This window comes from Paracoccus laeviglucosivorans, from assembly GCF_900182695.1.
GTDB classification, from domain to species: domain Bacteria; phylum Pseudomonadota; class Alphaproteobacteria; order Rhodobacterales; family Rhodobacteraceae; genus Paracoccus; species Paracoccus laeviglucosivorans.
This window is the reverse complement of sequence record NZ_FXTK01000006.1, coordinates 1-57,671: the sequence shown is the minus strand read 5'-3', so window position 1 is coordinate 57,671 and position 57,671 is coordinate 1. Positions and strand designations below refer to the sequence as shown.

The following is a 57,671-nucleotide window of genomic DNA, read 5'->3' as shown; positions in this document are numbered from 1 at the left end:
TGTCCCGCCCCAGCCTGTCCGTCCCAAGGAAATAGGCGCTGCCGCCCTGGGACGGACAGACCAGATGCCGGTCCCCCGCCACCTGCCCCCACAGCAGGTATTCGTCGCCCCGGCACAGGAAGCGCAGCTTTTCAGGGCGGGTGCGATCCTCGGCATAGACCCGTTGCAGGTTTTCCATGTCCAGCTGCATCGTGCGGGCATAGACATAGGGGCCGATGAAGCGGCCATCGTGGAACAGCCGGACCTGCTGCGGCGGGGCATAGATATTCGCCGTGTCGCGGGTATGCAGGTCATAGGGCGCCAGAAATTCGGCAAATGCCGCCGTCAGATACATCAGCGCCAGAAACACCGCCGACCAGACCGCGACGCGGTGGCGGCGGAATTTCCACCACATGACGCGGATCTGCGATGCATGGGCAAGCTTGCCGCCTTCGTCCTGCGCGTGATCTGCCACGGGATCAAAGGGCGCGTCCGATACACTATGGGGCAAAGGCTCGCCGGGTGGCGGCAGGCGGATCATTTGCGCGCCCTGCCCGACAGCCGGATGCGCGGGTCCAGCGCCGCCAGCGCGATGTCAGAGATCAGCACGCCGATCACCGTCAGAAACGCCAGAAACATCAGAAACGACCCGGCCAGATACATGTCCTGCGATTGCAGCGCCCGGATCAGCAGCGGGCCGGTGGTTTCCAGCGACAGCACGATCGCCGTGATCTCGGCCCCCGACACGATGGCGGGCAGGATCGAGCCTATGTCGGCGATGAAAAAGTTCAGCGACATGCGCAGCGGATATTTCAGCAGCACGCGGCCCGGATGCAGCCCCTTGGCGCGGGCGGTGGTGACGTACTGCTTGTCCAGCTCATCCAGCAGGTTGGCGCGCAGGCGCCGCGCCATGCCCGCCGTGCCTGCCGTGCCGATGATCAGCACGGGTATCCACAGATGCGACAGGATGGAACGCGCTTTGTCCCAGCTAAGCGGCTGGCCCATGAATTCGCGGTCCATCAGATGCCCGATGGACACGCCCCACCAGACATTGGCGAAATACATCAGGATCAACGCCAGCATGAAATTCGGGATCGCCAGCCCCAGCAGGCCAAGAAAGGTCAGCCCGTAATCGCCCCAGCTGTATTGATGTGTGGCCGAATAGATGCCGATGGGAAATGCGATGACCCATGTGACAATGATCGTCACCATGGACACCAACACCGTCAGCCACATGCGACTGCCCACGACCTCGGACACCGGCATCCGGTATTCGAAGGAATAGCCGAAATCGCCGCGCAGCATCCCGCCGACCCAGTGCAGGTAACGGATCGGCACGGGCTGGTCGAAACCGTAGCGCGTCTTCAGATCCTCGATTTCCTGCAGGTCCGCCGTCTCGCCCATGGCGCGCAGTTCCTGCACATAGCTTTCGAAATAGTCGCCGGGCGGCAATTCGATGATTGTGAACACCAGCATCGAAATCAGGACCAGCGTCGGCACCATCACCGCCACGCGCCACGCAAGGTAACGGATCATGCCTTGCCCTCCAGCCAGAAGGTGTCGGGCATATAGACCCCCAGATAGGCAGTGGGATCAAAGCCATAAAGCGCGTCATCGGGCATGTTGCGCAGATTGTCACGGCGCACCACGGGTTGCAGCACCTGATTGACCGTGCCGATGGTAAAGACCTGCTGACCCCACAGCGTCAGGATGCGGTCCCAGACCTCGGCCCGTTGATAGGTGGCGGGGGCGGCCTGCCATTCGCGATACAGCGCCAGCAATTCCTGCGCGGCAGGCAGGTCCGGCGCCTGACCCGCCGTCCCGCCCGAGACGTAATGCGCGCCCCAAAGAGGCCATTGCACCTGATCGTCCGTGACCGGGGCAAAGCCGTTCGGTGGCATATCGGCATTGGGGATGCCGCAATCCAGCCCCTCCCACGCGGCCATGACAACCTGACCTGCCATGACCCGGCTGCGGAACAGGTCGCGCTGGCTGACGCGGGGGATCAACTGAATGCCGATGTCGCGGAAATGCCCGTCGATCAGTTGCAGGATGTCGGTCTGAAGCGTGCTCTCGCCTGTCGTATCCACGATGATCTGCATCTGCCGACCGTCGGGCATTTGCCGCAATCCCCGGCCGTTTCGGACAAATCCCGCCTGATCCAGCAGCGCATTGGCGCGGTCGGGATCGTATTCGGCCCACATCCGCGCCAGTTCTGGACGATAAAGCGGGCAGTCGGGAAGGACGGTATTCGCCCCCTCGGACGCCAGCCCGAAGAACACGACCATGTTGATTTCGTGTCGGTCCACGCCCAGCGACAGCGCGCGGCGGAAACGCACGTCCTGCACCGCCGCGCGCCAGCCCGCATCGGCGCAGTTCATGTTCGGGACCAGCACCATGCGCGAGCCTTGGCTGCGTTTCCACAAGTCCAGCTTGATCGGAAAGCGTTTCTCGGCCTGTTTCAGATAGGTGTAATCGGCGAAATCCAGACCGACCATCTGCAGATCCGCCTCTCCGGCCCCGGCCTTGGCGGGGATCAGATCGGCCGATGTCACGTTCAGCTCCAGCCGGTCGATATAGGGAAGCTGCTGGCCCTTGTGGTCGATGCGGTGGAAATAGGGGTTGCGGGTAAAGATGAACTGCTCGGCCGGGGGCGCGGTACGGGGCACCCACGCCTCAAGCGTAGGCAGGTCGGGGTTTTCGGGCCGGTTCTGGCGCGACATCTTCTGCATCAAGGCCACCCAGTCATCGACGCGCTGCTGGGCAACGTGGCGGGCAATGTCCTCGGGCTTGGCGTAATCGGGATGAAACTGTCGCAGATAGGCATGGGGCAGCACCAGACGCGGCGGCACGGGCGCGGCCAGCCGCCCCAGAAAGGCCGGGTTCGGCACGTCCCAGCTGTAACGCACGGTCAGATCGTCCAGCACCTGAAATCGCGGGGGTTCGCCATCCACCCGCATATCCGCAGGCGGACCGCCGCGCGACATTTCCGGGTTCAGCGCAATGTCTTCCCACGCAAAGCGGAAATCCTCGGCGGTCAGGGGGCTGCCGTCCGACCAGCGATGCCCGCGCCGCAGCCGGAATGTGAAGATGCGTTCATTCGCGACGTGATAGCGCTCCAGAATATCGGGCTGCAGGATCAGGTCGCGGTCATAGCCGACCAGCCGGGCATAGCTGATGACGGGGACATAGCGGACATCCCGCGCCCCTCCGACCAGAATGCGCAGCCGCCCGCCATATTGCCCTGCAGCCTGCCCCGGTCCGGTCAGATGCACGACGCGCGGAATAAGCGGCAGGCGATGCCCGACCGGCGGCTGGTCCGGCAGAGCGGGGCCGCCGTGAAACGCAGGCTCGGCCCCCGCGGCCACAGGAATGGCGGATGCCAGCAGCGCCAGCGTCTGTCGGCGGGTCAGGCGCGTCATGCCCGCACCTGTGCGGCATCCGCGCCGGGTCGGGCCAGCACCTGATGACCCGCGCCAAGGTCCAGCGCGGCAAGCTGCGGCCCCACGAAGACCGGCGCCCATTCCTGCGTCGCGGCCAGCGTCGCGAAATCCAGCGGGCGGTCCAGATCGGGATAGGGCACGGCGGCCAGCAGCGCGCGGGTATAGGGGTGGACAGGATCGCGCATGATGACCTCGCGCGGGCCGATTTCGACGATGCGGCCCCCCTGCATCACGGCGACCTGATCGGCCATGTAATTCACCACCGCCAGATTGTGCGAGATGAACAGATAGGTCAGGCCCAGATCGCGCTGCAAATCCTTGAGCAGGTTCAGAACCTGCGCCTGCACCGACACGTCAAGCGCCGAGGTCGCCTCGTCGCAGACGATCAGTTCGGGGCCAAGCGCAAGGGCGCGGGCGATGCCGATGCGCTGGCGCTGCCCGCCGCTGAAACTGTGCGGATAGCGGGCAAGGTCACGGTCGGGCAGGCCCACCGCCCGCATCAGGTCGCGGGCGCGGGCGCGGCGGCTGGTGCGGTCGCCGATGCCATGCACCTCCAGCGGCTCGGTCAGGATGCTGCCCACGGTCATATGCGGCGAAAGGGACGACACGGGATCCTGAAACACCATCTGCACCCGGCGGCGCAGCGCCATCAGCGCAGGCCCCTGCGCCGCCAGCATGTCCTGCCCGTCCAGCGTGACCCGACCCGCGTCAGGCGTGATCGCCCGCACGATCATCTTGCCCACCGTCGTCTTGCCCGAGCCGCTTTCGCCGACCAGCCCCAGCGTCTGGCCGCGCGCGATGGTAAAGCCCACGTCATCGACCACGCGCACCGCCTGCGGACGCCGCAGGCCGCCACCGCGCGGGGCAAAGGATTTGACCAGCCCGCTGACCTGCAATACCGGCCCTTGGCAAGGCTGCACGGCCCGCCCCAGACTTGCCACATCGACCCGCGCCGGGACCAAAGGGCGCAGGCGTTCGCCGGGGGGCATGTCGAAATGCGGCACTGCATCCATCAGCGCCCGCAGATAGGGATGGCGCGGCTGGCGAAAAATCGGCTGGGTCGGGCCGGCCTCGACCACCTCGCCGCGATACATCACCACCACCTCGTCCGAGAGGTTCGCGACCACGCCCAGATCATGGGTGATCAGCAGCATCGCCATGCCGCGGCGTTCCTGCAACTTGCGCAGCAGCTTCAGCAATTGCCCCTGAATGGTCACGTCCAGCGCGGTCGTTGGCTCATCCGCGATCAGCAGCGCCGGATCGCAGATCAGCGCCATGGCCACCATGGCGCGCTGGCGCATCCCCCCCGACAGTTCGAACGGATACATCTGCATGACGCGGGCCGGGTCGCGGAACCCGACATCGGCCAGCATCGCCTCGACCCGCTCGGCGCGTTCGCGGGGCGAAAGGACGGAATGGATGCGCAGCGCCTCGTCTATCTGGTTGCCGATGGTGTGCACGGGCGAGAGCGAACTCATCGGTTCCTGAAAGATCATGCCGATGCGGTTGCCGCGAATGGCGCGGATCTGCCGCCCGTCCTGCGGCAGGCGCGTCAGATCGACGGGCAAGCTGTGGTCGCGGGCCGGGTCGTCGAACATGATGTTGCCCGACACTTGGGCATATTTCGGCTGCAGCCCCATAATGCAGCGCCCGATGACCGACTTGCCCGATCCCGATTGCCCAACCAGCGTCGTGACGCGGCCCGGCAGGATACGCAGGGATGCGTCGCGCACCGCCTGAATACGGCCACCGTAAAGCGGAAAGACCACATTCAGGTTTTCGATTCGCAGCAGATCGCGGAAATCGCTCATGCGTGGCCCGGCTGTCATTTCGACAGGTGCGATGCTAGTCAAGGCGCGGCAGGCTGTCCATGCCACGCGGAGGAACCGATGCAACCAAAGGACAAGGCATGGTTCGACGCCCGGCTGCGTCAGCTTCAGGCGATGATCGACGCGGGCGATTTCGCAGGCGCGGGCGCGCTGGCCGATGCCCTGACGACCGAGCAGACCGACGCCATGGGCCCGCCGACGCTGGCAGGCGTGCCGCGCCGCCTGCACGCCGCGCGGCTGCGGCTTGCGCGGGCGCAGGGCGACCAGATCGCCAAGCTGGGCTGGCAGGCGATGCAGGGACCGGGGCTGGACGGGTTGCTGCCCCTTGCCACGCTGACGGCGAAGGAACGGCAGCAGGCGGCGGCGATGGCCGGGACGCCCGTGCCGCGCATCCTGCACCAGATATGGATCGGGGATTTGCCACCCCCGCCCTCGGTCGCGGCGTGGCGGGCTTGGTGCATTCTGAACGGCCGCGAATACCAGCTTTGGGACGAAGCCGCGCTGGACCGGATCGGGGCGACGACGCACCCCGTCTATCGCCAGATGCTGGCACAGGGCGATTATCCCGGCGCGGTCGATGTCGCGCGCTATCTGGTGCTTGAGGCCGCGGGCGGCCTCTATCTGGACGCCGATTTCCACCCCGCCCGCGACGATGCCGATTTCGACGACTACATCGCCCCCTTCGGCCTTGCCGCGCTGGCCGAGGATACGCCGCGCATCACCGGGCGCGGCGCGCTGCTGTTGACCAATGCGCTTATTTCCACCCCTGCGGGCCATCCGGCCCTGAGCGCGCTGATCCGTGCCTTGCCCCAGGCGGTGGCCGCCCTGCCCCGTGCGCCCGCATGGTGGGTGACGGGGCCGCTGATCTTCACGCTGTTCGCGCGGCTTTGTCCGCTGGGACTGGCCGCGCATGACATCGTGGCCGGTCGCCTGCCACGCGGCGCAGACGGGGCCGAGCTGCAACGCTTCAGGCGCGGGCCGGGTCTGCTGATCGACTGGAAAAGCTGGTAAGTTCGGGCAGGAAGCTGTCGGGCGTCACCCACGCGCAATGCGCGGTCATGCCCATCAGGCGGTCCAGAAAATCCCAGACTTCGGGCGTGTGATCCATGTGATGGGTCAGGATACCCACGGGCCGGTCCACCTGCACCCGAAGCGCCAGTTTTTGCCATAGCAGCGCCGGATGGCGCAGCCCGCGCCTGGCCCGCCAGTCGATCGGGTCGATATCGGCGTTCAAGACCGGCATCCCCCGCGCCGAGATCTTGCCGTAGGCCGACAGCGCCCGGATGCCGATGCCGGGCAGACCCGCCGTCACCTCGGGCGACACGCGGTTCCAAGGCGGGACCAGCAGGTCCAGCGCCCGCGCGCCGAATGTCTGGCGCAGCACCGCACGGCCCTGCGCCAGTTCCTCCAGCACGACTGGCGCGGGACGATGCGGTCCAAGCTCTTGCTTTTTCTGGTGCGGACCGGCGTGGTTCTGATGCGACCAGCCATGCAGCGCGACGCGGCCCTGCGGCGGCAGAATGTCGGCCAACACCGGGTCCAGCCGCGCCGGGATCACCGCCAGCAGCGGCGGCACCCCGTGCCGTGCGCATAGCGCCAGCAGCCTGTCCAGCACGGGACCGGGGCGCGTGGCATCATCGTCGCGCAGCCAGAACCGCAGATCGCGCCCTTCGGCAGCCCGCAGCGCACGTTCAAAGACCTGGATCATCGCACGCCCCGCAGCAACCCATCCAGACGTGCGGCAGCGGCGGCAAGGTCGCGTTCGCCCTGCACAAAGCGCCGCGCCGCACCCGCCAGCCGGTCGCGCATGTCGGCATCCGTCAGCATCCGCGTGATCGCCTGGGCATAGGCGTCCACGTCACGTTCAGGCGTCAGCAGGCCCGTGATGCCGTCCTGCACCACCTCGGGGACGCCTGCCGTCGCCTCGCTGATGACGGGCAGACCCGCCGCCTGCGCCTCAAGCGCGGCAAGGCCATAGGCTTCGGCATGGCCGGGCCACAGATAGGCCCAGCCGCTGCGATAAAGCGCGGCCAGTTCCGGCTGCGCAAGCTGACCCAGAAACCGCACATTGCCCATATCCGCAAACAGCGCCTGCACCTGATCCCGCGCCGGACCGTCCCCCGCGATGGACAGCCGCCAATTGCCCGACACCCGCCGCAACGCCGCGGCAAGGGCAGCGTAGCTGGAAAGCTTGTCGCCGGGTCGCATCATCGCGGCAGTGACGAAGTGCCCCGGCTCGGGCATGGCCTTTGCCCCAAACGGCGCTGTGTCGATAAAGGGCGGCAGCCGCATGGCGCAAACGCCCAGCGCCTGCAGCCCCAGCGCATCGCGCCCCGTCATCGAGATGTTCAGCGCCGCCTGACGCACACCCGCCGCCACCAGTTCCTGCGTCCGCGCCCAGTCGCCCTGATTGCGGCGTTGGGACCAGGATGCCTCGATCGTGACATAGGGCAGGTCATAATCGCGGCACAGCACCGGCCCCAGCAGATCGGGGGATTTGTAATAGGGGTGATAACAAAGGAACAGATCGGGTGCGTCCCATGTGGCGACGATCCGCGCCCATTCCTCATCGGCCAAGGCCATGGCCTGATCCAGCCCCACGGGTTCGCGCAGAAAGACCCGCATCTGCGACACCAGCGACACCCGATGCCCGGCCAGCCGCAGCGCCTGCATCAGCAGGCGCGCCATCGCCCGGTCGCCTGACGGAACCGGATGATCGGGCGATTTCAGCGGTGCGTAAAAGGCGATGTGCATGGGATCCCTGACCAAATCGCATCATTGGCGCGGCGATCACAGCTTGTAAACCGCAGCGCGACACCCACTTGCAATCGACTGGTGCAAGGTTCAACGATCCCCGTCACCGGCCAGCATATCTGCCGCATGTCCGTCAGGAATTTCCATGGAACAAAGCCTTACCCGCTTCATCTGGACGCATACCCGGCGTGAACAAAGCTGGGTCGTCGCGGTCGTGCTGGTTTCACTGATCCCCTATTATCTGGCCTTTGACCTGCCCAAGCAGATCGTGAACGGCCCGATTCAGGGTCAGGGCTTCGAAGCGGACGGCGCGACCGAGCTGTTCCTGCACATCTCGCCCAGCCTGCCCTGGATCGGAGAGGTGACGCTGTTCCCCGGCATCCCGTTGCAGCGCATGGACATGCTCATGGCGCTGAGCATGACCTTTCTGGCGCTGGTCATCGTCAACGGCTTGTTCAAGTTCTACATCAACACCTACAAGGGCCGCATGGGCGAACGGCTGCTGCGCCGCATCCGCTATCAGCTGATCGACCGCATCCTGCGCTTTCCGCCCCAGCAGTTCCGACGCATCAAGCCCGCCGAAGCCGCCAGCATGATCAAGGACGAGGTAGAGCCGCTGGGCGGCTTTACCGGCGACGCCTTTGTCCAGCCGGTGATGCTGACAGGTCAGGCGCTGATGGCGATGATATTCATCTGCGTTCAGAACCTGTGGCTGGGCGCGATCGCGGGGGGCATCGCGGGCATTCAGGTCGCGATCATCCCGCGAATGCGCCGCCGCCTGATCGAACTGGGACGTCAGCGCCAGTTGACCGCCCGTCAGCTTTCGGGCCGCATCGGCGAGCTGATGGAGGGCATCTCCACCATCCACGCGATGGACACCACCAATTACGAACGCGCCGACATGAGCGCGCGACTGGGGCGTATCTTCAAGATCCGTTACGACCTGTATCAATGGAAGTTCATGGTGAAATTCCTGAACAACTTCCTTGCCCAGATCACGCCCTTCATCTTTTACGCCTTCGGCGGCTACCTGACGATCAAGGGCGAACTGGACGTGGGCCAGCTGGTCGCCGTCATCAACGCCTATAAGGATCTGCCCGGCCCGCTGAAGGAACTGATCGACTGGGATCAAGCCCGTCAGGACGTGCAGGTGAAATATGAACAGGTCGCCGAACAATTCCGCGCGCCCCTGCTGATCGACGAAAAGCTGCATGATGTCAGCCTTGAGACCGGGGCACTTGGCAAACCGCTGACCGCTTCGGGCATTCTGGTGCAGGACGAAGGCGGCGAAAAGCTGCTGGACCGCGTGTCAATCTCGATCGAGCCGGGCGAGACGGTGGCATTGATCGACGACAGCGGCAGCGGTGCGGAAACCTTGGCCGCCGTCTTCGGTCGCGCGGTCTGGCCCACCAGCGGCCGCCTGACCGTGGGCGGAGAGGCGGTGACGGACCTGCCCGAACACCTGCTGGGCCGCCGCATCACCTATGTCTCGTCCGAGGATTATTTCTTTCACGGTTCGCTGGGCGAAAACCTGCTTTATGGCCTGCGCCACGCCCCCTATGCCCTGCCCGAGCATGAGGATGCCCGCGCTGCCAAGCACGCCCGCTGGGAAGCGATGGAGGCGCGCGCGTCGGGGAATGCCGATTTTCCGCTGATGGCGGATTGGCTGGATCACGGATTGCTGCCCCCCGGCATCGACGGCGAACGCGATCTGGACCACGCCGTGACCGAGGCGCTGCGGGCGTCCGGGCTGGAAAGCGACGTGATGAACATGGGCCTGCGCGCCCGCCTGCCCGGCGACGACCATGCCGAACTGAAGGCCGCCATCGTCGAAATCCGCCACCGTCTGCGCCGCGACCGCGACAGCGGCAAGGTCAAGCTGGCGATCGAGCCTTTCGATCTGGACCGCTACAACCCGCAGGCCACCGTGGGGGAAAACCTGCTGTTTGGCGAACTGGCCTCGCCTCAGGCAGCGCTGGACATCCTGCGCAACACCTATGCCATCACGATCATGCGGCGGCTGGGCGTTTCGACGCGGCTGTTCGATCTGGGCCACGAATTGGCCTCGACCGTGCTGGAACTGCTTGGTGGCCCGGATGCCGAGGAAGAGGCACCCGATGACAGCATCTTTGGCCGCCTGCCCTTCCTGTCACCGCAGGACATTCCCGAACTGCGTCAGCTTGTCGGGCGCAACGCCATGGGCGGATATGCCACCGCCGTGCCCGAGGATCGGGTCCAGCTTCTGCGGCTGAGCATGTCTTACTCGGAAGCGCAGATGCGGATGGGGCTGATGACTTCGGACCTGACCGAACGCATCGTGAAAGCGCGGATCGAACTGGCCGAGGCGATGCCCATCGAATTGCAGGCGTTGTTCACACCTTACGACCCCGACGGCTACAACGACGCCGCGCGGGTGATCGACAACATTCTGTTCGGGCGTATCGGACGCTCCAACCCCGAAATGCAGCGCCGCATTCAGAAAACGCTGACCGGCTATCTGTCCGAAACCGGCATCAGCGGCGACATCCTGCGCCTTGGCCTGGCCGAGGACATTGGTCTGGGCGGACGCCGCTTGAACCAATCGCAGCGCCAACGGCTGAGCTTGGCGCGCGGCCTGATCCGGCAGTCGCAATATTATGTGCTGAACCGCGCGTTGTCGGCAGTTGACGCAAGGCTGCATGAGACTATCGTCAATGCGACATTGCAGACCCTGCACCGCCATGACGAAAAACCCGCTGTCATCTGGGTGTTGTCCAACCCCCGTATGGCCGGGCACTTCGAACGGGTCGTCGTCTTCGATCGCGGCAGCGTCGAATTCGACGGCAGCTACTCCGCCCTTCAGGCGGCGCAGAAGTCGAACTGCTCGCTGGTGTTCACATGAGGCCCGACATGGCGTTGAACGAAGAAGTCAATGTGCTGAGGCAGGTGCCGCTTTTTTCCTGTCTTGAGCCGCTGCGGCTTAAGAAGCTGGCCTTTGCCTCGCAGCGTATGCATTACGACCCGACCGAGGTGCTGTTTCAGCAGGGCGACGATGCCGACAAGGCCTATATCCTGATTTCAGGCCGGGCCGAGATTCTGGCTGACGGCGCAAGCGGCGACATCCGCATTGCCGAACTGCCCCCCGGCAGCATCGTCGGAGAGGTCGCGCTGCTATGCGGTGGCCTGCGCACCGCCACCGTCCGCGCACTGGAGCCGCTGGACGTGCTGGCGATCGAGCCGCAGGATTTCCTTGCCGTGCTGTCCGAAGATCGCGGCGCATGTGTGCGCATGATGCGCGTGCTGGCCCAACGGCTTGCGGTCACCACCTCGGACCTGATTGCCGCGCGCGCCGAACTTGCGCAATCGCAGGACGGCAGCGCTACATGATCCACCCCCCGGCCCCGAGACGCCCTTGACGCTGGCCCCCACCACGGGACGCCGACAGATGCATCGCCATGTGCTGCTGGCCCGCCAGCTTTCCGGCGTGGTGATCCTGTGTTTCGTCGTGATGCACCTGACGAACCACGCGCTGCTGATCAGCTCGATCGACCTTGCGGACAATGCGCGGGCTTGGCTGGCAAAGCCGTGGCGCAGCCTGCCGGGCACGGTGTTGCTTTACGGCGCTGCGCTGGTCCATGCCCTGCTGGCGTTATGGACGCTTTACAGCCGCCGCACGCTGCAAATGCCGCTGATCGAAATGGTCCTGCTGATCATGGGGCTGCTGATCCCCTATCTGCTGATTGAACACGCCGTGGCAATGCGGCTGCAACTGCCCATGCGCGGGATCGAGCCAAGCTATCTGCAAGTCCTGACACTGCAATGGTTCGACAACCCCGTGCTGGCGATCCAGCAATCGGTGGCGCTGATCATCGTCTGGGTGCATGGCTGCCTTGGTCTGGGTCGCGCGCTGTCGGCAAATCCGCGCTTTCGCCAGATCCGCACGGTGCTGATCGCCGCCGCCGTTCTGCTGCCCGTCCTTGCGCTGATCGGCTATGGCGTTGCCGGCACCGAGACCGTCGAACGTATCCGGCAGGCCGACATGTCGCCCCATCCCCCGATGCGTCCCATGCCGGAAAGCTACGGCGGGGGCAACATGATCGCCATGGTCGCGACCGCGATGCGCAGTGGCTGGGTCATGCTGATCGCGGTGGTGCTGATCCTGCGCCAGATACGCGCCTTGCTGGCCCGTGCGGGATCGGTCGAAATCTCGTATCTCGGGGGCGCGCTGGTCCGTGTCGCGCCCGGCACCTCGGTTCTTGAGGCAAGCCGGATCAACGGCATCGCGCATTATTCGGTCTGCGGCGGCAATGGCCGCTGTTCGACCTGCCGCGTGCGCATCATGGCCAGCGACATGCCCCTGCCCGATGCGGACGCGGCCGAGCGGGCAACGCTGTCGCGCATCAATGCCGGTCCCGATGTGCGGCTGGCCTGCCAGTTGCGCCCGACTGCCGCGCTGACCGTTGCCCGCCTGATCGAGCCGCCGCAGACCCATCTGACCACCGCCCCCGAAATGCCCCCCGAGGAACGCGAGATCGCGGTGATGTTCTGCGACCTGCGCAACTTCACCTCGCTTTCCGAACGCCAGCTGCCCTATGACGTAGTGTTCCTGCTGAACCGGTATTTCGAGCTGGTGGGCAATGCCGTCTCTGCCTCGGGTGGCAAGGTGGACAAGTTCATCGGCGACGGCGTGATGGCGGTCTTCGGGCTCGAGGGCGATCTGCCCCATGCCTGCCGCGCCGCCCTGCGCGCCGCAGCCCTGATCCGACAGGAAATCGCGGTGATGAACCGTGAACTGCACCGCGACATCGCGCTGACAATCGATGTTGGCATCGGCATCCATGCCGGGCCCGCGATCATCGGCCAGATGGGCTTTTCCGGGAATATGAGCCAGACCGCCATCGGCGATACCGTCAACGTCGCCAGTCGGCTTGAAGGGGTCTCCAAGGATCTGCGCGCGCCCATCGTCATCTCGGACGAGGTTATGGCCGCGCAGGACCGCGACCGCGCAGGACTGGAAAGCCAGCGCGTGCCGATCCGGGGGCGGGAATTCGGGCTGGTCGTCTGGCCACTGCGCGATGCCGACAGCGTGCGGTTTCTGTAACCTCCTGCGGCTGGTCAGGAATTGCGGCCCATGTTAGGCGGAATGGCAAAAGCGAAAGGTCACGGGATGCTGGAAGAATTGCTGCGCAAGATCGGAGACCGCACCGCCCGCGTCGGCGTCGTGGGTCTGGGCTATGTCGGCATTCCGCTGGCCATGCGCATCAGTGAAATGGGCCTGCCGGTGCTTGGCTTCGACATCCTGCCCGAACGCATCCGCCAACTGACCGCAGGCGAAAGCCCCATCCGCCACATCGCACCCAAGGCGATCGCCGCCATGAACGCACGCGGCTTTCAGGCGACCGGCGATTACAGCCGTGCCGCCGAATGCGATGCGCTGCTGATCTGCGTGCCGACGCCTTTGGACAAGCACCGCGAACCCGACCTGCGCTTTGTCACCGCGACGATGGAGTCGCTTGCGCCGCATCTGCGGGCCGGGCAGTTGCTGTCCTTGGAAAGCACGACATGGCCCGGCACCACCGCCGAGGTGCTGGCACCCTATTTCACCGCCGCCGGTCTGACGCCGGGCGTGGACGCCTTTCTGGTCTATTCCCCGGAACGCGAAGACCCCGGCAACCCCGATTTCGACACCAGCCGCATTCCCAAGGTGGTGGGCGGCGACGATCCGGCATCGCAGGCGGCGGGCGTGGCGCTGTATTCCGCCTTTATAGACACGGTTGTTCCCGTCAGTTCATCGCGCGCCGCCGAGATGGTGAAGCTGTTGGAAAACATCTACCGCGCCGTGAATATCGGGTTGGTGAATGAACTGAAGATCGTCGCCCAACGCATGGGGCTGGACATCTTCGAGGTGATCGGCGCCGCCGCAACAAAGCCCTTTGGTTTCAAGGCATTCTATCCCGGCCCCGGCATCGGCGGCCATTGCATCCCGGTCGATCCCTTCTACCTGACATGGAAGGCCCGCGAATACGGCATTCACACCCGCTTCATCGAACTGGCCGGAGAGGTGAACGCCTCGATGCCCGATTACGTCGTGGGCAAGGCGCTGCAGGCCCTGAACGCACGCGGCAAGGTCATGTCCGGCGCGCGCCTGCTTTGTCTTGGCATCGCCTATAAACCGGATGTGGACGATGTGCGCGAAAGCCCCTCGGTGCTGGTGATGGAGCGGCTGCGGGATTGGGGCGCGGTTCTGGATTATTCCGACAGCCACGTCCCGGTTTTCCCGGTCATGCGCGAACACAGCTTTGATCTGGCATCAGTGGCGCTGACCGCCGAGGTCGTGGCGGGTTACGACGCCGTCCTGATCCTGACCGATCACAGCGATGTGGATTACGCGATGCTGCGCGAGCACGCGGCGCTGATCATCGACGCGCGGGGGCGTTACAGCAGCAATCCTGCGGGGAATATCGTGCCGGCATGAGGGGGTGGAAGGGGGAAAATGAGCCCATTGCAGACGGTCGTGAGCTTCGCATAGCCTTATGGGATCCAGACACCTAACAGAGTTTCCGATGATGCAGGCGGTCCCTCAGCCCAGAATTAAGTTATCGAAGCTACGCGACATCGGTTGGGCGCTCTGGGATCCTATCGGACTGCTGGACCCAGAAAACTGCTCGAGCAGATGGGACGACGAAGCGAACCTGCCATTCGCAGACGAATACGACAGCTATTTGCTAGAGGCGGCTTCAGAGCTGCGCAGGGGAATACCCCGCGGCGAGGTCGTCGGGTTTCTAGTCGAGATCGAAACCCAGCACATGGGGTTAGGCGAAAACACAAGCGCCCGATCAAGGGCGGAAGCGGTTGTTGAGGCGATCCTCGCCGACCAGACTATCTGGACATGGCCCGATGCTCAGGGACGATTCGACCAGGCCGTTTGACCGCTTCGTCCGGCATCACACCCACACCACCGCCCCTGCAAAAAAGGCCCGCATCACTGCGGGCCTTTTCGCAATCACTCGGGCAAAATCCGTACCGCGCCCTTATCCGCCGACGACGCAAAGGCGGCGTAGGCCTTTAGCGCGGTGGTCACATTGCGCTTGCGCGGCTCGGCGGGTTTCCAGCCCAGCTTGTCCTGCTCGGCGCGGCGGACCTCCAGCTCGGCGTCGGGGACGGCAAGGTTGATGGTGCGGTTCGGGATGTCGATCTCGATGATGTCGCCATTCTTGACCAGACCGATCAGCCCGCCCTGCGCCGCCTCGGGCGAGGCGTGGCCGATGGACAGCCCCGACGTGCCGCCCGAGAAACGCCCGTCCGTGATCAGCGCGCAAGCCGCGCCCAGACCCTTGGATTTCAGATAGCTGGTCGGATACAGCATTTCCTGCATCCCCGGCCCGCCTTTTGGCCCTTCATAGCGGATGACGACCACGTCGCCCGCCTTGACCTTGCCGCCCAGAATGCCGCTGACCGCCGCATCCTGACTTTCATAGACCACGGCGGGGCCTGTGAATTTCAGGATGGATTCGTCCACGCCCGCCGTCTTCACGATGCAGCCGTCCACAGCGATATTGCCGCTAAGCACCGCCAGACCGCCATCGGCGGTAAAGGGCGAGTTGACCGAGCGGATGACGCCTGCCTGCCGGTCCAGATCCAGCGTGTCCCAGCGCGCATCCTGCGAAAACGCCACCTGCGTCGGGATGCCGCCCGGTGCCGCGCGAAAGAAGTTGTGCACGGTTTCGCTGTCGGTGCGGGAAATGTCCCAGCGGTCGATCGCATCGCCCAGCGTCGGCGCATGGACGGTGGGCGTGTCGCGGTGGATCAGCCCGCCGCGTTCCAACTGGCCCAGGATCGCCATGATGCCGCCGGCGCGGTGAACGTCCTCCATATGCACGTCCTGCTTGGCAGGTGCGACTTTGGACAGGCAGGGCACGCCCCGCGACAGCCGGTCGATGTCGGACAGGTCGAAGTCGATCCCGCCCTCATAGGCGGCCGCAAGGATGTGCAGCACGGTGTTGGTGGACCCGCCCATGGCGATGTCCAGCGACATGGCGTTTTCGAACGCCTTCTTGTTCGCCACATTGCGCGGCAGCACGGATGCGTCGTTCTGTTCGTAATAGCGGCGTGTGATGTCTACGATCAGGTGCCCCGCCTCGATGAACAGGCGCTTGCGGTCGGCATGGGTCGCCAGGGTCGAGCCGTTGCCCGGCAGCGACAGGCCCAGCGCCTCGGTCAGGCAGTTCATCGAATTGGCGGTGAACATGCCCGAACACGATCCGCAGGTCGGGCAGGCCGAACGCTCGATCACGTTCACGTCCTCATCCGAAACGCTGTCATCGGCGGCGGCGACCATGGCATCGACCAGATCCAGCGCGTGCTTCTTGCCGTGCATGACGACCTTGCCCGCCTCCATCGGCCCGCCCGACACGAAGACGGCGGGGATGTTCAGGCGCATCGCGGCATTCAGCATACCGGGCGTGATCTTGTCGCAGTTCGAGATGCAGACCATGGCATCGGCGCAATGCGCGTTGACCATGTATTCCACGCTGTCGGCGATAATTTCGCGCGAGGGCAGCGAATACAGCATCCCGTCATGGCCCATCGCGATGCCGTCATCGACCGCAATGGTGTTGAATTCCTTGGCGACGCCGCCCGCGGCCTCGATCTCGCGCGCGACAAGCTGGCCCAGATCCTTAAGGTGGACGTGGCCGGGCACGAATTGCGTGAACGAGTTGACGACTGCGATGATGGGCTTGCCGAAATCGCCGTCCTTCATGCCGGTGGCACGCCAAAGGCCGCGGGCCCCTGCCATGTTGCGGCCATGCGTGGTCGTGCGAGAGCGATAGGCTGGCATTTCTGTTATTCCCGTCTGGAGCTGACCCGCACCGGGCCCTTCGGATTTGACAGGACTATACCCATGGACGCCGTGATTCCAGTGCCAGCAGGGTCAGTCTTTCTGACCCAGCCTGCGCAGCAATGCCATCGCGGCCTGAGGATTGCGTTCCTTGGCCCCGCTGATGACATATAGAAACACGTCGCGCGGCGTTGTCTTGGCTGCCTTGCCCGCATAATCCAATCCGTCCGGGCTGTCGCCCGCGGCCCAGGATCGCGCCCGTGCGGCCCATTGGTCCAGCGCCTTGTCGTCATACCCTTCGGGATGATCGGCCTTGGTTCCCATGATCCGGGCATAGACGAAATCCGTGGTCAGGTCCGCGATCTGCGGAAATTCCCCATCGGCCGAGATGATGATCGCCACACCATGTTCGCGGCACAGATCGACGAACTCCAGCACGCGGAAACTGTCATGGCGCACCTCGACCGCGTGACGCAGGCGTTGACCATGCGCCTCGGGGGGAAGCAGCTTCAGAAAGCCTGCGAAATCCTCGGGATCGAATTTCTTGGTCGCCATGAACTGCCAGTTGATCGGCCCCAGCTTGTCGTCCAGCAACGCCACGCCGCTGTCGAAAAAGCGGCTGACGCTTTCGCCCGCATCGGCCAGCACCTTGCGGTTCGTCGCAAAGCGCGGAGCTTTCAGCGAAAAGACGAAGTCCTCGGGCGTCTCATCATGCCACTTGCGAAAGCTGTCGGGCTTTTGCGATCCGTAATAGGTGCCGTTGACCTCGATGCTGGTCAGGTGGCGGCTGGCATGTCCCAGTTCGCGTTTTTGCGCCAGACCGTCGGGATAAAAGCTGCCGCGCCACGGCTCATAGGTCCAGCCGCCCACGCCCACGCGAATTATGCCATCAGCCATCACGCCCCCCTTTGTCGGTCACGGCCTCAGCCTAACATGGCGATACGGCCATGGGCGGGAATTTTCCAATTGCCGTCAAGTCACGGCAAATCCTCTTGAATTTGTCAGGAAACTGGGCGGTAGTCTTGGCATTTGCGGCTTTTTTATTTCATGCGAGGCGAGAATGGCGATTACCGGAACCGATAACGCAGACAGTCTGCCCGGCACCGATCTGTCCGAGGTCATCAACGGTCTGGGCGGCAATGACACGATCATCGGCTATGGCGGGAATGACACGCTGAACGGCGGGTCTGGCGATGATATTTTCCGCATCGGCGGCACCAATCCCGGCACGGACTATTTCAACGGCGGCGATGGCGCCGACCGCATCCAGCTAAGTTCGGATCTGGTCGTGTCGCAACTGCTGCTGAACAGCACCTATCTGACCAGCACCGAGATGCTGGATTTTTCCTATTACGACATTTCGGGGACGGGTGGGAACGACGTCTTCGACATTTCGGGCATCACGCTGACCAACAGCTATGGCATGATCTATATGCTTGATGGCGCGGATCGCTTTACCGGCTATATCGGCAATGATCTGGTCGATGGCGGTGCAGGCAATGACACGTTGATCGGCGGTGCCGGGAACGACACGCTGGTCGGCGGCAACGGCAATGACAACCTGATGGGCGGCACGGGCGACGATGTGTTCCGCATCGGAGGCAGTGATTTCGGCTTTGACATCTATAACGGCGGCGACGGCGCGGACCGTATCCTGCTGACCTCGGATGTGACCGTCTCGCGGTTGACGCTGATGGCGGGGAATGTGCTTTCGACCGAATTGCTGGACTTTTCGTATTACGACATCGAAGGGACGGGCGGCGACGACATCTTCAACATCTCGGGCATCGCCAGCACGAACAGCTACGGCACCATCTACATGTATGATGGCAACGATGCCTTTACCGGATATGCGGGTAGCGATTACGTCGATGGCGGTTCCGGCAACGACACGCTGAACGGCGCGGCGGGCGATGACACGCTGACCGGCGGCACCGGGAATGACAATCTGATCGGCGGTACGGGCAACGATACCTTCCGCATCGGCGGCAGCGATTTCGGGCTGGATATCTATAACGGCGGCGCGGGTGCCGACCGTATCCTGCTGACCTCGGACGTGACCGTTTCGCGGCTGCAGCTGACCAGCGGCAACGTGATCGGAACCGAGACGCTGGACTTTTCCTATTACGACATCGAGGGGACCGGCGGGAACGACATCTTCAACATCTCGGGCATCACCAACACCAACAGCTATGGCCGCATCTATATGTATGACGGCAATGACGGCTTTACCGGCTATGCTGGCAACGATTACGTCGATGGCGGTGCGGGCAATGACACGCTGAACGGCGGTGCGGGCAATGACGAACTGATCGGCGGCACGGGTGATGACAGCCTGTTTGGCGGGACGGGTAACGACACCTTCCTGATCGGCGGCAATAATTTCGGCAACGACATCTACAACGGTGGGCTTGGCGCGGACACGATCCGCCTGACTTCGGACATCGCGGTGTCGCGCTTTACGCTGACGGCCGCAAACGTCATCGGGACCGAGATACTGGACATGTCCTATTACGACATTTCGGGGACCGGCGGGAACGACATCTTCAACATCAGCGCCATCCGTCAGGTCAGCAGCTACAGCCGCATCGACCTGCTTGACGGCAACGACATCTTCACCGGCCATATCGGCAATGATTACGTCGATGGCGGCGCGGGCAACGATACGCTGATCGGCGGGGCGGGCAACGACACCCTGCTGGGTGGCACGGGCCGCGATATGGTCAGCTATGCCGCAGCGGCCGGCGGCGTGACGGTGAACCTTGCCCTGACCGAGGCGCAGACGCTGGGCGGCGGACAGGGCACGGATCGGCTGGAATCGATCGAATCCGTCATCGGTTCGAACTTTGCCGATCGCATCACTGGCAATGCCGCCGCCAATAACCTGATCGGCGGCGCGGGCAATGACGTGCTGGCGGGCGGCATGGGCAATGACACGCTGAACGGCGGCACGGGCATCGACACGGCCAGCTATGCCGGGTCTGCGGGCAGCGTCACCGTAAACCTGACGCTGACCGGACCGCAGACCACCGGCGGCGGTCAGGGCGTCGATACGCTGATCCAGATCGAGAACCTGATCGGCTCGAAACTGGCGGACCGTCTGACGGGCAATGCGGGCGCCAACAATATCGACGGCGGCTTCGGCCATGACGTGTTGAACGGTGGCGCGGGCAATGACACGCTGCTGGGCGGTCTGGGCAATGACACCGTCATCGGCGGCGCGGGCAATGACGTGATCTGGGGACATGCGGGCAATGATGTGCTGACCGGCGGTCTTGGCGTCGACCAGTTCCACTTCCTTGCTGCGAACAATGCCGACCGCATCACCGATTGGCAGAACGGCATCGACCGCATCGTGATCCATGGCGGCGCGGCCTATGACGAGTTCCGCGACCTGAACATCTCTACCGTGAATGGCAATGCCGTGATCAGCTTCGGCGGCACGTCGATCACGCTGGTCGGCGCGTCTGCCGGGATGGTGGATGCGTCCGACTTTACCTTTGTCTAAGCAGCCAAGCTTGCCGCCCGGCCATGGTCGGGCGGCATTGCGCATCGGCTGCATCGGGACGAAGGACGCCGCGCATATCGGCGACGCCCGACGCCCCGACCCCGTTCTGCGGACCGCGTTGTCCGGGACAGGATTTGCCAGCATGACCTGCCCGGCCCACGTCGTCAGAAGGAAAGACGGACGCCGGATCACACATCAACGGAAACGCCTGAACTGCGACCTAAGGGAAATGTTCCCGCGCGCCATCCCATCTCTGGCGATGGTCGGATGCCGGGCTGCATCGCGCCCGCCCAGCCCTGCTATATACGATCAACCCGCCTCTTGTTCTGGCGGGGTCCGTGAAAGCTGGGCCGCGTGCAAAGCCTGATCAAGCTCGCGGGCCAGTTGCATAAGGCGCGGAGAGATAGGCTCGATCCGCGTTTGTTCGCGCAGTTCGGCCATCAGTCTTGCGGTTTCGGGATTGGTCCCCGCGCTGTCGTTCATCGTCATCGCGAGGCACCCCCTCTCTCATGCGAAATATAAATATATTAATCCATGTTTAGGCATACTGCCCGCCGCTGCACCAGTATAATTCCGCTTTACTGCATCATTTTACCGTTGAGTTGTCGGCAACGCTGCAACGCGTTCGGTCATTCAGCAGGCGCGCGGCCCTGCCCTGCGGTATTGTCCGGTGCGGTTGCGCTGGTAGGATCTTCTTGCCGCTCCTCGGCGTGCCAGAACTGGCGCAATGCAAAGACGCCAATGACAATCACCGCCAGGACGATCACGATGCGGATCGCGGCACGCCCCGCTTGTGGCGGAGCGGGCTTGCGGGCATGAGGGTCAGGGTCGTTCACGGGCAGGCTCCTTTGATCAATTCAGGGGCCAACCCGTGACAACAGGTCATGTTCCAGCCGTCGCGTTAATAGCAATTGCCACTGGTGCACGAGAGACCGCCCGCAACCGCACCGATCAATGCGCCGGTCGTCTTAGATCCGCCCAATGCGTCGGCTGTGACAGCACCCAGACCAGCGCCGCCGACCGTGCGGACCGCTGCACTGTTCGTCGGGTTGTTATAGCCGCCGCATCCCGCGACCAGCAGCGTCAGTGCCAGGAATGCAGAACCTGTCTTGATCATCTCGATATGCCTCTGTTTTCGTTCTTCTTCGAGGCAGCTTATCCGGCACCGCCCCGTGCGGCCATGCGTTCGGGGTGGCCTGTCACCTGCTTGTGACTGCCTTGCGCGGGATCGCGCCCGCGCTTTGCATCGAGCCTATATGTCTTATTGATCTGCCAGCCATCATGGTGGGTGCGATTACCTGCATGGATTTGGCGCAAATGTTCCAGTCGCAACTGATGCTTATGCCAATGGCGCGGCCCTGCCCGACATTCAGGCATGGCACCGGACTTAATATGGCCGACCATCCCTGTGGCGAAACAGCCCATCGGCATTGGCGCTGATCATGTCGACATCGGAACAGCAGATCAGGTCGTCGGGATGACGCGACCCGATTTCCAGATACACCGCCATCTGATCCGACCGATTCGCCATGTGATGCCCGTCAGCGATTCCTTTGGGAAAGGCCGCGCAGTCGCCCGCGCGCAGCACAGTCTCGCGGTCATTTTCGATCAATGTCAGCTCGCCCGAGACGACAAAAACGAATTCATCTTCGTGAGAATGCCAATGTCGCTGGCTTGACCAATTGCCGGGCGGCAGGCGCGTCAGATTGACGCCGAAATCGGCCAATCCGGCTGCATCGCCCAGACGCTGCCGCAACCTTTCCGAAGAAATGGCATCGAATTCCGGTGGATAACCCGTCCCTTTTAATGTGGGAACCTGTTCAAGATCGATCTTGGGCATGGCCCGCCTTTCGCAACTGGTCTGCCGCATTTTAGCGCAGATGCAGTCAGGCGCGAAACCCGGCCGTTAGCGCAAGCAGGTGCGGCGCGATCCGGGCATCGAACAAATAGTTAACGCTCGCCTTTTGGTTGATTTGTCATTACTGTGCAATCTTAGGTTGTAAGTATGACTGCGACCGACCCCGCGCCTGGGCCTTGGCGCGTAAAGCCTTTTTGCCGGAACGGAGCTTACATGCCGACCCACAACAACGACGTCCTGCGCGCCACCGAAGCCAGACAGACCATCCATGCTGGCGGCGGAGACGACGAATTCTATTGGAACCCTGCCATCGGCTCGGTGACCTTCCATGGTGGCGACACGAACGAACGCTATGATGCCAACCCCTATATGGACCGCACCGGCGGCGACCGGCTGTTCATCGAAAGCAAGATCGGCGTCAACCTGCGTTTCGACACGACCGAGGACGGCATTGCTCGGCAGGGCGCGAATGTCCTGAAATTCACCGGAGTCGAACGCCTGCACCTCGGCTCGGGCGACGATACGATCAATGGCGCGCGCGCCCATCTGGCCCCCGCCCATGACGGCACCCCGACCCATGGACTGACCGTCTATGCAGGTGACGGAAATGACGTCATCATCGGCACGGCCTTTGACGATTTCATCGACGGCGGCTCGGGCAATGACACGATCCGCGCGGGTGACGGGCACGACTTCATCCAGTCCAGCACCGGCGACGATCTGATCTATGGCGGCGACGGCAGCGACAATATCCGCTGGGGTCAGGGCAATTTCGACGAAGTCGTTGGCAATGACACGATCTATGGCGGCGCGGGTCAGGACCTGATGAACGTCTGGATCAAGGGCGGCTATGAAAATTCGCCCGGCGTCGCGGTCAAGATCAACTGGGTTGCCGAGGGCGGGTCTTTCGCCGGAACTTCGCAGACCGATTTCGGCGGGGCGCGTTCCACGCTGCAATATTACGGCATGGAACAGCTTTGGACCCATGAAGGCCGCGATACGATTGATGGCTCTGGCGCCGTCATCGGACGCGGTGGCGCAGGCTTTCAGGCCAATGCGCGGTGGGGCGATGACGTTGTGCTTGGCTCGCGCGGGAACGACACGCTGGAAGGCGGCGAAGGGCGCGACACGATCAACGGCGGTCGCGGCGATGACCTGATTTCGGCCAATGGCGATTTCTTCAACATGCGCGCACCGGGCGACGGCGACCGCGACACGCTGATCTTCCGCGCGGGCGATGGCCATGACACGGTTCTGGGCTTTGATACCCGCATCGACGTTCTGGACCTTGGCGGACGGCATTACACCGCGACCGAGAACGCGCACGGCACGCTGCTGACCATTGGCAGCGACACGATTCTGCTCAGCAATGTCTTCGATCTCATCTAGAACGGTAGAAGGTTAAAGTTTTTGCAATTTTGACGGCGGGCGATGGTTTACAGCCCGCCGAAACCTGCGCCTATTGGTCCCATAATTGCGGGATGGGGAGCAGGCGCGATGACCGGATTGCCGAAGTTATGGACCGACGCGGCGCAGCGCATGGCCGCGTCGGTTCCCGTGATCGTGGCCACCCCGCAGGGGACGCCACGCGGAACGGTCCTGCTGGTTCATGGCCGCAACGGCGCCCCCGCCCAACCCCAGATCGCCGAGATTGCGCTTGCCTATCTGGCGCGCGGCTGGCGGGTGGCTGCGCCAGAACTGCCCCATTCCGCTGCCCTGCCCGATTCCGGCCCGCCGGACCAGCTGACATTTACCGGCCATGTCCGTGCCGCGACGGGCGTATGGGATTGGGTGGCGCAGCAATGGCCCGACACGCCACGCGCGCTTGCGGGCCACAGCCTTGGGGGCTTTGCCGTGGCGCATCTGGCCGCGGCCTCGGACGATACGCATCACGTGCTTGCCATGTCGCCGCCCATGTCGGGTCAGGTGCTGAAACGCGCCCGCGAAGCGATGGGCCCAGCCGCCATCGACGAGGTGCGCCGTGAATCCCCCGCATATTTCGCGGAAATGCAGACGGCGGATGCCGAACCCGCGCTGAACCTCATCGCCGCGCCGCTGGCCGTGGTCACCGGCAGCGAAGACGGGCTGATCCCGCTGAAAGATGCCCGCGCCTATTTCATGGCCGCGCAGAACGGCCGCTTTTTCGGCGCCTTGCCCGGAGAGCATCACTGCCCCGCTGGCGCGCCCTGCGCCGGGATGCTGAATGCGGCCCTGACGGCGTTGGGGGCTTAGCATGTTCGGCCCGGATCCCGTATGGATCGAATACCAGCGGCTGGCCTCGGCCCGCGCCATGCGCAATGCCTGTTCGGCCACGCATCTGACGCGGCATCGGCAGGGTTTTGGATGGACGGTCGTGCCCGCTCCCGGCTCGATCCTCGCCTCTCCGCGCATCGCCAGTTGGAACCCCGAGCCGGATTATTTCCATCACTGGATCCGCGATTCCGCCATCGTGCTGCGTGCGCTGCCGCTGGCGATCAAGGCCGACCCATCGGCGCAGGGGTTCTGGCAGCAGTTCTTTGCGGATTTCGTGGCGTTTTCGCTGCACATCTCGGACCCGGAACGCGCGGGACCGTCGGTCAACCCGCTTCACGGCACGACGCAGCCCGATCACGCGAAATTCCTGCGCCCAGATGCGGAACTGGCAGCACTGGGCGGCGATGCATGGCTTGAGGAGCCGCGCTTTGCCGCCGACGGCGCGCCCGATCTGGAACGGTGGAGCAGACCGCAGGATGACGGCCCGGCCCTGCGTGCATCGGCCGTAATGGCCGTGCTTCGCAAATTGCCCGAACTGGACAGCCCGCAGGCGCAGACGTTGATTGCCCGCGATCTGGCGCATACGGCGCGCGTCGTCGGTCGCCCCTCGATCGGCCCGTGGGAGGAGGTGCCGCTGCGCCGCACGACCTTTACGCTGCTGGTGCAATGGGACGCGCTGGACCGCGCGGGCAATCCTGCCGCCGAACGCGCAGCCGCGCTGATGCAGCAGGCCGAGGATGAAACCACAGGCGGCTGGCGCGAAAGCGTCGAAGCGCCCGATGGGCGGCTGGACGCCGCGACATGCCTGGCGATCCTGCACGCCAATCGCAGCAGCGGCCCCTTTGCCCTGACCGCGCCGCGCAATCTGGCGACAGTCGCAGCACTTGAGGCGCGGTTTGCCGCGCTTTACCCGATCAACCGCGAAAGGCCGGTCCCTGCTGTGGGCCGCTGGGCCGAGGATGAATATTTCGGCGGCAATCCGTGGTTTCCGACCACGCTGGGCTTCGCCGAACTGCATTACCGCATCGCAGCCCAGACCGGCGACCGCGTGGCCTTTGAACGGGCCGAGGCGGGGTTGCGGCTGATCCAGTCCGTGTCCCCGCCCCCCGGCCCCCTGCCCGAACAGTTTGATCGCAGCACGGGCGCGCCGACCTCATGCCTTGATCTTACATGGTCGGCAGCGGCCTTTCTTGAGGCGGTCGCCGCCCGCGACCACGCGCTTCAGGCAATGGCGGGTGGCAGGTAAGGCGCGCTGAAATCCAGCGCCTGCAAACCGCGCTGCACCTCGGGGCGCGCTGACACCAGCCGCCAAAGCAAGCCCGAACGGTGGTTTTCCAGCCCGATGACGATGGGTGCCTGATCTATGGCAAGGCGGCTTTCCGCCACCCAGTCCTGCGCCGGGCAAAAGGCATCGACAAAGCCCGCCTCGCCCCAGATCCTGTCGCCCAGATCGTCGTGCAGGTGGCGCAGCACGGGCATCGCTTCGGACGGGACAAAGGCGAATGAGCCCAGCGCGGCAGTGGGTGTGATCGTGCCCGTGTCATCGGTCGGCGAATGCGCGACATAGCCCGATGGATCGTCACTGGCGGTCAGCCCCCAGCAATCTTCGCCATATCCCTTCCAGCCCTGTGGATTGCGCAGGCAATGCAGGCGGTTGACCAGCGCATGTGCGCGGACATGCCTGCCATAATCGGCATAGGCATCACGCAGCCCGCGCGGGTCAATGCCAAGGAACGGGTATTGCGACATGAAAAGCGGCCCGCCCCAATCCGGTCCCAAAGGCAGCACGGTTTCTCCATAGCTGCGCCCGTTCAGAAAGGTCGGGGTTTGCACCCAGCTGTCATGATAGCTGTCAGCCGGGATCGGATGGGTCCGCGATCCTGCGGCAAGGACGAATACGGGAAACGCCTCATTCCAGCCGCGGATCGGCAGGGCGTTCGCAGCCCAAGGACGGTCGGGATGGCGATGCCACATGACCGCGCCGTCTTCGCGCCGATGCGCGGCCCAATTCACAGCGTCGAAAATCGCCTGAATACGGTCCGTTAGCCAATCTTCCTTGAAGTAACTTGAAGCGCCTAGCAGGCCCAGCATCAGAAACGCCGTCTCGACCAAATCGCCGCCGTCATCGCCCGCCATAAAGGGCAGGACGCGCCCGGTCGTGCCGTTCAGGAAATGCGGGAAAACCCCGTCGAAGCGATCGGCGCTTTCCAGAAAGCCCACGATGCGTTCGACGCGATCAAGGATTTCGTGCCTGGGTCGCCAGCCGCGTTCCGCCGCGACGATCTGCGCCAGCAGCCCAAAGCCCGTGCCGCCCGTGCAGACGGTTTCGTTGATGTCATAGCCGAACGATCCGCCGCTGCGTTCACGGGCCATGCCGCTGACCGGGTGGCTCCAATCCAGAAAATACAGCGCCGTCGCCTGTGCCACGCGGTCGCACAGCGCGGCATCGTCAAGACCTTTCAGGACAGCCATGTCAGCTCCGTCATCTGGGTGTCGCGGCTGTTCGGGCCGATATGCAGGCGGATCAGGCCGGGATCGCGGACCCACTCGGCAGCCTCGATCGAGGGGGCAAGCGGATAGCGGAACTGGTCTGCGGTGATCTGGAACGCCACATCGCGGCTTTCGCCTGCGGCAAGATCGACCTGTGCAAAGTCGATCAGCTTGCGGCCGGGCCGGGTGACGCGGGCCACCGGGTCGCTGGCGTAAAGCTGCACCGTTTCGGTCGCGGGATGGGGGCCGGGGTTCGTCAGCGTCACGCGCAGCTCGATCACCTCATCCGCCTGAGCGGCGGTCTGCGACAGGCAGGGCGCGCCATAGCTTACCCCGCCAAAGCCCAGCCCGAAGCCAAAGGGGAACTGCGGCGCGTCATCGGGCATGTCCAGCCAGCCGGTCAGGAACTTCGCGAAGCGACCGGGATGCGGGCGCCCCGTCGGCTCGCACGCATAGCTTAACGGCACCTCGCCCGGATGGGCGGGCAGCGACATGGCCAACCGCCCGCTGGGCTGGGCCGCGCCAAAGATCAGATCGGCCACGCCTTCGGGACCGGCCACGCCGCCATGCCACGCATAAAGCAGCGCATTGGCCTGAGCGGGCACCTGACCTAGGGCGATGGGGCGACCGGCAAAGACGACGACCAGCATCGGCTTGCCGGTTTCCGCCAGCGCGGCGATCAGGCGGCGCTGCGGCGCGGGCAGGTCGGGCGACAGGCGCGAGGAGGATTCGCCCGCATGTTCCTTGGCCTCGCCCACCGCGACGATCACCACATCGGCGGCATGGGCTGCGGCGACGGCTTCGGCCAGCAGCTCTGCCTCGGGGCGGGGGTCGCGGGTGACGGTCACGCCATGGACATTCAGGCGGGTTTCCAGCCATGGTTCGTCAACGATGTTGGCGCCCCAGACCACTTGCGGTTCAACCCCGGTCAGCGCGGCAATGGCGCGGTCCAGCGGCACGACATCCTCGGCCCGGCCCGACACGGCCCATGTCCCCAGCATATTCGCGCGATCCGCCGCAAAGGGACCGATCAGCGCAAGTTTGGTATCGCGGGCCAAGGGCAGTAGCCCATCATTTTGCAGCAGCACCGCTGAGGCGGCGGCGGCCTTGCGCGCCAGCTTTCGGCCAGCGGCGCGGTCGGGCGCGCTGCCTGCCATGCCCCGGAACGGATCGTCCAGAAGGCCCAGACGGGCCTTGAAGGTCAGGACGCGACGGCACGAGGTTCGGATCAGTTCGACGATCTCGCCTGCGGAAAGCGTCAGCCCCGCATCCGGCGCATCCAGCCCGTCGCGGCCAAGGGCGGGCAGTTCGCGCAGATAATCCTCGCCCACCATGTCCATATCGACGCCTGCGTGCAAAGCGCGGGCCACGATCATCGCAGGCGCACCAAGGCCGTGCGCGATCAGTTCCTTGACGCCGGTGTAATCCGACACGACCAGCCCATCGAAACCCTGCCCGCCCCGCAGCCAGCCCTGGATCAGCGGGCCGTTCGCGTGCATGGGCAGCTTGTTGACCGCGTTGAACGACACCATGACGCTGGCCGCTCCCGCTTGCAGACCTGCGGCAAAGGGCGGCAGATAACTTTCCAGCAAATCCTCGGGTGCCAGCGTCACGTTGTCATAGTCGCGCCCGCTTTGCGGCGCGCCGTAAGCCACGAAATGCTTCAGGCAGGCCGCGACATGGCCGGATGCGCCAAGTACGCTGCCCTGAAAGCCCCGCGTCGCCGCAGCGGCAATGCGCGAGGCCAGCAACGGGTCTTCGCCCGGACCTTCGGCAACACGGCCCCAGCGGGCATCGCGGTTGACGTCGATCATGGGGGCATAGACCTGATGCAACCCTTCGGAGGCTGCCTCGGCCCCGGCAAAGGCGGCGGTGTCATGGATCAGATCCATGTCCCAGCTGCAGGCCAAAGCGATGTTCAGCGGAAAGACGGTGCGGTGGCCGTGGATCACGTCCTCGGCAAAGAACAGCGGGATGCCAAGGCGTGAACCGGCCAGTGCGCGTTCCTGCATGGCGCGCGCCGTCGCCAACGACTTTGTGCCAAAGATCGCGCCGACCTGCCCCGCATCCAGCCGCTGCGACAACGAGGTGGGTTGCTGCGCGCCCGTCACCAGCCCTTCGCCCGCAGGCAACAGGTTCAGCTGACCGATCATTTCGTCCAGTGTCATCGCCGCCATCAGGCGTTCGACGGCATCGTGCATCTCCATGCGCCTTCCCCTTGCGTCTTACTCTGCCGCGTGACGGGCAATAAGCTCCGTAGGGACCGGGCGCAGCCGTCCGACACCGTCGCGGATGTCCAGCATGGCCGAATAGAAGGGCGCTCCATCGGGATGATAGGGCGCCGTTTCGCCATGCAGCACCGCCAGCACCGCAGTCCGGGGCAAGCAGTCGCACAGCGTCAGATGGAAGTCCACGATGGCATCGACATCCAGCGCTGCCGTCGCTTCGTCCAGCAGCAGAACGTCGGGCTTGGCCAGCAGGATCCGCGCAAGGACCAACCGCTGTTTCTGTCCGCCCGACAGCACGTTGCGCCAGTTCTTGCCCTGATACAGCTCATCCTCAAGGCAATGGACGAAGCTTCCCAGACCCACCCGCGACAAAGCGGCGGCGGCGGCGATGTCGCTGTGCTGTTCGGGATGGTCGGGATAGGTCACCAGCGCCTTGAGCGTCAGGCGATCGGGCACGTCGGGTTCCTGCCCGGCAAAGAACAGCTTGGCCCCGTCGCGCATGACGACCTGCCCCGCGCCATAGGGCCAAAGCCCCGCCACAGCCTTGAGAAGGCTGCTTTTGCCACACCCGTTCTGCCCGTTCAGATAGACCCGGTTGCCGGGTTGCAGTTGCAGGTTCGGAACCGTCAGGAAAGCCGGGGTGTCATGGCCACGATGGTGCAGGCGCAGATTTTCCAGCGCCAGCAGCGGTCCCTTGTCCCGGCGCAGGCGTTCAAACTTGCTGACGCCCGTTTCGGCGTAAAAGCCTTGGCGTTCGCGGACCCGCTCGATCGCGGCGGCAAGTTCGGTCAGGCGCGCGGCATTGGCCTTGAGCGCGGCAATTTCGGGCATGACGTTGATGAACCACGACACGTCGCCGATCAGTTCCGCCGTCAGTTCGCTGCTGGCGACAAAATTCCGAAAGCTGAGGTTGCCCGCCATATAGGACGGCAGACCCGGCAGATAGGCCAGCAGGCGCGACGACAGGAAGCTGTAGACGGTGGTGAACAGCATGACGCCCGCGCCCAACCAGTTCTGTTTGCCCCATGTGCGGTCCAGATCGGCGTAAAGCTGGCTGTTGATGCGGCTTTGCGCGCGTTCGCCCCGCGCCGAGGCCATCTGGCTGACGCGGTTCAACATGCTGCCCCATTCGCCGCGCCATGCACCGTCATGGCGCTGGCGGCGAATGGTCAGCCGCTCGATGATGCGTCCCAGCCGCCATGCGACATAGGTGATCGTGGGCACATAGATCAGGATCAGCAAAAGGCTCAGCAGGGCCGAGCCGTATTGCCCCGGCACAAGGTTCAGGCTGACGCCGACCGAAGTTTCCAGCGTCGTGCCGACCTGCGCGGCCCAGCGGTCCAGAAACGGCACGGGCTGGCTGCGCTGCAACAGGGCCGAAAACACGAAATAGGTCGAGGCGACGGCCCCCCACATCCCCATCGAAAGCCCGATGACACCGCCGTAAAGGTTTGCCGAACACACGTCGATGCGCTGATCGATGGCATCGGGCATCCGCGATCCGTCCCCAGCAGCCGAGCGGTCGCTCATCAGGTCCAGCGCGATGCGTTCATCGGCCAGGATCGCGTCGTTGAATTTGCCCGCAAGCCAGCCGCGCGCACGCCGGTGCAGGGTCGAGGAGACGTAATGGCGCAGCGCCACCCCGGTCGAACGCCCCACGAAGATCGCCAGATAGGCGCCTGCAGCCAGCAGCACGACATGAACGGGATCAATCCCATCCTCGGAATGGTGGAAATTCGCCAGCGAGGCCACGAAATCCGCGCTCGCCAATGCCACCCACACGCTTGCCTTGCTGAGAAGCGTCGTCATCGCAAGAATGACGACGGTCAGCAGCCATGCCTCCCGCCAGCGTTCTGATGACCAGTACGCGAACAGAAGACCCCAGAACCCACTCAGACGTTTCAACTGCACTGTCCCTTTAGTGCAGAAACACGGCCACGCATTCCCACAAACAACGACAAGTCGCCTGCGGGCCGAGTTTCGGCACATTGTTCGAATTTCAGTCCACGCTGCGCGAAAATGTGCGCATTGCGAGCTGTCTGTAGGGAAAGCATATCAAGTTTTATTCTAGGCGGTAAACCGCCGATCTCCCTTGCGGGGCTGTATTAATCGCTAGGTGTGATGGAACCAGATCGCATCGGGCTGCGATTTCGTTGGGAATCGTGCTGACTGATGCGCAGCGGGGCAGAATTCTCGTGCAGGTTGCGGCTGGCCTGCATCGGACATGCGCCGCGCCTAAGTGTCCGGTTCGTGGGAAAAATAAACAGACCAGCCACAGGCATCGCTGCCGCTTCCAAGGTTCGGATTGGCGCGATCTCTTTCGCAGTCGAACCGGGTTCGGTTGCCTGACACGCAGCCGGGTTTTCGGTTTATGCGCGGGAAAACTGTTGCCATGTTGCCCCGGTCACGCGCATCAATCCGCCGCTGGGGCTTTTGTGATTAGGACAAAGGTTGACAGCCCGTCCGATCAGTTGCCGGCCATGCGAGCATCGCCATCGCATGGCCGGTCCGCCTGCGCACGAATCAAAGATCCTGCGGCGCCTTTGCAATCTCATCCTGAGGGGTGCGTTCGGGGGCATAGGCGGCCCAAAGCGCATTTGCCAGCACACCCAGCGTTCCGGCAATGCTATAGGTCGCAAACGCGACCAACCACCCTGCCCCTAAAAGCAGAACGGTCAGCGCGCATATGGCGCCTGTCAGCATCCCCAAGATCAAAAAACGCATCGGTCCGATCCGAATGGCGGCTAAAGTTGATCAACCATGACGAATTTCAACCTTAGAGCAAGTCGTTCGCTGCGTGAGAAGAAATTTTGCATCAGCGCTATTGAAATGGTGACGATGCACGCCGGACACAATAGCTGCAGGGTAATTGACCTATGGTCATGTGGCGCGATTTGTCCAATTGCGCCTGACGCGCAACCATCCGTCAACAATTTGCACGAAAGTGTAGAAACGCGGTTGCCACCGCAGGGCTTTCCAGCACAATCAGGAATAGAAACTGGCAGGTTAATCAATTCCCCGCATGGAGTTCCCTGGAACTCAAGGAAACATGCGGGCCGGTTCGACGTCGGGACGTTTTTGAGGATTTGTGATGAAAGCCGACCGTGTTCGCCAGGCAAGCCCGCCCCACACCGCAAAGCGTTTTGGCTGGCGTCGGGGGCTTCGTGCTGCAGCGACCGTAATGCTTCTCTCGTCGCTTGCGGGATGCGTCTTCGATGCACAGGAACTGGTCCTGACCAAGCAGCAGGTCGAAGAACGCACGGAATATACCAGCGTCCCCACCGCGCAGGCCTGGGTCAACGCACCAAACATGCGCAGCGTGCTGGAACGCAACCTGCGCATCGGGCTGGAACAGCGCATCAGCCTGGCCAACGACACCCCTGTTCCGGGCGACAACGTGATGATGCTGCGCACACGCAATGGCGTGTCGGGCTTTGGTCGCCTGCGGTTCGAAAGCCTGATCGCGAATTTCGGTGGCCTGCCGCAGCCTTTCACCGGCCTTTCCTCGGGCAGTCTTGTGCAGGGTGATGATGGGGTCGGCCCCTATCTATGGGCGTCGCAGGACGTGGGTGACGTGACCTGTATTCTGGGGATGCGCCGGGTCAATTCCGGGATGCGCCAGTTGCCCGGCAATGGCGGCATCATGGACATCATCGTGCGCAACTGCGTGCTTGGATCGCAGCAAGACGCGCTGGCGCCGCTATTGGCCGACAGCATCGGCGTCGCGCCCATTGCCCGCGATCCGCAGGGCAACAGCCGTATGCTTTCCCCGCTGGCCGCACCGTCGGGCAGCGTCATCGCCATTCCTTCGGGTGGTTCGCAATAATGGGCAAGAAGCTTCCCCGCCTGTTTCTGTTGGCATTGTGGGCGCTGACCCTGCTTCCGGTCTTCGTGCTCAGCGCGATCCCGGTATCGGATGCCGCGCAGGCGATGCTTGGCATGTTCGCCGTGGCGCTTGTGGTGATCCTCAAGCCGTTCACCTCCAGCATCGTGCCGCGCATGGCACTGATCGGCATCGCCAGCATCGTGGTGCTGCGCTATTGGTTCTGGCGCGTCACCGCCACCCTGCCCGAGCCGGGGCTGGATGCCTCGTTCATCTGCGCCATCATCCTGCTGGTCGTCGAAACCTACTCGATCCTTGTGTTCTTCCTTGGCGGTTTCATCACCGCCGACCCGCTGGACCGCGGCCTGCCGCCCAAGGTCGATCTGGAACACATGCCGCGCGTGGACATTCTGGTCCCGTCCTATAACGAACCCGTCGAGATGCTGAGCATCACGCTTTCGGCCGCAAAGAACATGATCTATCCGGCATCGAAACGCCGGGTCGTGCTGTGCGACGATGGCGGCACCGACCAGCGCTGCAATTCCGCCGACCCCGAACTGGCCGCGCGCGCCCGCGCCCGCCGCGCCGAATTGCAGGCGCTTTGCAACGATCTGGGCATCATCTATTCGACCCGAGCCAAGAACGAACACGCCAAAGCCGGGAACATGAGCGCGGCCCTAGCCCGTCTGGACGGCGATCTGGTCGTGGTGTTCGATGCCGACCACGTGCCGTCGCGCGATTTTCTGGCCCGCACGGTCGGCTATTTCGCGCAAGACCCCAAGCTGTTTCTGGTCCAGACCCCGCACCATTTCATCAACCCCGATCCGATCCAGCGGAACCTTGGGCTGAAATCCCCGCCTGAAAACGAGATGTTCTATGGCATGATCCACCGAGGGCTGGATCGCTGGGGCGGCGCGTTCTTTTGCGGCTCGGCCGCCGTGATCCGCCGCAAGGCGCTGGACAGCGTGGGCGGCTTTGCGGGCGAAACGATCACCGAAGATGCCGAAACCGCGCTGGAAATCCATTCGCAGGGCTGGCGCAGCCTGTATCTGGACCGCGCCATGATCGCGGGGCTGCAGCCCGAAACCTTTGTGTCCTTCATCCAGCAGCGTGGCCGCTGGGCGTCGGGCATGGTGCAGATGCTGGTCCTGAAGAACCCGCTGTTCCGGCGCGGGCTGAAGCCCTTGCAGCGGCTTTGCTACATCAACTCGATGTCGTTCTGGTTCTTTCCGCTGATCCGTTTGGCCTATATGCTGGCACCGCTGACCTATCTGTTCTTTGGCGTCGAAATCGTGGTGACGACCTTCCAGGAAGCGATGGCCTACGTCCTGAGCTATATGGCCGTGGTGCTGCTGGTGCAGAACGCCATTTTCTCGCGTTACCGATGGCCGCTGATATCCGAGGTTTATGAGATCGCGCAGGCCCCCTATCTGGCGACCTCGATCATCCGCACCATCCTGAAGCCGCGCGGGGCCAAGTTCAACGTGACGGCCAAGGACGAAACGCTGGCCGAGGACTACATCTCGCCGATCTATGGGCCGCTGGCGGGGTTGTTTGGCCTGACACTGGCCGGGGTGATCGCGCTGATCGTGCGCTGGATCGCATTTCCGGGCGACCGCAGCGTTCTGTCGGTCGTAGGCGTCTGGGCGGTCATCAACCTGCTGATGGTGTCGCTTGCGCTGCGATCGGTGTCCGAAAAGCAGCAGCGTCGCGCTGCTCCGCGCGTGATGCTGAACCTGCCCGCCACGGCGACATGGCAGGGGTCGGGCCAATATCCGGTCAAGGCGACGGTGATGGACGTCTCGACCAGCGGCGCGCAACTGCGGCTGGATCAGGCCCCGCGTGGCATCGGTGCGGTGATGATCCGACAGGGCGACGAAATCGCGTTCCGCCCCAGCTTTGCCAACGCACCGCATCTGGAACAGGACGTGCGCGCCGTGGTGCTTTCCATGTCGAACACCGGGAAAGAGGGCACGACGCTTGGCCTGCGACTGGTGGGCGATCAGTCGATTGCCGCACGCGAAGCCGTGGCCCAGATGATCTTTGGCGACAGCGAGGTATGGCAGGCCCAGCGTGACGCGACCCGTCATGGCAAGGGGCTGATCGCGGGGCTGCTTTATATCATCGGGTTGATGTTGACCTCGATCCCCAAGACGATTGCCGATTTCATGCGCGAACCTGCCCGCCGCCGCCGTGTGGCGATGACCTCGAACAAGTCGCAGCGCCCCGCGCACCTGATGGCCTTCGGCGCCGATTTCGACGAGGTGGAGCATCGCAACCAGTCGATGCCCGCCCCGATCGAGGACTTTATCGAGATCGAGGCGCATCGATGAACAAGACCACGCGCCTGACCCTTCTGGGCCTGCCATTCCTGCTGCTGTCGGGCACAGCAATGGCGCAGGACATCGTTCTGCCGCCAGCCGCCGCACCCGAAGCGCAACCTGCCCCCGAAGCGCCGCCCGTGGGGCAGTCCATTGACGCGGCCCCCGCGCCGCGCGACGGAATGCCCGAAGCGCCTGCCCCGGAAATCCGGCAAAGCCTGCTGAAACTGCGCCCGCTGACCACCCTGCCCGAAGAAGTGCGGATGGGCCCGTCGCTGCCGCAGCCTGGCATCCTGCGCCTGACCGGCGAGGTTGCGCGCACCGATCTGGGGCTGGACCTGCCGCCCGATCAGGCGCTACCGGAATCGCTGCAACTGTCGCTGCGTTCGGCCATCAACGTGCTGCCCGACACGGCGGTCATGCAAATCACCGTCAACGACGCCGCGCCCGTGGATATGCCGTTGAACAGCTTCAACGGCTTCAAGACGGTGAACGTGCCCACCGAGGGGCTGATTGCCGGCCAGAACCGCATCGCGATTTCGCTGCGCCAGCCGCACCGGATCTATTGCGGACCGGATGCCAGCTTCGGCGTCTGGACCGAACTTGACCTGACGCGCAGTGGCGCACAAATCGACCAGTCCAACTTGCCGCCGACAGCGCAGGGCTTTGCGCTGGCACTGTCCCAGCAGGTCGGCAGCGGCCTGCCCGTCACGGTTCTGTCGGGGGACGACACTGATCCGGCCATTCTGCGCCAGATGACCGACGCGCTTGGCACGGCGATGCAGGGCCGCGGCTGGATCGACATGCGCAGCCCATATGACATCGCGGCACGTCAGGGGCCATCGGTGGCACTGCTGCCCTCGGACCGCGATCAGATCAGCTACCGACTGGACGGGCGCGGCACGCCGACGATGGTCGTGGAATATCAGGGCGACGCGCTGCCCGATTTCAGCCTGGCCATGCAGGAGCTTACATTTCCGGCGCAGGCGCAGGCCCAGATGCTGCAACCGGGCGTGGCACAGACGCTGGCGCAGCTGGGTCAGTCCGATATTGTCGGCAACACGCATTATTTCCGCAAGGACGTGGAATTCCGCCTGCCCGACGACTGGCTGCTGCTGGCCAATCAGAAAGCTCGGCTGAACCTGCAATACGGCTATGCCGAGAACCTGCCGCAAGGCTCGATCCTGCTGGTCAAGATCAACGACGAAACGGTGCGCCTGCTGCCTTTGGACCGCGAAGGCGGCAAGCTGCTGGACCCGCTGGCGGTGGGCTTCGGCGCAAGGCTTTTGCATTCCGGCGTCAACACGCTGAGCTTTGAGATGATGGTGCCCGGCAATCCGCCGGATGTGGCCTGCCCGCCGCGCCAGACCGACATGCTGGTCGTGACCAAGGAAAGCAGCCTGCTGGTGCCGCATTCCCCGGCCATGCAGCTTGGCGGCTTCTCCTCGGCGCTGTCGGGGCTGTCTGCGGCCGGGATCAAAGCCGATCCTGCCGCCGCCGAACGCAGCCGGATGGAGATGGCGGCGATCCAGTTGGCCGCTGGTCTGCGCCCCTCGCCCGAGCCGGACGCAGCGGTGTCGCTGACACTGATGGATTTCAGCACATTGCCGACCTCGCTTGCCGATGTGTCGCTGCGCGAGCTGCAAGAGGCGCTGTTTCCGACGGTCGCGATGCCCGCAGCTTCCGCGCAGGCCGCCCCGCCGCCCGCTGCGCCGCAAGCCCCCAGCTTCAGGCTAAGCGAAACCGCCGAAACCCCGGCCCCCACCGCTGAGGTTGCTGCCCCCGCACGGTCATGGTCGCCGCTGGCATGGCTTCACCGTCAACGGGAACGACTGGAAAAGGCCGCCTTCCTGAGTTCGGGCGAAGGTCTGTCGCAATGGCTGGACGGGCGCAGGGGCGATGCGCTGCTGATCACGCTGGATCGCAGCCAGCCCGAAGCGCTTGGCCTGATCCTTGGCCCCGACGCCCAGACCCGTGGCATCAGTCGCGCGCTGGATGAACTGCGCAGCAACCGTCTGGGTCAGGGCGCGGTCGCGCTGCTGTCGAATGACGGAAGCTGGGAAATCTGGTCTCCGGTCGAAACGCCGCGCTTGCAGGAACGGGTGACGGTGATGAATCTGTTCCCGATTCTAGGGAACCTTGCGTCGTGGTCGCCATTCCTTTTTGCGACCATGCTGCTGGTGCTGGGCCTGATTTCGGTCGTGCCCGCACTTGCGATCGTCATCATTTTCCGCAAGTCGAGGTTGCGCTGATGAACCGCCGCACGCTTCTTTCCGGTCTGGCCGCCGCGTCCTTTCTGGGGATGCGCGGCAACCCTGCCCGCGCGGACATGCCGGGCGGTTTCGTGCCCGCCGGTCACCCGCTGCATCAGTCGTGGCAGGCGTGGAAGACACTGTGCCTGACCGATGACGGGCGCATCGTCGATGGTTTCCAGAACTCGGCCAGCCATTCCGAGGGTCAGGGCTACGGACTGGCGCTGGCCGCGATCTTTGATGACCGCACCGCCTTCGATACCATCATGGATTGGAGCGACCGCAACCTTGCCATCCGCGACGATGCGCTGATGGCGTGGCGCTGGCGTCCCGATACGGTGCCGCAGGTGCAGGACCGCAACAACGCCTCGGACGGGGATCTGTTCTATGCCTGGGCGCTGGTCATGGCTGGTGCGCGGCAGGCACGTCCCGAACTTATCCAGCGCGCGGCGCGGATCGCCAATGACATCGTGCGGCTGTGCTCGGCCCCCCACCCCGATGGCAGCGGGCGTCTGCTGATGCTGCCCGCCGCGATGGGTTTCCGAACCGCCGAACAGGTCGTCGTGAACCCGTCCTATTACATGCCGCGCGCGATGCGCGAATTGGCGCAGGCGACCGATCTGCCCCAGCTTTCGCAGATGGCGGATGACGGCGTGGCGCTGATCGACGATCTGGCGCATAGCGGGCTGGTTCCCGACTGGATCGCGCTGACGGCGCAGGGCAAGGCGGCGCCGCCTGCCAACTTCTCGCAGAACTCGGGGTATGAGGCCATTCGCGTCCCGCTGTTTGCGCTGTGGTCGGGCCAACCCGGATCGCCGGCAGTCCAGAATTTCGCGCAGGCCGCCGCCAGCGGCGCGCCCGGCGATGCCAGCCCCGTGGTGTTCGACCTGACGACCCGCGCCGTGGTCGAGGCAAGCAGCCATGCCGGTTACGGCGCGGTCGCAGCGCTAAGCAGTTGCGCATCCTCATCCGCTTTCGGGTCGGCGATGCGTCCCTTTACCACGGATCAGCCCTATTACCCCGCGACGCTGCATCTGATGGCGCTCGTGGCCCAAGCGACCCAGTTCCCGAAATGCGTGCCGATATGATCAGACCTGCCTTGATTGCCGCCCTGTTGCTGTCCGCCACGCCGGTTCTGGCGCAGACCGCGCCGCCCTCGGACGAATTGCTGGCGCTGAACATGTATGTCCAGCAAGGCGACCAGACCGCAGCCGATGCCGAATTGCGGCGTCTGCGGCTGAAATACCCGCAATGGAGCCCGCCGAGCGATCTCAGCCGCTTGTCCGGTTCCAGCGTGCCGCAGGCAGAAATCGACCAGTTCTATCGTCAGGTCGCGGCGGGCCAGCTGGATCAGGCGCGCCAGACCTTGGCGCAGGCGCGGCGCAACTATCCCGAATGGACACCCTCGCCCGACATGACCGCACAGCTTGAAACGGCGGATGGTCAGCGTGCGCTGGACACTGCCCTGCAGGGTGATGATGTCGAGGCGGCGCGGTCTGTCGCTGCACGCACGCCGGGGCTTTTGCGCTGCGACCGGATCAACAACGCATGGCGCATCGCCGACGGCCAGAAAGCCGCAGGCGCCAAGGCCGAGGCGATGGCGACCTATCGCGCGATCCTGTCGGCCTGCACCAATCCCGCCGATCTGGTTTCGACCATCGAAAAGGCCGACGCCGCCGCAAGCGAGGCAGAGCTGCGTGCCATGGTCGCGCAGGTCAGCGCCCGCCTGCCGTCCGAAACGGGGCGCTTTGACACCGTGCTGCAACGTCTGCTGGCAGGTCGCGGCGTCGTCACCGCAGCGCCTGCGGCGACCACGAACCAGCGCAGCGCCACGCCCGCCGCACAAGCTGCCCCTCAGCCCGCGCAGACGCCGCGCGCAGCGGCCACGCCGCGCCGCACCGAACGCGCGGCAACCCAAAGCGCCACGCCAAGGGCACCGCGCGGCGAAAGCCCGGCGCAATGCGCGGCCCGCACCGCAAATGCTCGGGCCGCGGGCACGGTTCTGGAGCGGGCATGGTGCGTCTATAACCTTGATCGCACGATGGACGCGATGGCCGATTTCCGCGCCGCTTTGGGTGGGCGGCTGAACGCGCAGCAACGCCGCGATGCGCAATACGGTCTGGCGCTGTCCTATCTGAAGATGGGTATGTCCGAACCCGCCGCCCAGATCGCCGCCACGACCGATTTCGACCATCGCCAGCGCGTCGATATCGAACGCCAGATTCTGGATCAGCGTGGCGTGCAGGCTTACAAGCAGCGCCGCTATCGCGATGCGATCCGCTATTTCGACGCAATCGAACAGGTCACCGGCTCGATCCGGCGCGATCTGGCGATTTTGCGGGCCTATGCCTATCTGAACGCCGGACAGCGCCCCAAGGCTTTGTCCGAATTCCGCCGTCTGAACAATGAATTGTCCACCTCGGAAACCCGCAAGGGCATTCAGGCGGCATCCGACTGACCACCCGCAAAGGTGGATTTGTTAGCTATTTCGTGGTCGGTTTCCCCGAGGAATTTCACCGGGGTCCGAACTGCGGGTCTGTGACGACCGGCATCCCGGACATCCCGATTACGGAGACAGCCCTTGAACAGGCGCCCCAAAAACCTGTCGCTCAGCGCCCAGTTCGCATTGATTATGCTGTGCTTTGTGCTGGTCGTGGCCTGCGTCAGCTCGGTCGGCTATCTGGGGTCACGCGCCCTGTCCGAGGCGCAGAACAAGGTCCGCGACCTGACCAGCGACCTGACGGCGATTGAGGCGGTCGAACGCTCGATGCTGGCGCGCGAGATTGCGCTGACCGAAACGCTGATCAAGGGCACGCCCGAAAGCCGCAAGGCGTTCGATGCAGCTAATAGTGAAACCATCGCCGCGACCGAGACGCTGCTGCGGCTGCCGATCCCGGACCAACAGGCACTGTCCGATGCGGTGGCCATTCAGGTCGCGGGCACGCAATGGCTGAACCTCAAGGCGCTGCCGCTGCTGACGCGGTTCGAGAATATGGATGTTCCGGCGGACCGCACGCAGGTTCTGGCCGAATATCTGGCCTCGAACCACGCAGACACCGCCGAGCTGATACCGACCGCCACATTCGACCGGCTGTCGGGTCTGGTGATGCAACTGCTGACCGATGCGCGGGCCGAACGCGACCGGGCCATCGACTGGATGCGGAATGCGACCGCCATGGCGGCGGCGCTTGTGGCGCTGACCGCGCTGGCTGCGTTCGCGACGCTGCATTACCGTTTCAGCCGCCCCATCCGGCGCTTTGCGATGACCATGAGCAGGCTTGCCGACAATGACCGCACCGTGCAGATCCCCTTTCAGGATCGCGGCGACGAGATTGGCGCCATGAGCCGTTCGCTGCTGATTTTCCGCAACCTTGCCGTCGCGCAGGTCGAAGATCTTGAGGTCAAGCACGCGCTGACCAAGCTTTCGGAAAGCGTGCAGGCGCAAAAGACGCTGCACGACTTTGCGCAGGTCGCCATCACCTCGCTGGCCAATGAGCTGGGCGCGCAGGTCGCGGTGTTCTTTTCCTATGACGAAACGCGCAGGAACCTGACGCTGTTTGCCGCGCATGGTTATCGCGGCAATGCCGATATGCCTGTCAGCTATGCCTTGGGCGAAGGGATCATCGGGCAGGTCGCGGCGGATCGGCGGACGCAGATCATCTCTCCGGTGCCCAAGGGGTTCGTCAAAATCCACTCTGCGACCGGAGAGGCCGATCCCACGCTGATCCTGCTGATGCCCGTTTTGCTGCGTGACCGCCTGATCGGGGTGATGGAGTTTGCGCTGCTTGAGCCCTTCGACTCGGTCCGGGGGCGGATCGTGGCCGAGGCGATCGACGTGGTGGGCCTGCCGCTGGTGAACCTGCAAAGGGCGCTGGAGACCAAGGAACTGCTTCAGCAAAGCATTCGCCAGACCGAGGAATTGCAGGCCGCCGAGGCCGAGATGCTGGCCCAGCAGGAAGAATTGCAGGCCACGAATGCCGAACTGGCCTTTCGCACGACCGAGCTTGAACAGACGCAGGAAGAAGCCTTCCAGCGCGCCGAGGAGCTGGAGCGGACAAGCCAATACAAGTCCCGCTTTCTTGCCAACATGTCGCATGAATTGCGCACGCCACTGAACAGTATGCTGATTCTGGCGCAGGATCTGGCCTCGAACAGCGACGGCAATCTGGACGCGGACCAGATCGAGGCGGCGCAGGTCATCCATGCCAGCGGTGTCAGCCTGCTGCGGCTGATCAATGAAATCCTCGACCTGTCCAAGATCGAGGCGGGCAAGATCGAAGTGACCAGCGAAGCCACGTCCTCGCGCATGTTGGTGCAGACGCTGGAACACGCCTTCCGCCCCATCGCCGACAAGAAAGGCGTGGCATTCGGCATCACCTGCACCGACGATCTGCCCGCAACGATCCAGACCGATCCCGGCCGGCTTGAGCAGATTGCGAACAATCTGATCGGCAATGCGCTGAAATTCACGCATGATGGGTCGGTCCGGGTGACGCTGGCTCCGGCCGAAGAAGGGCGGATGCTGTCATTCGTCGTGTGCGATACCGGGATCGGCATTGCGCAGGAAAAGCTTGAGGCGATCTTTCTGCCGTTCGAACAGGTCGATGCCAGCACGCAGCGCCAATATGGCGGCACGGGGCTGGGGCTGGCCATATCGCGCCAGCTTGCCACGCTTTTGGGCGGCAGGCTGGAGGTGGAAAGCGTCGTCGGCCAAGGCTCGGTCTTTCGGCTGTTCGTGCCGCTTGTCGCCGCGGACATCGCCGTGCCTGCCGAGGCCGCACCAAAGCCCGAAGCGCCCGCGCCGCGCCCAACCCCTGCCCCGGCCCGTGGCTCGGTGCTGGTCGTCGAAGATGACGGCGGCACGCAAAAGGCGGTCTCGCAGCTTTTGACGCGGGCCGGGATCGACGTCACCGCGTCCTTCAGCGCCGAAGACGCGCTGGAACGGATCAAGACGCGCGATTTCGACTGCATCATCATGGATCTGGGTCTGCCCGGCCTGTCCGGCTTTGAACTGCTGGACAGGCTAAGCAGTCTGGGCAAGGCGCAATCCGTCGTCGTCTATTCCGCCCGCGACATGCAACCCGACGAATTGCTGCGCCTGCGCGGCTATACCGACAGCATCGTGCTGAAGGGCGAACATTCCGACAAACGCCTGCTGGACGAGGTGCGGGCATTTCTGAACGCCGCGCCAGCCGCCACACCCACCAAGCCCGTGGCCGCTGCGGATGATGGCCAGCCCGTCGATTGCAAGCTGCTGCTGGTCGATGACGACATGCGCAACATCTATGCGCTGGCCAAGGTTCTGCGCGCACGCGGCTGCAATGTCGTGCTGGCCCAGGACGGGCTAAAGGCGCTGGCCGAACTGGACGCCCATCCCGATACACAGATCGTCCTGATGGACATGATGATGCCCAACATGGACGGGTATGAGGCGATGGGCGAAATCCGCAAACGCGGCGGGCATTGGGGCGATCTGCCCATCATCGCCCTGACCGCCAAGGCCATGAAGGAAGACCGCGAACGCTGCATACAGGCGGGGGCGTCGGATTACATGACCAAGCCCATCGACCTGCCTTTGCTGTTCACCAAGATCCGCGAGCAGCTTTGCCATGCTCAATGAGGTGCAGGACTTCGCCGCATTGCTTTACGACCGCTTTGGTCACGATTTCCGTGACTATCGGCCTGCAACGCTGGCGAACCGGCTGCAAAACCTGTGCGCAAGGCTGCGCCTGTCTGGGATCCCGGCGCTGCACGACTGGCTGATCCGGCATCCCGACCGGATTGCGCTTGTGGTCGATCACATCTGCATCCCGGTGACCGAGCTTTTCCGCGAGCCCGATACCCTTGTCCAGGTGCGCGAACACGTCTTTCCCATGCTGCGCAGCTTTCCGCAGGTCACGGTCTGGCATGCCGGATGCGCCGGCGGGCATGAAGCGTTCTCAATGGCGATCCTGCTGCACGAGGCGGGGATCCTGCCCCGCACCCGCATCTTTGCCAGCGACATTTCATCGGGCATTCTGGAAAAGGCTGCGACCGGCCGGGTCGAACCGCAACAGATCGATGGCGCAAATGCGCGCTATGTCAGCAGCGGCGGCAGCGCGCGGCTTGCGGATTATTTCAGACCCTTGGACGGGGGGATGAAACTGGACGACGATCTGCTGAACAAAATCACCTTCGTCCAGCACAACCTTGCGACCGATGCGGTGTTCTGCGAGGCCAACCTGATCTTTTGCTGCAACGTGCTGATCTATTTCGAACGGCAATTGCAAGCGCGCGCGCTGGAACTGTTTTCGGATTCGCTGGTCAGGGGCGGTTTTCTTTGCCTTGGGCAGCGCGAAACGCCGATCGGGGCGCAAAAGAAATTCGCCAGACTACCCGGCACGGGTTGGATTTACCGCCCCCTGTCCCAACCCCATCCCCAAATCTCTCGCAGCCAAAGTGCCAGCACCGCCAATTTGTTAAATGATGGAAAGTTAAAATGACCGAGCAGTATCCTGGTCAGGTCGAAGAAATCTCTCGGCCCAAAATCCTGATCGTGGACGATATTTCGGCCAATCTGACGGCGATGCGCGTGCTGTTGCGCCATGTGGATGCGGAAATCATCACCGCCCAATCAGGAAATGACGCGCTGTCGCTGGCATTGGACCACCAATTCGCGCTGGCGCTGCTGGATGTGCAGATGCCCGAAATGGACGGGTTCGAGGTGGCTTCGTTTCTGCGCGACAATCCCTTTTCGGCGGAAACGCCCATCGTGTTCATGACCGCATCGAACCTTGATGAACTTAGCCAGCTCAAGGGATATGGCGCGGGTGCCATCGACTATATCGGCAAGCCGATCAACGAACAGATCCTGCTGTCCAAGGTGCAAATCCTGCTGAACCTGTATCGCAGCAAGCAGCAGCTTGTCCAAGCGCTGGAGCAGGTCCACCGCCAAAAGCAGATCCTGCGCGCGACCTTTGACGCCGTAGGCGATGGCATCATCGCCACGGACAATACGGGACGGGTGTCCTGGATGAACCCCGCCGCCGAACGCATGACGGGCTGGACCGCGACCGATCAGCCCCTGCTGGCCGACGCGCTGCCCCTGGAAACCAGCGAGGGAGAGCCGCTGGCCGACATCCTGTCCGCCGATGCCGCCGCCATGCCGCAGGGCACGCATCTGATGATGCGCAATCGCGCGGGCAAGTCGCTGGCGATCACCAAATCCGTCTCGGTCGTGCGTGATCAGGAAAACCAGCCCATCGGCGGCGTGATCGTGTTTCAGGACGCCTCGCAGGCCTATGCGCGGCAGCTTGCGCTGATGGGTCAGGTCGAAACCGATCCGCTGACCGGGCTTTTGAACAGGGAAGGCTTCAACAAACGGCTGCGGGCGATGATGGCGACGCCGCTGCATCCCAAACGCGATGTCGCGCTGTTGTTCGGCGATCTGGACAAGTTCAAACCGGTCAATGACACCTTCGGTCATGCCGCGGGCGATGTGGTGCTTAAGGCCATCGCCGCACGCATGACCCGCTGCATCCGCGAAGGCGACGTGGCGGCCCGTTGGGCGGGCGACGAATTTGCGGTGGTGATGGCTTGCGATGACCGCAAAGAGGCGGAACAAATGGCCGAGCGGTTGGCAGAAGCCATTCGACAACCCATTGATATTGGTAAAGGAGGCGATGGCGTAAATGTCGGTATCAGCATCGGCATTTCGCTGGCCAGCACCGCCGACTGGGATCATCAGGAACTGCTCGAACAGGCGGATCGGCTGCTTTACGACAAGAAAGCCCAGCGTCGTCGAAAAAGTCAGGAACCGACATTCAAGTTTTCATGATAAGGCACGCAAGTGCCGACGCATAAGATGAGGAGGGAGCGCAAATCTTGCTAGACTCAGAGACAGAGCGCTTTTTTTGCGATCTTGCCATTCCGGGCATTCGGGGATGGCAGGATACGCCGTTGGGCGCAGCCTCTGCCTGGTCCGAGACGTTGTCGCTTGCCGTACGCCAGATGGTCGAAGCCCCCATTCCCGTCTGCATCGCCATAGGTCCGCAACAAAGGCTGATTTACAATCCGGGCTTTGCCGCTTTGATCGGTGCGCTGCATCCCCGGCAATTCGGTGAAGGTCTTGACCGGCTGAATGCGCTGCTGACCGAGCGTCTGTTTCAGGCGACGCGCTTTCCCCTGCCCGACGAAAGCGAGGCGGCTGTGTTTTTCGTCTGGGATCAAGATGGTGAAACGCCCGCAACCCCACCGCCGGGTTCCGATAGCGCCATTTTGCCCGATGCGCTGCGCGTGGCCGCGCAGGACAACCGGCTTTGCGTCCATTACCAGCCGCAGGTCCGGTTGACGGATGGCGCGGTCGTCGGGCTGGAAGCATTGGCACGCTGGCGCCATCCGACGCTGGGTAATGTTGCACCCGACATCTTTATTCCACTGGCGGAACGCACGGCGCAGATCGGGCGCCTTGGCGTCTGGATTCTGGGGCGCAGTCTGCTGGATTTCGCAAGTCTGGGCCTGCCCGAGCCTATGCGGCTGGCAGTCAACGTCTCGCCCTTGCAATTGCGCGATCCCGGCTTTGCCGATCAGGTCGCCCGCTGTCTGGACGATGCCGGTCAAATCCCGAAACGCCTTGAACTTGAGATCACCGAGACGACACAGCTGGGCGATGATCCCCAGGTCGCCCATGCGCTGAAAGCCTTGGAAAAGCTGGGCGTGGGGTTGGCGCTGGACGATTTCGGCACGGGCTACAGCAATTTCGCAGCGCTGACCAAGTTCCGCTTCTCGTGCCTGAAGCTGGACCGCACATTGGTCACCGGGCTTGACGACGAACGCAACCAGATGCTGATCCGGTCGATGGTGGGCATGGCGCAGAACCTTGAAATGGACCTGCTGGCCGAAGGGATCGAAACCGAGGCACAGGCGAATATCCTGCGCGATCTGGGTTGCGAGCTGGCGCAGGGCTATCTTTTCTCTCCGCCCCTGCCCTTTGGCGAAATCAGGGATTGGCTGGACGCGCGCTAGGGGCAGGAAGGGCTTGCATCCATGCGCGTTGATGCGCATGTTTCGCGCAACCTTGACGTGCATCGGTGATATTTCATGGCGACGATCAATCTGCGCGCAGGCCAAGGCATCATCCGGGATATGACGCTGCTTGACTGGTCGGTCTATATCGGGCTTGCCAATGTCAGCCGGGGCGCAAGTCAGTTGCGGCTGTCCGATGGGACCAGCGATTACGCTTTGTTCACCGGCACCAATCTTGCCTATGGCGGCGCAGGTCCGGGCGGTTTGAAATCGGGCACCATCACCGCGCTGCGGCTGGTGGCCGATGGCAAGGTGGTGCTGGACGCAACGGGCCTTGTCGCCAGCGCCGCAGCATTGGCCGGTGCGTATCAGGCGTCGAACGATGCGCGCTTTTCACAGCTTCTGCTGGCCGGAAATGACGTAATCCAAGGCGCGGATCTGGCCGAAACGCTGGCCGGTTACGACGGTGCAGACACCATCCAGGGCATGGGCGGAAACGACAAGATCTTCGGTGGGTTGGGCAATGACCGGCTGTTCGGCGGGCTTGGTGCCGATACCCTGCTGGGCGAGGCCGGGAATGATTTCTTGTCCGGCGGCGATGGCAATGACGTGCTTTATGGCGATCTGGGCGCAGATACGCTGCAAGGCGATGCGGGCAATGATGCGCTTTATGGCGGTGACGGTGACGACCTGATTTCGGGCGGGTTGGGCAACGACACTGCATATGCAGGCAATGGCAACGATACCGCATCCGGCGGCGCGGGGAACGACACGCTTTATGGTGAGGGTGGGAACGACCGCCTGTCAGGTGATGACGGTCAGGACCGGATTTTTGGCGGCACCGGGAACGACACCCTTTTCGGCGGCAACGGCCATGACACGCTTTATGGCGAAGTCGGGAATGACTGGCTGGTCGGCGGTGCGGGTAATGACTGGCTGGGCGGAGGGCCGGGCAATGACACCTTGCAGGGCGATGCAGGCAACGACACGCTTTTCGGCGAATTGGGTGCCGATCTGCTGATTGGCGGGCTGGGCAACGACCAGCTTTACGGCGGCGCGGGCAATGACAGGCTGAACGGCGGGGCTGGTGCCGACCGCCTTTACGGCGGTGCGGGCGCGGATGTCTTTGTCTTTGCCAATGCCGCTGATTCAACCCCGAATATCCGCGACTATATCGACGATTTCACCCCGGCGCAGTTGGACAGGATTGATCTGTCTGCCATCGACGCGAATAGCGGCCTAAGCGGCAAGCAGGATTTCAGCTATATCGGCAATCAGGCGTTCAGCGGTGCGGCGGGCGAATTGCGCTGGATGCGAACCTCCGATGCCACATATGTGCAGGCCGATCTGAACGGTGACAAGATCGCAGATTTCGCGGTCGAGATCGGGAAATCCATTGATCTGAGCATATCTGACTTCCTGCTTTAACACCTGCGGCCATGCTTGGAACATTGCACGGTCCCGAAGGTTGGCTTTCTGCAATCGCAGGAGGAACCATGCGTGGACCCGACCAGCTCGGTCCCTATCCCGAACGGGGCAAGGATTGCGAGCGCGCGCTGGAGGATGGCGTGCTTGAAATCGTCGAACAGGCCGCATCCGCCGGATGGATGCGCGAAGAAATATGGGCTGCCCTGTCGGCGCTGATACATGACATCCGCCACGACGACCGATGACGCCGTGGCTGCGCAAAGGAAAAAATCGGCAACTTAACCTTTTTCAATGATAAGGGCATGACCGGAACCCCTGCCCGACCCCGCGCATTCGACCTTAGATAGATTTGCCGGGGGGCCTTAAGCCGATGTCTGACAATATTCTGGACCATATCCCCGCCCTGCGCGCATATTCCCGCGCCCTGTGCCGTCACAGGATTTCCGATGCCGAAGATCTGGTTCAGGAAACGCTGATGCTGGGGATCGAGCGTGTGCATCAATATCGTCCCGGCACGAACAAGCGCGCATGGCTTTTCACCATCATGCGCAACCGTTTTTTCACGAATTGCCACAAGGCGGGGCGTGAACGCACGGGTGACATGGATTGCGTGTCCGCGCAGCGCATCGCCCAGCCCGAACAGGAATGGCATCTGCAGATAATCGAATTGCGCCATGCGTTGCAGCAATTGCCGACGCATTACCGCGAAGCCATCGTGCTGATCGGCGTCCTTGGCGAAAGCTATGACGATGCGGCGCGGATCATGGATTGCGACATCGGCACGGTGAAAAGCCGCGTCAGTCGGGCACGATCGAAACTTCAGGAGGTGCTGAATCCGGCAGGCGATCTGTTCCACGTCTCGGGGCAGATATCACCCGAAGCGATGCGGACCGCCGCATAAGGAATGCGAACGCCGACCCGGAAACCCGGATCGGCGCCTGCCTGATCGGGGGATCAGACGTTGTTGTCTTCGATGCGGTTGCCTTCGTGGTCCAGACGCTCGATCTCGACGGCCTGCTTGCGCACGGTGTCCTTTATCGTTTCGACATGCTCACGCTCGCCCTTGCGCAGGACGATTTCTTCGGCGACATGGGCGCGCTTCGAGACGACAGCCTCTTCGCGGGTTTCGACCATTTCGATGGTCGAGTCGTTCCAGTCCCAATCCACATCCGACAGGACTTCCGGCTGATCCATGACCTTGCGGATCACTTCGGCATGTTCCTGACGCAGCGTAACCTGGGTTTCGACCGGACGCTCGATCACGTAACGGCGGATGCGGGTCTTGCCAGCTTCGACGCGGCGCTTGCCGACTTCCAGCTGTTCTTCGGCCAGACGCAGGACTTCGTCCTTGATGTCGCCCAATGCGCGATGCTCGGCGATCAGGCCGGCACCACGGGCTTCCAGATCGACCGACGTGAACTGGCCAAGGATTTCCTCGGCACGGGCAGCCTCGTCGTCGTTTTCGACGCGGACGGTCAGGATCGCACCACCGCTGGACAGGGCCTTGTCGAAAACGGCGCCTTCATACAGCTGGACTTCGCGACCGAACAGGGTGCGCCAGAAGGTCGGGCCGAATTCGGCGCGGCCAACCAGTTCCACGACCGCATCGCGGTCAAGGGTGTTCACTTCCGGGTCGGGGAACCCGGCGTCTTCAAGGGCTTTCTCTGCACGGCGGCTTTCAGCAGCGGTGTCGAAAAGCACCACCATTTCATCTTTTCTGATCATGTCTTGCTCCACTAGATAAAAAGCCCCGGAGGGCGCCCTCACTTAAAAGGCGGACCTTGGCCCGCCAGACACGACCGGAAGAACGGTCATGACTCCTTCGGCGGCAGACGCAGAACTTCGGCCACATGGCGGCGAAGCGTCACCTGCTCGCGATGCTGTTCGACATGGCGCTGTTTGCGGATGCGGATTTCTTCCTTCAGCATCAGCTTGCGCTCGACCACGATGATCTCCTCGACCACCGGGATGATGATTTCGTCATCGGTCTCGCGGATTTGCGGACGAGCTTCGACGATTTCGCCGACCGGGACATGCTCGACGGCCATGTCCAGATGCACCAGCTCCTCGGCGACTTCCTCGACCCGTTCCTGTGTGCGGCGATGCAGGCGCAGGCGGCCGGTTTCGACCACGCGGCGACCGACCTCCAGTTCCTCCTCAAGCAGGCGCATCACCGCCTCGTTCTCGATCAGTAGCGCCTCGCCTTGGGCCAGCGCGACATCGGACAGCGGCAGATCCGCCGCCGCGACCACCTGACCTTCGGGCAGGATTGCCTTGCGCAGCGCCTTGCGGGCCTTTTCCATGGCCTTGTCGCGCGCCTTGTCAGATTTCTTCATCTGGGACCTCATGGTTTGAAACGGAATGGCCGCCCAGAGATAGGGCATGGACGCAACCTGTCCCCCGACCCGCATCGCCAACCGCATCCACGGAAGCATGCCGCCATAGGCATGAAGGGTCGGTCTGACATAAGTTGGAACGTCATTGCGGATGCGTAACGGATCATTGTCCATCGTGGCGCCCCTGAAACCGGATCGACTCGCTTCGACCATGGGGACCAGTTGAACCAAGGTTTATGGCAGACATATTTCGGCGCGACTCTGAAAATTTGACAGTTTCGTGTCTTTGCCGAAAGCCGCCCGAGGCGCAGGAACCGGCAAAAGACGGGCAATCGCGCCACATTCCCGTTACATCCGCATGGGTCCGGTCGCATTTGTGTTGAAGCGTAAATATCATGGCACCACCATGAAACTGTTACAAACACGAGGTTTGCCGCTGTGGCTCAGGACGGCGATTCGCTACAGGACCATGCCAACCGTTTGATCGGTTTGCCCGATTTCGGCAAAGACGGTTTCCCGGCGGCTTTGGTCATCTCAGGGCCGCGCGGTTGCGCGACACTGCGGATCGATGCTGCGCTGACCTTTGACGAACCGCCCCGCAAAGCCGTGCTGATGGCACGTGCCCTTGGGGCAGAACATTGCGCATTGCTGTTTCCCAGCCATTTGCGCTTTGCCGGATCAACGGGCTTTGCCTGCCTGGTCGCCGTGTCCGTGGACGCTGCCGGTAGTCAGATGACGCTGTTCGCGCGTCGTCAAGGCGTGGCCCACCCACTGCGCAGCGGCTTGGTAGGAACGGCCCCACCTGCCGGGTCGGTCGCGGCACTTTCGTCATTGGTCGCAGTCGAAACAAGTGACGAAGACGTGCAGCGCGCGTGGCAGCAGCTTGAGGCCATGGGGGTCAGCATTGCGGCAAGCGGGCGGGTCCTGCACTAAGGCCCGCCCGTAACCGTCAGGCGACGAATGCCTTGATCTGATCGATGATCGCGGTCAGTGCCGGACCGATGATCCCGGCGTAATCGCTGTTGCCCATAAGCTTGGTCACCGTCTCCTCCAGCGCGGGCAGCTGGCCTCCGATCAGTGCGGAAAGCGCGGACTTACCCTCGGCGCCCAACTGGCTGATCGAGGGGGCAAGGCTGGTCAGGTCGCCCTGAACACGGGTCAGGGTCGCCATCGCCGAGGTCGCCGTTTCGGTGCTGGTGATGCCCGCAAGCGAGGTGGTCAGATCCGACATCGCGGTCCGCATCCGGCTGCCCACATCGACATCGCCCACCATCAGGGCCGAAGTGGTCGCGCCCTCAGCGACCTCTTCCGTGCGATCGCCGCCGAACAGGTTGGAAAGCAGCCACAGGATCAGGCCCAGTATCAGCAGGCCGACCAGCCAATGCCACCACGGGCGCCCGGCAGGAATTGCTGCAGCCTGCGGCATACGCGGCGTGTGGACGGGTTGGCTTAGCGTAGCGACCGGCTCGACCTGCGCGCGCGGCGGCGTGGCGCGGACCGGGGCGTCCAGCGCATCCAGTTCGGCACCTACGGCATCCAGCATCCCGGCGCTGCGCAGGCTATTTGCAAGTTCGCGCGGCATGGCTTGCGCGATGGCCGCCTTGTCGCTGGACAAAAGCCCCAGCACGCCCGAGGCATCAAGTCCGCGTTCGCGCGCGATGCCGCCCAGCTTGCCCATGACGAAATTCGTCAGCAGTCCAAGGAACGGACCGCCTGCGCCTTCGGGAAAGCCCGCGAAACGGCTAAGTGTCGAGGCGAAGGTGCCCATCCGCCCGCCGCCGATGATTCCCGACAGCAGATCCGAGCCCTGCGCGCCCAGTCCTGCCGGATCGCGCGACAGCATGTCGCCAAGCCCGGAAAGCATATCCGGCGACTGCCCCTTCAAGGCGGTGGCGAAAGCATCCGCGGCAGAAGCATTGTTCTGCGTGGCGCTGAGCATCGTGGCCAGAAGACCCGGAATGCCGCCCTTGGCCGCAGACTCGACACTGCCGCGCGATGCGCCAAGCCAGCCTGCGATCTGGTCAATCATCGCCGGGGTAATGAGTTTTGCAATCTCGCCGATTATGGTGAACTCTGTGTTACTGGTTAAAACGACTGTTACAGGCAGACGCTAACCCCTTCATGTGACGGGAATTTGAACGCGCATGAATTGCATGTCAGCTTGGTCACAACCTTCGGGTCGGCGCCTTCGTTTTTCACGATGCCCAGTCGAAGCTGTTAAACGGCCCCGGCCTGCTTCGCCCCTTATCCTATTACCGAAGTCGGGCTTTGTCCCTGCCCATGCACTTGTCAATCCTGAAAGCCGTTTCGGGAACCGGGATGGCCTGACCGACGCACGCCTTTTTGTCGAATGCATTCTGCATCGATTTGCGGCAGGACATCGCCATCTGCTGCTTGCGGGTCTGCCTGCCGCCCTGAGAATGCCACTTTTTCGTAATAATATTGAGACATTAAAAGATTGCTAGACTTGCGCGAATTCCTATGATCATAACGCGTTTAAGACTAGCTATTCGCGAATCTTACCGCAAAGAATTCGGCTACCGGATTCAATGTGTCATTTACCTTTGAAGCATCATTGAACCGCGAAATGCGGTGTCACCTCGCAGGAACAGGTTCATCGCCCGCCCTCGGCGCGGCGGCTCTAACTGATAGAAAGCTTGGTTTAGTTGTAGGGTGTTCGAAAGTGCATAGCTTTTCCAAACCAATTCATGGTGCGCGCGGCCTGTTCGCTATGCTGGTGGTCATATACCACGTCTATAACTCTGGACTGCCGCATGTGCCAATGCCCTGGATTTTGCATCAGGGCTTTTCGTCGATGCAATTCGGTGTCGAGCTTTTCTTTGCGATAAGTGGCTTCGTCATCATCGGCACCATGAGACGCGCGGCCACCCCGGCCCAATTCATCGTCGAGCGTGCAACCCGTATCTATCCGGTTCTTTGGGCATCATTACCAATTGCATGTGCCTTCCTGATCCTGGGTGGACGAGACCCTTTCGCCGGTTACGGCCTTCTTGAATCCATCGGCCTTTTGATCGGCAATTTCCTGGCATTGGGCCCCGTGCTTCCTGTCCCGGTCATATACAAGATCGCATGGACCCTAAGCTTTGAGTTCGCATTTTATTTCATGGGCTTCATCGTATTGCTGTCGCGGCGGCACAATCGAGACCTGACCTGGCTTATGATCGCCTTGGGACTGGTGATGTGCATATTCACGCCACGCGCCATATTCTTTCTTGCAGGTGTTCTGGTCGGAACCGGATATGCCGAGCGATCGCCTGTTCGGTATCTTTCACGCGCACCGGGGCTTTGCATTCTGGCCTTTCTGGCGTTGTGGCAGGCGACTGCAAATCCGCAGACACCATTCATCGATCCAATATATCAATGGGGTCGGGATTTTCATTGGCTGACCGGCCCGCTGGCATTCATCGCCTGCACCGCCGCAATAAATGGTTTGGTGCATCAACGCGGATTTGTATCTCAGATCCTTCAGATACGACCCTTGCTTTGGCTGGGGACAATAAGCTTTAGCCTTTACCTGTGGCATCCGCTTGTATTGGGCACGGTCAAGGATACGATGCGCAAACTGGCCCTGCCCGACATGCTGGGTGTTTGGACCCAGCCAGTCTTTTTGCTGATCGTGCTTCCTCCCTGCTTGATCCTCGCGGCAGCGAGCGCAAGGCTCCTAGAGGGTAAAGTCACACGCTACCTGCGCAGAAGATGGATCGGTCCGGCCCATCCGGCAAAGCACGAGCAAGCTCTTCCGCTTTGAAGCAGTCATCCAAAAGGTTTTGGCTTATGAAGAATTTTCATTGAAGATCAGCTGGTCTTCAATGAAGCACGCCGACGATAGATGCGGATATTTCAGAGGATATAAAAGGCTATCAAAATCCGGCTGCATCGGTTTCGGATTTCCGCCGTGCCATAGAAACACTCTTTATCTACAGCGATTGGCTACGCCTTTTCTGGTCGCCGTGACTCTCTGGGTTTCCGACTCAGGTTTTCAGCTTAACGGCACCTGCGAGCGATGATCAATGGGTATGGGCGAGGCTGCGCAGCCCATTGTTGCCAACCACGACTTGATCACATCGCGCCATTCTGGAAAGATGGCGATCTTTATCGGGCTGAGAAGCTACAAATCATAACACCTCGTGATCATATGAAGAAAACATGAGGATACCTGCACAGGATGTATTCACTACACCGATCCCGGACCGTAACTACCAGAAGATACTCCGCAGGCATGAGCTCAGGGTCTCAACGAGTGACAAGGGGAATTGCTATAATAACTCGGCAGTTGAGAGCTTCTTCAAGTCGCTGAAAGCGGAACTGGTTTGGAGACGCCACTGGCACATCCGGCATGACGTCGAGATTTCCCTCTTCGATTACATAAACGGCTTACAACCCGCGCCGAAAGTACTCAGCCCTCGCCTGGAGATCCACCCGTGGCCTTCGAACACTGAGCTGCTGCCGGTTCCGTGGACAGCTGGTTAAGCTAGCATAGCGCGGGCTTCGAACTCCATTGGGCTTGATGTAGCCCAGTTTCGAGTGAGGCCGCCGCGGGTTGTAGAAGCGTTCGATGTAATCGAAGACATCGGCACGTGCTTCGTTTCGGGTGCGATAGACTTTCCTGGCTGTCCGTTCGGTCTTCAGCGTTGAGAAGAAGCTCTCCATTGCGGCATTAACCCAGAGGTTACCCGCGCGGCTCATCGGGCAGGTGATCCCATTGTCGGCCAGAAGCCGCTGGAACTGCGCGCTTGTGTATTGGGCGGATTCAACCGGTCGTCGCAACACCCAGATTAGGAGGTGTTGATGCCGACAGGAAGGCGCAAATCAGAGAAGTCCACGCGGAAGAAGTTACGCTCGCCGGGACGGCCTCCGGTATGGCAGCGTGAGAACCTGTGTCGGTTCTGGCGGGCGATCGCGATGGGGGTCACGAGTGAAGAGGCCGCGGTGCTTGCGGGTGTGTCAGCACCTGTCGGAGCCCGGTGGTTCCGAAGTTCGGGTGGCATGCCTGCTACGCAGCTTGCCGCCTCCTCGCGGCCTCCCACCGGTCGCTGCCTGACCTTCGCAGAACGCGAGGAGATCGCGCTCGAACGCGCGAGAGGCAGCGGCATTCGTGCCATCGCGCGCAAGCTGGGCCGATCGCCGAGCACGATTTCGCGCGAGATCCGGCGGAACTCGGCGACGCGTAGCGGCAACTTCGATTACCGTGCCATCAGTGCCCAGTGGCATGCAGATCGTGCCGCGGAACGGCCAAGGCCGGGCAAATTAATGAAGAACGCGGCTTTGCGGGACTATGTTCAGGACCGGTTGTCCGGCATGATCGCCATGCCCGACGGCACCACCTTCGCCGGACCCGAGGCGCCTTGGAAGGGACGGCGGCGTGTCCATCGGCAGAAGCGACGCTGGGCGCTCTCCTGGAGCCCCGAGCAGATCGCGCAGCGTTTGAAGATCGACTTTCCGAACGACCCCGAGATGCGCATCAGCCACGAGGCGATCTATCAAGCGCTTTATATTCAAGGACGTGGCGCGCTCAGACGCGAACTCTCGGCCTGCCTGCGCTCCGGGCGCGCCCTGCGAATGCCCAGAGAGCGGGTCCGCAATCGAGGCAAGGCTTTCGTCGCGGGGGCGCTGATGATCAGCGATCGCCCGGCGGAAATCGCGGACCGGGCGGTGCCAGGCCATTGGGAAGGCGGCCTCATCCTCGGTTTGGGCAGCTCCGCGATCGGCACGCTCGTCGAGCGAAAGACGCGCTTCACACTGCTATTGCACCTGCCGCGAATGGAAGGGCACGGCGCGGCAAAATCTGTCAAGAATGGCCCAGCACTGGCCGGTCATGGCGCTGAGGCCGTGCGCGACGCGATCACCGCAACGATCATTGACCTGCCCGCACATCTGCGCCGGTCATTGACTTGGGATCAGGGGGCAGAGATGGCACAGCACGCCCGACTTCGGGTCGAAACCGGATTGGATATCTACTTCTGCGATCCACAAAGCCCTTGGCAGCGCGGAAGTAACGAGAATACCAACGGCCTGCTGCGGCAATACTTTCCCAAAGGCACGGACCTCAGCCTTCATGGCGCCGATGAATTGATCGCGGTCGCGCATGCGCTGAACACCAGACCGCGCAAGACGCTCGGCTGGCGAACGCCGGCTGAAGCCTTCGAGGATGTCCTCGAACATGATATCAACGAGGGTGTTGCGACGACCGGTTGAATCCGCCATGCGAGCCGCGGTCTGAATGATGCAGCAGAGCGTCGGCCTTCCCGCGCCGCCAGACCGCCATCATCAGCGCATCCATGACCAGTGAGGCATCCCGATCAGCCTTCATGGACCAGCCCACGGCGCGCCGGGAAAAGAGGGTCCAGCACGACTGCGACGTAGAGCCAGCCTTCCGCGGTCCAGATGTAGGTGAAATCGGCCAGCCACTTGTGGTTCGGCCGGTCCGCTGCGAGATCCCGGTCCAGGATGTTGTCGGCGATCACCGACCGTTCGCGGTCATCCTTCGGCTTACCGCGGCGCCTGGGTCGCGCCCGCAAAGCATTAATCCGCATCAGCCGTTCGATCAGGGTCGAAGCCCACAGGCAAGCCCGTCCTCAAGAACATCCCGCCAGACACGTCGTGCGCCACAGGTCCGGTCACTGGCCTTGAAGCTCGTCTCGATCGCTGCGACGAGCTTCGCGTCATGGATCTCGCGGGTGCTGGGTGGGCGGCTGAGCCACGCATGAAAGCCGGACCGCGAAACCTCAAGAACCTCGCAGAGCCAGCTTACCGACCAGATGTGGCGGTGTTTTGCGATGAAGGCGAACCTCATATCACCTCGCGCGCGAAAAAAGCGTTCGCCATTGTGCTCGAACCAATGGCGCGCATGGCTCACCTATCTTCAGAATGTCACGCTCCGCACGCAGCCGCGCGACCTCTTTCTTCAGCGCTGCAATCTCGGCCAGATCAGCCCACATCTGCCCATTCCCCGGAAATGCTGTGGCCGGGGTCATGGTCAGTTCCCGCATTCAGCGGCGCAGCACACTCTCCGCAATATCGAAATCACGGGCCGCCTGCGCTACTGCAACGCCCCGGTCCGTCACCAGCCTCACGGCCTCGACTTTGAACTCGCGGCTGAACTTCCGTCTCGTCATATCTGCACTCCAGTTCCTTGGTCACGATCTTATCTTCGTGTCCATGAAACCGGCAGCAGCTCAAACCACCTGCACTCAGGGCTGAAGATGCGCTCGCCCCGCAAATTCATTACAGCTTGACCTGCCCCCCGGAACGTCCCACGGTTTGATGTAGAGTTTGCTTCACCACGCAGGAGCAGACGACATGAGGAAAAGCCGCTTCACCGAGGCGC

The 57,671-nt window shown here is 63.0% G+C and carries 44 protein-coding genes and 3 pseudogenes (1 of these 47 running past the window's edge); 26 read left to right on the top strand and 21 right to left on the bottom strand.

Annotation, left to right across the window (positions count from 1 at the left end):
* The 4 genes in view from FN835_RS09090 to FN835_RS09075 are tightly spaced (each overlapping or abutting the next) and all read right to left on the bottom strand, a layout consistent with a single transcriptional unit that may run on beyond the window.
* On the bottom strand, positions 1–520 hold the 5' portion of the coding sequence (locus FN835_RS09090) for an ABC transporter permease (protein ID WP_142662907.1). It extends 650 nt beyond the left edge of the window; 520 of the gene's 1,170 nt are visible here — the first part of the coding sequence; its start codon is at positions 518–520; its stop codon lies off the left edge, out of view.
* Positions 517–1,515 (bottom strand): ABC transporter permease, encoded by a 999-nt coding sequence (locus FN835_RS09085; RefSeq protein ID WP_142662906.1) that lies wholly within the window; start codon positions 1,513–1,515, stop codon positions 517–519. Before FN835_RS09085 ends, FN835_RS09090 begins: the two co-directional genes overlap by 4 nt.
* A complete protein-coding gene (locus FN835_RS09080; RefSeq protein ID WP_142662905.1) occupies positions 1,512–3,401 on the bottom strand; it encodes an ABC transporter substrate-binding protein in 1,890 nt (629 codons plus the stop codon). The genes FN835_RS09085 and FN835_RS09080 overlap by 4 nt, the downstream gene beginning before the upstream one ends.
* Entirely contained in the window at positions 3,398–5,233 is a 1,836-nt protein-coding gene (locus tag FN835_RS09075) for a dipeptide ABC transporter ATP-binding protein (protein ID WP_142662904.1), read from the bottom strand. Before FN835_RS09075 ends, FN835_RS09080 begins: the two co-directional genes overlap by 4 nt.
* A gap of 78 nt (positions 5,234–5,311) precedes the next feature.
* Here FN835_RS09075 and FN835_RS09070 point away from each other — a divergent pair, with 78 nt between their 5' ends.
* Positions 5,312–6,262, top strand: coding sequence for a glycosyltransferase family 32 protein (locus FN835_RS09070; protein WP_142662903.1), 951 nt, complete (start codon positions 5,312–5,314; stop codon positions 6,260–6,262).
* On the opposite strand, the gene FN835_RS09065 is transcribed toward FN835_RS09070, so the two are convergent.
* On the bottom strand, positions 6,219–6,959 hold the full coding sequence (locus FN835_RS09065) for a polysaccharide deacetylase family protein (RefSeq protein WP_142662902.1): 741 nt from the start codon (positions 6,957–6,959) through the stop codon (positions 6,219–6,221). The two genes, FN835_RS09070 and FN835_RS09065, sit on opposite strands and share 44 nt — an antisense overlap.
* Positions 6,956–8,005 (bottom strand): glycosyltransferase family 4 protein, encoded by a 1,050-nt coding sequence (locus FN835_RS09060; protein ID WP_142662901.1) that lies wholly within the window; start codon positions 8,003–8,005, stop codon positions 6,956–6,958. The genes FN835_RS09065 and FN835_RS09060 overlap by 4 nt, the downstream gene beginning before the upstream one ends.
* Before the next feature lie 145 nt (positions 8,006–8,150).
* Here FN835_RS09060 and FN835_RS09055 point away from each other — a divergent pair, with 145 nt between their 5' ends.
* The 5 genes from FN835_RS09055 (at position 8,151) to FN835_RS09035 (ending at position 14,913) form a co-directional block, all read left to right on the top strand.
* Positions 8,151–10,886, top strand: a complete 2,736-nt coding sequence (locus FN835_RS09055) for an ABC transporter ATP-binding protein (protein ID WP_142662900.1) — start codon at positions 8,151–8,153, stop codon at positions 10,884–10,886.
* An 8-nt stretch (positions 10,887–10,894) separates the two neighbouring features.
* Positions 10,895–11,371: a cyclic nucleotide-binding domain-containing protein gene (locus tag FN835_RS09050; RefSeq protein ID WP_142662899.1), complete on the top strand. Its 477-nt coding sequence runs from the start codon at positions 10,895–10,897 to the stop codon at positions 11,369–11,371.
* Between the two features lie 25 nt (positions 11,372–11,396).
* Positions 11,397–13,085: an adenylate/guanylate cyclase domain-containing protein gene (locus FN835_RS09045; protein ID WP_142662898.1), complete on the top strand. Its 1,689-nt coding sequence runs from the start codon at positions 11,397–11,399 to the stop codon at positions 13,083–13,085.
* Positions 13,086–13,127: 42 nt separating this feature from the next.
* Positions 13,128–14,459: a nucleotide sugar dehydrogenase gene (locus FN835_RS09040; RefSeq protein WP_281285402.1), complete on the top strand. Its 1,332-nt coding sequence runs from the start codon at positions 13,128–13,130 to the stop codon at positions 14,457–14,459.
* Positions 14,460–14,547: 88 nt separating this feature from the next.
* Complete coding sequence (locus FN835_RS09035) at positions 14,548–14,913, top strand: hypothetical protein (RefSeq protein WP_142662897.1); 366 nt, start codon at positions 14,548–14,550, stop codon at positions 14,911–14,913.
* 74 nt (positions 14,914–14,987) lie between these two features.
* Here FN835_RS09035 and ilvD read toward each other — a convergent pair whose 3' ends face one another.
* A complete protein-coding gene (gene ilvD, locus FN835_RS09030; RefSeq protein WP_142662896.1) occupies positions 14,988–16,823 on the bottom strand; it encodes a dihydroxy-acid dehydratase in 1,836 nt (611 codons plus the stop codon).
* A 93-nt stretch (positions 16,824–16,916) separates the two neighbouring features.
* Complete coding sequence (locus FN835_RS09025) at positions 16,917–17,720, bottom strand: DUF72 domain-containing protein (protein WP_142662895.1); 804 nt, start codon at positions 17,718–17,720, stop codon at positions 16,917–16,919.
* A gap of 163 nt (positions 17,721–17,883) precedes the next feature.
* Between FN835_RS09025 and FN835_RS21750 the strand changes: the two genes are divergently transcribed.
* Entirely contained in the window at positions 17,884–20,331 is a 2,448-nt protein-coding gene (locus FN835_RS21750; protein WP_185958635.1) for a beta strand repeat-containing protein, read from the top strand.
* Between the two features lie 309 nt (positions 20,332–20,640).
* Here FN835_RS21750 and FN835_RS09015 read toward each other — a convergent pair whose 3' ends face one another.
* The 4 genes from FN835_RS09015 to FN835_RS09000 all read right to left on the bottom strand — a co-directional run bounded on the left by FN835_RS09015 (position 20,641) and on the right by FN835_RS09000 (position 22,171).
* Positions 20,641–20,820, bottom strand: a complete 180-nt coding sequence (locus tag FN835_RS09015) for a hypothetical protein (protein ID WP_142662893.1) — start codon at positions 20,818–20,820, stop codon at positions 20,641–20,643.
* A 140-nt stretch (positions 20,821–20,960) separates the two neighbouring features.
* Entirely contained in the window at positions 20,961–21,167 is a 207-nt protein-coding gene (locus FN835_RS09010; protein WP_142662892.1) for a hypothetical protein, read from the bottom strand.
* A 65-nt stretch (positions 21,168–21,232) separates the two neighbouring features.
* The gene (locus FN835_RS09005) at positions 21,233–21,448 is read right to left on the bottom strand and encodes a hypothetical protein (protein WP_142662891.1); all 216 of its coding nucleotides are present in this window, start codon (positions 21,446–21,448) and stop codon (positions 21,233–21,235) included.
* 270 nt (positions 21,449–21,718) lie between these two features.
* Entirely contained in the window at positions 21,719–22,171 is a 453-nt protein-coding gene (locus FN835_RS09000; RefSeq protein ID WP_142662890.1) for a cupin domain-containing protein, read from the bottom strand.
* Positions 22,172–22,402: 231 nt separating this feature from the next.
* Here FN835_RS09000 and FN835_RS08995 point away from each other — a divergent pair, with 231 nt between their 5' ends.
* The 3 genes from FN835_RS08995 to FN835_RS08985 all read left to right on the top strand — a co-directional run bounded on the left by FN835_RS08995 (position 22,403) and on the right by FN835_RS08985 (position 25,688).
* Positions 22,403–23,578, top strand: a complete 1,176-nt coding sequence (locus FN835_RS08995; protein ID WP_185958634.1) for a calcium-binding protein — start codon at positions 22,403–22,405, stop codon at positions 23,576–23,578.
* A gap of 108 nt (positions 23,579–23,686) precedes the next feature.
* Complete coding sequence (locus FN835_RS08990; protein WP_185958633.1) at positions 23,687–24,421, top strand: alpha/beta hydrolase; 735 nt, start codon at positions 23,687–23,689, stop codon at positions 24,419–24,421.
* Between the two features lies 1 nt (position 24,422).
* Positions 24,423–25,688 carry a glycoside hydrolase family 15 protein gene (locus FN835_RS08985; protein ID WP_142662887.1) on the top strand — a complete coding sequence of 422 codons (1,266 nt, stop codon included), beginning with the start codon at positions 24,423–24,425 and terminating at the stop codon, positions 25,686–25,688.
* On the opposite strand, the gene FN835_RS08980 is transcribed toward FN835_RS08985, so the two are convergent.
* The 4 genes from FN835_RS08980 to FN835_RS08965 form a co-directional block, all read right to left on the bottom strand.
* A complete protein-coding gene (locus tag FN835_RS08980; RefSeq protein WP_142662886.1) occupies positions 25,664–26,914 on the bottom strand; it encodes a glucoamylase family protein in 1,251 nt (416 codons plus the stop codon). The genes FN835_RS08985 and FN835_RS08980 overlap by 25 nt on opposite strands.
* Positions 26,902–29,139, bottom strand: coding sequence for a glycoside hydrolase family 3 N-terminal domain-containing protein (locus FN835_RS08975; protein ID WP_142662885.1), 2,238 nt, complete (start codon positions 29,137–29,139; stop codon positions 26,902–26,904). The genes FN835_RS08980 and FN835_RS08975 overlap by 13 nt, the downstream gene beginning before the upstream one ends.
* Before the next feature lie 18 nt (positions 29,140–29,157).
* Positions 29,158–31,065: an ATP-binding cassette domain-containing protein gene (locus tag FN835_RS08970; protein WP_185958632.1), complete on the bottom strand. Its 1,908-nt coding sequence runs from the start codon at positions 31,063–31,065 to the stop codon at positions 29,158–29,160.
* Between the two features lie 618 nt (positions 31,066–31,683).
* Positions 31,684–31,884: a hypothetical protein gene (locus FN835_RS08965; RefSeq protein ID WP_142662883.1), complete on the bottom strand. Its 201-nt coding sequence runs from the start codon at positions 31,882–31,884 to the stop codon at positions 31,684–31,686.
* Positions 31,885–32,341: 457 nt separating this feature from the next.
* On the opposite strand from FN835_RS08965, the gene FN835_RS08960 reads away from it, so the two are divergent.
* The 12 genes from FN835_RS08960 (at position 32,342) to FN835_RS08910 (ending at position 48,888) form a co-directional block, all read left to right on the top strand.
* Complete coding sequence (locus FN835_RS08960) at positions 32,342–32,986, top strand: hypothetical protein (RefSeq protein WP_142662882.1); 645 nt, start codon at positions 32,342–32,344, stop codon at positions 32,984–32,986.
* Positions 32,986–35,316, top strand: a complete 2,331-nt coding sequence (gene bcsA / locus FN835_RS08955; RefSeq protein WP_142662881.1) for a UDP-forming cellulose synthase catalytic subunit — start codon at positions 32,986–32,988, stop codon at positions 35,314–35,316. The genes FN835_RS08960 and bcsA overlap by 1 nt, the downstream gene beginning before the upstream one ends.
* The gene (locus FN835_RS08950) at positions 35,313–37,556 is read left to right on the top strand and encodes a cellulose biosynthesis cyclic di-GMP-binding regulatory protein BcsB (RefSeq protein ID WP_142662880.1); all 2,244 of its coding nucleotides are present in this window, start codon (positions 35,313–35,315) and stop codon (positions 37,554–37,556) included. The genes bcsA and FN835_RS08950 overlap by 4 nt, the downstream gene beginning before the upstream one ends.
* Positions 37,556–38,644, top strand: coding sequence for a family 8 glycosyl hydrolase (locus FN835_RS08945; RefSeq protein ID WP_142662879.1), 1,089 nt, complete (start codon positions 37,556–37,558; stop codon positions 38,642–38,644). Before FN835_RS08950 ends, FN835_RS08945 begins: the two co-directional genes overlap by 1 nt.
* Positions 38,641–40,014, top strand: coding sequence for a tetratricopeptide repeat protein (locus FN835_RS08940; protein ID WP_142662878.1), 1,374 nt, complete (start codon positions 38,641–38,643; stop codon positions 40,012–40,014). Before FN835_RS08945 ends, FN835_RS08940 begins: the two co-directional genes overlap by 4 nt.
* A 123-nt stretch (positions 40,015–40,137) precedes the next feature.
* Positions 40,138–43,176 carry a response regulator gene (locus FN835_RS08935; protein ID WP_142662877.1) on the top strand — a complete coding sequence of 1,013 codons (3,039 nt, stop codon included), beginning with the start codon at positions 40,138–40,140 and terminating at the stop codon, positions 43,174–43,176.
* Positions 43,166–44,038, top strand: coding sequence for a CheR family methyltransferase (locus tag FN835_RS08930; RefSeq protein WP_142662876.1), 873 nt, complete (start codon positions 43,166–43,168; stop codon positions 44,036–44,038). Before FN835_RS08935 ends, FN835_RS08930 begins: the two co-directional genes overlap by 11 nt.
* Positions 44,035–45,372 carry a GGDEF domain-containing response regulator gene (locus tag FN835_RS08925; RefSeq protein WP_142662875.1) on the top strand — a complete coding sequence of 446 codons (1,338 nt, stop codon included), beginning with the start codon at positions 44,035–44,037 and terminating at the stop codon, positions 45,370–45,372. Before FN835_RS08930 ends, FN835_RS08925 begins: the two co-directional genes overlap by 4 nt.
* Before the next feature lie 122 nt (positions 45,373–45,494).
* Entirely contained in the window at positions 45,495–46,559 is a 1,065-nt protein-coding gene (locus tag FN835_RS08920) for a putative bifunctional diguanylate cyclase/phosphodiesterase (RefSeq protein WP_142662874.1), read from the top strand.
* Positions 46,560–46,634: 75 nt separating this feature from the next.
* Positions 46,635–47,987 (top strand): calcium-binding protein, encoded by a 1,353-nt coding sequence (locus FN835_RS08915; RefSeq protein ID WP_142662873.1) that lies wholly within the window; start codon positions 46,635–46,637, stop codon positions 47,985–47,987.
* Positions 47,988–48,055: 68 nt separating this feature from the next.
* Positions 48,056–48,232: a hypothetical protein gene (locus tag FN835_RS21200; protein WP_185958631.1), complete on the top strand. Its 177-nt coding sequence runs from the start codon at positions 48,056–48,058 to the stop codon at positions 48,230–48,232.
* Between the two features lie 125 nt (positions 48,233–48,357).
* Entirely contained in the window at positions 48,358–48,888 is a 531-nt protein-coding gene (locus FN835_RS08910) for a sigma-70 family RNA polymerase sigma factor (protein WP_142662872.1), read from the top strand.
* A 53-nt stretch (positions 48,889–48,941) separates the two neighbouring features.
* Here FN835_RS08910 and FN835_RS08905 read toward each other — a convergent pair whose 3' ends face one another.
* Both FN835_RS08905 and FN835_RS08900 read right to left on the bottom strand, forming a co-directional pair.
* Positions 48,942–49,712, bottom strand: a complete 771-nt coding sequence (locus tag FN835_RS08905) for a YsnF/AvaK domain-containing protein (RefSeq protein ID WP_142662871.1) — start codon at positions 49,710–49,712, stop codon at positions 48,942–48,944.
* 86 nt (positions 49,713–49,798) lie between these two features.
* On the bottom strand, positions 49,799–50,323 hold the full coding sequence (locus FN835_RS08900) for a YsnF/AvaK domain-containing protein (RefSeq protein ID WP_185958630.1): 525 nt from the start codon (positions 50,321–50,323) through the stop codon (positions 49,799–49,801).
* A 438-nt stretch (positions 50,324–50,761) separates the two neighbouring features.
* Between FN835_RS08900 and FN835_RS08895 the strand changes: the two genes are divergently transcribed.
* Positions 50,762–51,256: a hypothetical protein gene (locus tag FN835_RS08895; protein ID WP_142662869.1), complete on the top strand. Its 495-nt coding sequence runs from the start codon at positions 50,762–50,764 to the stop codon at positions 51,254–51,256.
* 16 nt (positions 51,257–51,272) lie between these two features.
* On the opposite strand, the gene FN835_RS08890 is transcribed toward FN835_RS08895, so the two are convergent.
* Positions 51,273–52,364: a DUF937 domain-containing protein gene (locus tag FN835_RS08890; protein ID WP_281285404.1), complete on the bottom strand. Its 1,092-nt coding sequence runs from the start codon at positions 52,362–52,364 to the stop codon at positions 51,273–51,275.
* A 510-nt stretch (positions 52,365–52,874) separates the two neighbouring features.
* Between FN835_RS08890 and FN835_RS08885 the strand changes: the two genes are divergently transcribed.
* Both FN835_RS08885 and FN835_RS08880 read left to right on the top strand, forming a co-directional pair.
* A complete protein-coding gene (locus FN835_RS08885) occupies positions 52,875–54,092 on the top strand; it encodes an acyltransferase family protein (RefSeq protein ID WP_142662867.1) in 1,218 nt (405 codons plus the stop codon).
* Between the two features lie 415 nt (positions 54,093–54,507).
* A pseudogene (locus FN835_RS08880) lies at positions 54,508–54,783 on the top strand (IS3 family transposase); the annotation flags it as partial.
* A 27-nt stretch (positions 54,784–54,810) separates the two neighbouring features.
* Here FN835_RS08880 and FN835_RS08875 read toward each other — a convergent pair.
* Positions 54,811–55,090, bottom strand: a pseudogene (locus FN835_RS08875) (IS3 family transposase); the annotation flags it as partial.
* A gap of 42 nt (positions 55,091–55,132) precedes the next feature.
* Between FN835_RS08875 and FN835_RS08870 the strand changes: the two are divergent.
* Positions 55,133–56,539: an IS30 family transposase gene (locus FN835_RS08870; RefSeq protein ID WP_142662865.1), complete on the top strand. Its 1,407-nt coding sequence runs from the start codon at positions 55,133–55,135 to the stop codon at positions 56,537–56,539.
* A 10-nt stretch (positions 56,540–56,549) separates the two neighbouring features.
* On the opposite strand, the pseudogene FN835_RS21550 reads toward FN835_RS08870, so the two are convergent.
* Positions 56,550–57,459: pseudogene (locus FN835_RS21550) on the bottom strand (IS3 family transposase); the annotation flags it as partial.
* Positions 57,460–57,671: the final 212 nt, after the last annotated feature.

What these genes read in the sequence shown, in the direction of transcription:
- FN835_RS09085 (WP_142662906.1), bottom strand. Translation starts at nt 1,515, where the DNA reads ATGATCCGTTACCTTGCGTGGCGCGTGGCGGTGATGGTGCCGACGCTG.
- FN835_RS09080 (WP_142662905.1), bottom strand. Translation starts at nt 3,401, where the DNA reads ATGACGCGCCTGACCCGCCGACAGACGCTGGCGCTGCTGGCATCCGCC.
- FN835_RS09075 (WP_142662904.1), bottom strand. Translation starts at nt 5,233, where the DNA reads ATGAGCGATTTCCGCGATCTGCTGCGAATCGAAAACCTGAATGTGGTC.
- FN835_RS09070 (WP_142662903.1), top strand. Translation starts at nt 5,312, where the DNA reads ATGCAACCAAAGGACAAGGCATGGTTCGACGCCCGGCTGCGTCAGCTT.
- FN835_RS09065 (WP_142662902.1), bottom strand. Translation starts at nt 6,959, where the DNA reads ATGATCCAGGTCTTTGAACGTGCGCTGCGGGCTGCCGAAGGGCGCGAT.
- FN835_RS09060 (WP_142662901.1), bottom strand. Translation starts at nt 8,005, where the DNA reads ATGCACATCGCCTTTTACGCACCGCTGAAATCGCCCGATCATCCGGTT.
- FN835_RS09055 (WP_142662900.1), top strand. Translation starts at nt 8,151, where the DNA reads ATGGAACAAAGCCTTACCCGCTTCATCTGGACGCATACCCGGCGTGAA.
- FN835_RS09050 (WP_142662899.1), top strand. Translation starts at nt 10,895, where the DNA reads ATGGCGTTGAACGAAGAAGTCAATGTGCTGAGGCAGGTGCCGCTTTTT.
- FN835_RS09040 (WP_281285402.1), top strand. Translation starts at nt 13,128, where the DNA reads ATGGCAAAAGCGAAAGGTCACGGGATGCTGGAAGAATTGCTGCGCAAG.
- FN835_RS09035 (WP_142662897.1), top strand. Translation starts at nt 14,548, where the DNA reads ATGATGCAGGCGGTCCCTCAGCCCAGAATTAAGTTATCGAAGCTACGC.
- ilvD (WP_142662896.1), bottom strand. Translation starts at nt 16,823, where the DNA reads ATGCCAGCCTATCGCTCTCGCACGACCACGCATGGCCGCAACATGGCA.
- FN835_RS09025 (WP_142662895.1), bottom strand. Translation starts at nt 17,720, where the DNA reads ATGGCTGATGGCATAATTCGCGTGGGCGTGGGCGGCTGGACCTATGAG.
- FN835_RS21750 (WP_185958635.1), top strand. Translation starts at nt 17,884, where the DNA reads ATGGCGATTACCGGAACCGATAACGCAGACAGTCTGCCCGGCACCGAT.
- FN835_RS09015 (WP_142662893.1), bottom strand. Translation starts at nt 20,820, where the DNA reads ATGACGATGAACGACAGCGCGGGGACCAATCCCGAAACCGCAAGACTG.
- FN835_RS09005 (WP_142662891.1), bottom strand. Translation starts at nt 21,448, where the DNA reads ATGATCAAGACAGGTTCTGCATTCCTGGCACTGACGCTGCTGGTCGCG.
- FN835_RS09000 (WP_142662890.1), bottom strand. Translation starts at nt 22,171, where the DNA reads ATGCCCAAGATCGATCTTGAACAGGTTCCCACATTAAAAGGGACGGGT.
- FN835_RS08995 (WP_185958634.1), top strand. Translation starts at nt 22,403, where the DNA reads ATGCCGACCCACAACAACGACGTCCTGCGCGCCACCGAAGCCAGACAG.
- FN835_RS08990 (WP_185958633.1), top strand. Translation starts at nt 23,687, where the DNA reads ATGACCGGATTGCCGAAGTTATGGACCGACGCGGCGCAGCGCATGGCC.
- FN835_RS08985 (WP_142662887.1), top strand. Translation starts at nt 24,423, where the DNA reads ATGTTCGGCCCGGATCCCGTATGGATCGAATACCAGCGGCTGGCCTCG.
- FN835_RS08980 (WP_142662886.1), bottom strand. Translation starts at nt 26,914, where the DNA reads ATGGCTGTCCTGAAAGGTCTTGACGATGCCGCGCTGTGCGACCGCGTG.
- FN835_RS08975 (WP_142662885.1), bottom strand. Translation starts at nt 29,139, where the DNA reads ATGGAGATGCACGATGCCGTCGAACGCCTGATGGCGGCGATGACACTG.
- FN835_RS08965 (WP_142662883.1), bottom strand. Translation starts at nt 31,884, where the DNA reads ATGCGTTTTTTGATCTTGGGGATGCTGACAGGCGCCATATGCGCGCTG.
- FN835_RS08960 (WP_142662882.1), top strand. Translation starts at nt 32,342, where the DNA reads ATGCTTCTCTCGTCGCTTGCGGGATGCGTCTTCGATGCACAGGAACTG.
- bcsA (WP_142662881.1), top strand. Translation starts at nt 32,986, where the DNA reads ATGGGCAAGAAGCTTCCCCGCCTGTTTCTGTTGGCATTGTGGGCGCTG.
- FN835_RS08950 (WP_142662880.1), top strand. Translation starts at nt 35,313, where the DNA reads ATGAACAAGACCACGCGCCTGACCCTTCTGGGCCTGCCATTCCTGCTG.
- FN835_RS08945 (WP_142662879.1), top strand. Translation starts at nt 37,556, where the DNA reads ATGAACCGCCGCACGCTTCTTTCCGGTCTGGCCGCCGCGTCCTTTCTG.
- FN835_RS08940 (WP_142662878.1), top strand. Translation starts at nt 38,641, where the DNA reads ATGATCAGACCTGCCTTGATTGCCGCCCTGTTGCTGTCCGCCACGCCG.
- FN835_RS08930 (WP_142662876.1), top strand. Translation starts at nt 43,166, where the DNA reads ATGCTCAATGAGGTGCAGGACTTCGCCGCATTGCTTTACGACCGCTTT.
- FN835_RS08925 (WP_142662875.1), top strand. Translation starts at nt 44,035, where the DNA reads ATGACCGAGCAGTATCCTGGTCAGGTCGAAGAAATCTCTCGGCCCAAA.
- FN835_RS08915 (WP_142662873.1), top strand. Translation starts at nt 46,635, where the DNA reads ATGGCGACGATCAATCTGCGCGCAGGCCAAGGCATCATCCGGGATATG.
- FN835_RS21200 (WP_185958631.1), top strand. Translation starts at nt 48,056, where the DNA reads ATGCGTGGACCCGACCAGCTCGGTCCCTATCCCGAACGGGGCAAGGAT.
- FN835_RS08910 (WP_142662872.1), top strand. Translation starts at nt 48,358, where the DNA reads ATGTCTGACAATATTCTGGACCATATCCCCGCCCTGCGCGCATATTCC.
- FN835_RS08905 (WP_142662871.1), bottom strand. Translation starts at nt 49,712, where the DNA reads ATGATCAGAAAAGATGAAATGGTGGTGCTTTTCGACACCGCTGCTGAA.
- FN835_RS08900 (WP_185958630.1), bottom strand. Translation starts at nt 50,323, where the DNA reads ATGAAGAAATCTGACAAGGCGCGCGACAAGGCCATGGAAAAGGCCCGC.
- FN835_RS08870 (WP_142662865.1), top strand. Translation starts at nt 55,133, where the DNA reads ATGCCGACAGGAAGGCGCAAATCAGAGAAGTCCACGCGGAAGAAGTTA.